The 57,671-nt window shown below is 48.7% G+C and carries 57 protein-coding genes and 1 pseudogene (1 of these 58 only partly in view); 10 read left to right on the top strand and 48 right to left on the bottom strand.

The genetic code is table 11. From position 1 onward, the window contains the following. From nuoL to Q1A40_RS13910, 12 genes are all read right to left on the bottom strand, one after another. Positions 1–69 carry the start of an NADH-quinone oxidoreductase subunit L gene (gene nuoL, locus Q1A40_RS13965; protein ID WP_300001043.1) on the bottom strand. 1,773 nt of this gene lie to the left of the window's left edge, so 69 of the gene's 1,842 nt are visible here — the first part of the coding sequence; its start codon is at positions 67–69; its stop codon lies beyond the left edge, outside the window. Continuing rightward, positions 66–368: an NADH-quinone oxidoreductase subunit NuoK gene (gene nuoK / locus Q1A40_RS13960; protein WP_211990514.1), complete on the bottom strand. Its 303-nt coding sequence runs from the start codon at positions 366–368 to the stop codon at positions 66–68. The genes nuoL and nuoK overlap by 4 nt, the downstream gene beginning before the upstream one ends. Beyond that, the gene (gene nuoJ, locus Q1A40_RS13955) at positions 365–922 is read right to left on the bottom strand and encodes an NADH-quinone oxidoreductase subunit J (RefSeq protein WP_300001041.1); all 558 of its coding nucleotides are present in this window, start codon (positions 920–922) and stop codon (positions 365–367) included. The genes nuoK and nuoJ overlap by 4 nt, the downstream gene beginning before the upstream one ends. Before the next feature lie 10 nt (positions 923–932). Beyond that, positions 933–1,475, bottom strand: coding sequence for an NADH-quinone oxidoreductase subunit NuoI (gene nuoI / locus Q1A40_RS13950; protein ID WP_300001039.1), 543 nt, complete (start codon positions 1,473–1,475; stop codon positions 933–935). Positions 1,476–1,489: 14 nt separating this feature from the next. Then, positions 1,490–2,467, bottom strand: coding sequence for an NADH-quinone oxidoreductase subunit NuoH (gene nuoH, locus Q1A40_RS13945; protein WP_300001037.1), 978 nt, complete (start codon positions 2,465–2,467; stop codon positions 1,490–1,492). Beyond that, positions 2,464–5,187, bottom strand: coding sequence for an NADH-quinone oxidoreductase subunit NuoG (nuoG, locus tag Q1A40_RS13940; protein WP_300001035.1), 2,724 nt, complete (start codon positions 5,185–5,187; stop codon positions 2,464–2,466). The genes nuoH and nuoG overlap by 4 nt, the downstream gene beginning before the upstream one ends. A gap of 91 nt (positions 5,188–5,278) precedes the next feature. Then, positions 5,279–6,622, bottom strand: a complete 1,344-nt coding sequence (gene nuoF, locus Q1A40_RS13935; protein WP_300001033.1) for an NADH-quinone oxidoreductase subunit NuoF — start codon at positions 6,620–6,622, stop codon at positions 5,279–5,281. Then, positions 6,619–7,119: an NADH-quinone oxidoreductase subunit NuoE gene (gene nuoE / locus Q1A40_RS13930; protein WP_300001031.1), complete on the bottom strand. Its 501-nt coding sequence runs from the start codon at positions 7,117–7,119 to the stop codon at positions 6,619–6,621. The genes nuoF and nuoE overlap by 4 nt, the downstream gene beginning before the upstream one ends. A gap of 2 nt (positions 7,120–7,121) precedes the next feature. Then, the gene (gene nuoC / locus Q1A40_RS13925) at positions 7,122–8,930 is read right to left on the bottom strand and encodes an NADH-quinone oxidoreductase subunit C/D (protein ID WP_300001029.1); all 1,809 of its coding nucleotides are present in this window, start codon (positions 8,928–8,930) and stop codon (positions 7,122–7,124) included. A gap of 86 nt (positions 8,931–9,016) precedes the next feature. After that, positions 9,017–9,691 (bottom strand): NADH-quinone oxidoreductase subunit NuoB, encoded by a 675-nt coding sequence (nuoB, locus tag Q1A40_RS13920; protein ID WP_259049209.1) that lies wholly within the window; start codon positions 9,689–9,691, stop codon positions 9,017–9,019. 15 nt (positions 9,692–9,706) lie between these two features. After that, positions 9,707–10,153, bottom strand: a complete 447-nt coding sequence (gene nuoA / locus Q1A40_RS13915; RefSeq protein WP_259049210.1) for an NADH-quinone oxidoreductase subunit NuoA — start codon at positions 10,151–10,153, stop codon at positions 9,707–9,709. 579 nt (positions 10,154–10,732) lie between these two features. After that, positions 10,733–11,659, bottom strand: coding sequence for a LysR family transcriptional regulator (locus Q1A40_RS13910; RefSeq protein WP_300001078.1), 927 nt, complete (start codon positions 11,657–11,659; stop codon positions 10,733–10,735). Between the two features lie 1,158 nt (positions 11,660–12,817). Here Q1A40_RS13910 and alaA point away from each other — a divergent pair. Together alaA and yfbR are read left to right on the top strand one after the other, a co-directional pair. After that, positions 12,818–14,032 (top strand): alanine transaminase AlaA, encoded by a 1,215-nt coding sequence (alaA, locus tag Q1A40_RS13905; RefSeq protein ID WP_300001027.1) that lies wholly within the window; start codon positions 12,818–12,820, stop codon positions 14,030–14,032. A 129-nt stretch (positions 14,033–14,161) separates the two neighbouring features. Then, positions 14,162–14,761, top strand: a complete 600-nt coding sequence (gene yfbR / locus Q1A40_RS13900) for a 5'-deoxynucleotidase (RefSeq protein WP_300001077.1) — start codon at positions 14,162–14,164, stop codon at positions 14,759–14,761. A gap of 95 nt (positions 14,762–14,856) precedes the next feature. On the opposite strand, the gene Q1A40_RS13895 is transcribed toward yfbR, so the two are convergent. The 4 genes from Q1A40_RS13895 to yfbV all read right to left on the bottom strand — a co-directional run bounded on the left by Q1A40_RS13895 (position 14,857) and on the right by yfbV (position 18,585). Then, on the bottom strand, positions 14,857–16,689 hold the full coding sequence (locus Q1A40_RS13895) for an SLC13 family permease (RefSeq protein ID WP_300001026.1): 1,833 nt from the start codon (positions 16,687–16,689) through the stop codon (positions 14,857–14,859). 85 nt (positions 16,690–16,774) lie between these two features. After that, positions 16,775–17,440: a sugar phosphatase gene (locus tag Q1A40_RS13890; protein WP_300001024.1), complete on the bottom strand. Its 666-nt coding sequence runs from the start codon at positions 17,438–17,440 to the stop codon at positions 16,775–16,777. Positions 17,441–17,451: 11 nt separating this feature from the next. Next, a complete protein-coding gene (locus Q1A40_RS13885) occupies positions 17,452–17,946 on the bottom strand; it encodes a YfbU family protein (protein ID WP_300001023.1) in 495 nt (164 codons plus the stop codon). Positions 17,947–18,129: 183 nt separating this feature from the next. Beyond that, positions 18,130–18,585: a terminus macrodomain insulation protein YfbV gene (gene yfbV / locus Q1A40_RS13880; RefSeq protein WP_300001022.1), complete on the bottom strand. Its 456-nt coding sequence runs from the start codon at positions 18,583–18,585 to the stop codon at positions 18,130–18,132. A 334-nt stretch (positions 18,586–18,919) separates the two neighbouring features. Here yfbV and ackA point away from each other — a divergent pair, with 334 nt between their 5' ends. Beyond that, positions 18,920–20,122, top strand: a complete 1,203-nt coding sequence (gene ackA, locus Q1A40_RS13875) for an acetate kinase (RefSeq protein ID WP_300001021.1) — start codon at positions 18,920–18,922, stop codon at positions 20,120–20,122. Positions 20,123–20,203: 81 nt separating this feature from the next. Beyond that, positions 20,204–22,348 carry a phosphate acetyltransferase gene (gene pta / locus Q1A40_RS13870; RefSeq protein WP_300001020.1) on the top strand — a complete coding sequence of 715 codons (2,145 nt, stop codon included), beginning with the start codon at positions 20,204–20,206 and terminating at the stop codon, positions 22,346–22,348. 147 nt (positions 22,349–22,495) lie between these two features. Here the strand turns inward: pta and yfcD are convergent, their stop codons facing one another. Genes yfcD through yfcF form a run of 3 tightly spaced genes read right to left on the bottom strand, consistent with a single transcriptional unit; the run spans position 22,496 to position 24,306 of the window. Then, positions 22,496–23,038, bottom strand: a complete 543-nt coding sequence (gene yfcD, locus Q1A40_RS13865) for an NUDIX hydrolase YfcD (RefSeq protein ID WP_300001018.1) — start codon at positions 23,036–23,038, stop codon at positions 22,496–22,498. A 55-nt stretch (positions 23,039–23,093) separates the two neighbouring features. Next, positions 23,094–23,645: a phosphodiesterase gene (yfcE, locus tag Q1A40_RS13860; RefSeq protein ID WP_300001016.1), complete on the bottom strand. Its 552-nt coding sequence runs from the start codon at positions 23,643–23,645 to the stop codon at positions 23,094–23,096. Positions 23,646–23,673: 28 nt separating this feature from the next. Next, on the bottom strand, positions 23,674–24,306 hold the full coding sequence (yfcF, locus tag Q1A40_RS13855; protein ID WP_300001014.1) for a glutathione transferase: 633 nt from the start codon (positions 24,304–24,306) through the stop codon (positions 23,674–23,676). 237 nt (positions 24,307–24,543) lie between these two features. Between yfcF and folX the strand changes: the two genes are divergently transcribed. Next, positions 24,544–24,912 carry a dihydroneopterin triphosphate 2'-epimerase gene (gene folX, locus Q1A40_RS13850; protein WP_300001012.1) on the top strand — a complete coding sequence of 123 codons (369 nt, stop codon included), beginning with the start codon at positions 24,544–24,546 and terminating at the stop codon, positions 24,910–24,912. 23 nt (positions 24,913–24,935) lie between these two features. After that, positions 24,936–25,838 (top strand): TIGR01777 family oxidoreductase, encoded by a 903-nt coding sequence (locus Q1A40_RS13845; RefSeq protein WP_300001010.1) that lies wholly within the window; start codon positions 24,936–24,938, stop codon positions 25,836–25,838. A gap of 34 nt (positions 25,839–25,872) precedes the next feature. Here the strand turns inward: Q1A40_RS13845 and hisP are convergent, their stop codons facing one another. The 8 genes and pseudogenes from hisP to Q1A40_RS13805 form a co-directional block, all read right to left on the bottom strand. Next, positions 25,873–26,646: a histidine ABC transporter ATP-binding protein HisP gene (gene hisP, locus Q1A40_RS13840; protein WP_300001009.1), complete on the bottom strand. Its 774-nt coding sequence runs from the start codon at positions 26,644–26,646 to the stop codon at positions 25,873–25,875. 10 nt (positions 26,647–26,656) lie between these two features. Beyond that, a complete protein-coding gene (locus tag Q1A40_RS13835) occupies positions 26,657–27,370 on the bottom strand; it encodes an ABC transporter permease (RefSeq protein ID WP_300001008.1) in 714 nt (237 codons plus the stop codon). Continuing rightward, entirely contained in the window at positions 27,367–28,053 is a 687-nt protein-coding gene (locus tag Q1A40_RS13830) for a histidine ABC transporter permease HisQ (protein WP_300001006.1), read from the bottom strand. The genes Q1A40_RS13835 and Q1A40_RS13830 overlap by 4 nt, the downstream gene beginning before the upstream one ends. 179 nt (positions 28,054–28,232) lie before the next feature. Then, complete coding sequence (hisJ, locus tag Q1A40_RS13825; RefSeq protein WP_300001004.1) at positions 28,233–29,015, bottom strand: histidine ABC transporter substrate-binding protein HisJ; 783 nt, start codon at positions 29,013–29,015, stop codon at positions 28,233–28,235. A gap of 164 nt (positions 29,016–29,179) precedes the next feature. Next, positions 29,180–29,959, bottom strand: coding sequence for a lysine/arginine/ornithine ABC transporter substrate-binding protein ArgT (argT, locus tag Q1A40_RS13820; RefSeq protein WP_300001002.1), 780 nt, complete (start codon positions 29,957–29,959; stop codon positions 29,180–29,182). Between the two features lie 287 nt (positions 29,960–30,246). Continuing rightward, positions 30,247–30,816, bottom strand: coding sequence for a UbiX family flavin prenyltransferase (locus Q1A40_RS13815; RefSeq protein ID WP_300001000.1), 570 nt, complete (start codon positions 30,814–30,816; stop codon positions 30,247–30,249). A gap of 179 nt (positions 30,817–30,995) precedes the next feature. After that, positions 30,996–31,541 (bottom strand): histidine phosphatase family protein, encoded by a 546-nt coding sequence (locus tag Q1A40_RS13810; protein ID WP_300000998.1) that lies wholly within the window; start codon positions 31,539–31,541, stop codon positions 30,996–30,998. Positions 31,542–31,619: 78 nt separating this feature from the next. Beyond that, positions 31,620–31,877 (bottom strand): annotated as a pseudogene (locus Q1A40_RS13805) (MFS transporter); the annotation flags it as partial. Between Q1A40_RS13805 and Q1A40_RS13800 the strand changes: the two are divergent. Next, positions 31,839–32,147, top strand: coding sequence for an Lrp/AsnC ligand binding domain-containing protein (locus Q1A40_RS13800; RefSeq protein ID WP_300000994.1), 309 nt, complete (start codon positions 31,839–31,841; stop codon positions 32,145–32,147). The pseudogene Q1A40_RS13805 and the gene Q1A40_RS13800 sit on opposite strands and share 39 nt — an antisense overlap. Before the next feature lie 147 nt (positions 32,148–32,294). Here Q1A40_RS13800 and purF read toward each other — a convergent pair whose 3' ends face one another. The 9 genes from purF to pdxB form a co-directional block, all read right to left on the bottom strand. Then, positions 32,295–33,812 carry an amidophosphoribosyltransferase gene (gene purF / locus Q1A40_RS13795; RefSeq protein WP_300000993.1) on the bottom strand — a complete coding sequence of 506 codons (1,518 nt, stop codon included), beginning with the start codon at positions 33,810–33,812 and terminating at the stop codon, positions 32,295–32,297. Between the two features lie 40 nt (positions 33,813–33,852). Continuing rightward, entirely contained in the window at positions 33,853–34,338 is a 486-nt protein-coding gene (gene cvpA, locus Q1A40_RS13790) for a colicin V production protein (protein WP_259049255.1), read from the bottom strand. 168 nt (positions 34,339–34,506) lie between these two features. After that, a complete protein-coding gene (dedD, locus tag Q1A40_RS13785; RefSeq protein WP_300000992.1) occupies positions 34,507–35,178 on the bottom strand; it encodes a cell division protein DedD in 672 nt (223 codons plus the stop codon). Beyond that, complete coding sequence (folC, locus tag Q1A40_RS13780) at positions 35,168–36,436, bottom strand: bifunctional tetrahydrofolate synthase/dihydrofolate synthase (protein WP_300000991.1); 1,269 nt, start codon at positions 36,434–36,436, stop codon at positions 35,168–35,170. Before folC ends, dedD begins: the two co-directional genes overlap by 11 nt. Positions 36,437–36,560: 124 nt before the next feature. After that, on the bottom strand, positions 36,561–37,481 hold the full coding sequence (gene accD, locus Q1A40_RS13775; RefSeq protein ID WP_300000990.1) for an acetyl-CoA carboxylase, carboxyltransferase subunit beta: 921 nt from the start codon (positions 37,479–37,481) through the stop codon (positions 36,561–36,563). 132 nt (positions 37,482–37,613) lie between these two features. Further along, positions 37,614–38,276 carry a DedA family protein gene (locus tag Q1A40_RS13770; protein ID WP_300001076.1) on the bottom strand — a complete coding sequence of 221 codons (663 nt, stop codon included), beginning with the start codon at positions 38,274–38,276 and terminating at the stop codon, positions 37,614–37,616. A 24-nt stretch (positions 38,277–38,300) separates the two neighbouring features. After that, on the bottom strand, positions 38,301–39,116 hold the full coding sequence (truA, locus tag Q1A40_RS13765) for a tRNA pseudouridine(38-40) synthase TruA (protein WP_300000989.1): 816 nt from the start codon (positions 39,114–39,116) through the stop codon (positions 38,301–38,303). Then, complete coding sequence (locus Q1A40_RS13760; RefSeq protein ID WP_300000988.1) at positions 39,116–40,129, bottom strand: aspartate-semialdehyde dehydrogenase; 1,014 nt, start codon at positions 40,127–40,129, stop codon at positions 39,116–39,118. The genes truA and Q1A40_RS13760 overlap by 1 nt, the downstream gene beginning before the upstream one ends. A gap of 65 nt (positions 40,130–40,194) precedes the next feature. Continuing rightward, entirely contained in the window at positions 40,195–41,331 is a 1,137-nt protein-coding gene (pdxB, locus tag Q1A40_RS13755; protein ID WP_300000987.1) for a 4-phosphoerythronate dehydrogenase PdxB, read from the bottom strand. Positions 41,332–41,454: 123 nt separating this feature from the next. On the opposite strand from pdxB, the gene flk reads away from it, so the two are divergent. Beyond that, the gene (flk, locus tag Q1A40_RS13750) at positions 41,455–42,480 is read left to right on the top strand and encodes a flagella biosynthesis regulator Flk (protein ID WP_300000985.1); all 1,026 of its coding nucleotides are present in this window, start codon (positions 41,455–41,457) and stop codon (positions 42,478–42,480) included. Between the two features lie 30 nt (positions 42,481–42,510). Here the strand turns inward: flk and Q1A40_RS13745 are convergent, their stop codons facing one another. Then, on the bottom strand, positions 42,511–43,692 hold the full coding sequence (locus Q1A40_RS13745; protein WP_300000983.1) for an MFS transporter: 1,182 nt from the start codon (positions 43,690–43,692) through the stop codon (positions 42,511–42,513). A 267-nt stretch (positions 43,693–43,959) separates the two neighbouring features. Then, on the bottom strand, positions 43,960–45,180 hold the full coding sequence (gene fabB / locus Q1A40_RS13740; RefSeq protein ID WP_300000981.1) for a beta-ketoacyl-ACP synthase I: 1,221 nt from the start codon (positions 45,178–45,180) through the stop codon (positions 43,960–43,962). Between the two features lie 161 nt (positions 45,181–45,341). Here fabB and mnmC point away from each other — a divergent pair, with 161 nt between their 5' ends. Beyond that, a complete protein-coding gene (gene mnmC / locus Q1A40_RS13735; RefSeq protein ID WP_300000979.1) occupies positions 45,342–47,357 on the top strand; it encodes a bifunctional tRNA (5-methylaminomethyl-2-thiouridine)(34)-methyltransferase MnmD/FAD-dependent 5-carboxymethylaminomethyl-2-thiouridine(34) oxidoreductase MnmC in 2,016 nt (671 codons plus the stop codon). A 55-nt stretch (positions 47,358–47,412) separates the two neighbouring features. Here the strand turns inward: mnmC and Q1A40_RS13730 are convergent, their stop codons facing one another. The 6 genes from Q1A40_RS13730 to prmB form a co-directional block, all read right to left on the bottom strand. Next, the gene (locus tag Q1A40_RS13730) at positions 47,413–47,691 is read right to left on the bottom strand and encodes a YfcL family protein (protein WP_300000977.1); all 279 of its coding nucleotides are present in this window, start codon (positions 47,689–47,691) and stop codon (positions 47,413–47,415) included. A gap of 61 nt (positions 47,692–47,752) precedes the next feature. Then, positions 47,753–48,298, bottom strand: a complete 546-nt coding sequence (locus tag Q1A40_RS13725; RefSeq protein WP_300000975.1) for an elongation factor P hydroxylase — start codon at positions 48,296–48,298, stop codon at positions 47,753–47,755. Positions 48,299–48,311: 13 nt separating this feature from the next. Next, a complete protein-coding gene (locus Q1A40_RS13720; RefSeq protein WP_300000973.1) occupies positions 48,312–49,109 on the bottom strand; it encodes a sulfite exporter TauE/SafE family protein in 798 nt (265 codons plus the stop codon). A gap of 10 nt (positions 49,110–49,119) precedes the next feature. Next, positions 49,120–49,944, bottom strand: coding sequence for a penicillin-insensitive murein endopeptidase (gene mepA, locus Q1A40_RS13715; RefSeq protein WP_300000971.1), 825 nt, complete (start codon positions 49,942–49,944; stop codon positions 49,120–49,122). Next, entirely contained in the window at positions 49,937–51,034 is a 1,098-nt protein-coding gene (aroC, locus tag Q1A40_RS13710; protein ID WP_300000969.1) for a chorismate synthase, read from the bottom strand. Before aroC ends, mepA begins: the two co-directional genes overlap by 8 nt. Positions 51,035–51,105: 71 nt before the next feature. Continuing rightward, positions 51,106–52,038, bottom strand: a complete 933-nt coding sequence (gene prmB / locus Q1A40_RS13705) for a 50S ribosomal protein L3 N(5)-glutamine methyltransferase (protein WP_300000968.1) — start codon at positions 52,036–52,038, stop codon at positions 51,106–51,108. Positions 52,039–52,212: 174 nt separating this feature from the next. Here prmB and smrB point away from each other — a divergent pair, with 174 nt between their 5' ends. After that, the gene (gene smrB / locus Q1A40_RS13700; protein WP_300000966.1) at positions 52,213–52,764 is read left to right on the top strand and encodes an endonuclease SmrB; all 552 of its coding nucleotides are present in this window, start codon (positions 52,213–52,215) and stop codon (positions 52,762–52,764) included. 87 nt (positions 52,765–52,851) lie between these two features. On the opposite strand, the gene sixA is transcribed toward smrB, so the two are convergent. From sixA to Q1A40_RS13680, 4 genes are all read right to left on the bottom strand, one after another. After that, positions 52,852–53,340 (bottom strand): phosphohistidine phosphatase SixA, encoded by a 489-nt coding sequence (sixA, locus tag Q1A40_RS13695; RefSeq protein ID WP_300000964.1) that lies wholly within the window; start codon positions 53,338–53,340, stop codon positions 52,852–52,854. 190 nt (positions 53,341–53,530) lie between these two features. Next, on the bottom strand, positions 53,531–55,657 hold the full coding sequence (gene fadJ / locus Q1A40_RS13690; RefSeq protein ID WP_300000962.1) for a fatty acid oxidation complex subunit alpha FadJ: 2,127 nt from the start codon (positions 55,655–55,657) through the stop codon (positions 53,531–53,533). Beyond that, the gene (fadI, locus tag Q1A40_RS13685; protein WP_300000961.1) at positions 55,657–56,967 is read right to left on the bottom strand and encodes an acetyl-CoA C-acyltransferase FadI; all 1,311 of its coding nucleotides are present in this window, start codon (positions 56,965–56,967) and stop codon (positions 55,657–55,659) included. The genes fadJ and fadI overlap by 1 nt, the downstream gene beginning before the upstream one ends. A gap of 215 nt (positions 56,968–57,182) precedes the next feature. Next, complete coding sequence (locus Q1A40_RS13680) at positions 57,183–57,467, bottom strand: YfcZ/YiiS family protein (RefSeq protein WP_300000959.1); 285 nt, start codon at positions 57,465–57,467, stop codon at positions 57,183–57,185. Between the last annotated feature and the right edge of the window lie 204 nt (positions 57,468–57,671).

Genomic DNA, 57,671 nt, shown 5'->3' with positions numbered 1-57,671 from the left:
CCCACGAGAAAACGCCAGCAATACAAAGCCAACTAATGGCAGAAAAATCGTTAACCAGAGAAGGTTCATCCACGCATCTCACTTACTGAATCGATATTCAGGTTCTGACGGCGACGATGGAGCTGCAGCAGCAATGCAAGGCCGATACTGGCCTCAGCAGCCGCTAAACTGATCGCGAGTATATACATCACCTGGCCATCAGGCTGGCCCCAATAGCTACCGGCGACCACAAAAGCCAGCGCGGCAGCATTGATCATCACTTCAAGGCTTATCAGCATAAACAGCAGATTGCGACGGATAGTCAGTCCTGTCAGCCCCAGCACAAATAAAATAGCCGCGAGGATCAGTCCATGTTGCAACGGGATCATACGTTCTCCTCCGATTTCTTTCTCACCGCCATATCAGACGGACGGTTGCTCAGCACTTCACCGGCTCTGTCTTCACGACCCAGATGGAAGGCAACCACCAGCCCGGCCAGCAGCAGCATCGAAGCGAGCTCAACGGCCAGAACATAAGGACCGAACAGGGCAATACCGACTTGTTTCGCATCAATATTGGTGCCATCGATGCCCTGATCGTTAATACCGACGATTGCGTAAATCAAGACCACTAACAGCACGCCTGAGAGTATGCCTGGGCCAATCCATACTTGTGGTTTAAGCCAGTCACGTTCCTGTTGCTGCACCGAATTACCCAGGTTCAGCATCATGACAACGAAGACAAACAGCACCATGATGGCGCCGGCATAAACGATAATTTCCAGCGCCGCGGCAAAATAAGCCCCGAGTGAGAAAAACACCCCGGAGATAGCCAGCAAGGAAACAATCAGGTACAGCAGCGCATGGACCGGATTAGTATGAGTTATCACCCTGAGGGTGGTCAGGACGGCCACGATTGAGCAAATATAAAAAGCAAATAGCATTCCTGACTCCTTAAGGTAACAGGCCTTTGACGTCGATAGGTTTGGCTTCATTTTCAGCCTGACCTTTATCTTTGCCGTCGATTGCCATACCTGCCATCCGGTAGAAGTTATATTCCGGGTATTTACCCGGACCGGAGATCAGCAGGTCCTCTTTTTCATATACCAGATCCTGGCGCTTATACTCACCTAACTCAAAGTCAGGCGTCAGCTGAATAGCGGTAGTCGGGCAGGCTTCCTCGCAAAGACCACAGAAGATACAGCGTGAGAAGTTGATACGGAAGAATTCCGGATACCAACGACCATCTTCCATCTCAGCTTTTTGCAAAGAAATACAGCCAACCGGGCAGGCAACCGCACACAGGTTACAGGCAACGCAGCGCTCCTCACCATCCGGATCACGCGTCAGCACAATGCGACCACGGTAACGCGGAGGCAGATAAACAGGTTCTTCCGGATACATGCGCGTTTCGCGTTTCGCAAAGGCGTGCATGCCAATCATCCAGATACTGCGTACCTGGGTGCCGAAACCAACCACTAACTCTTTTAATGTCATGGTTTATTCACCCCTTATGGTGCCTGGTAAAGAATGACCGCAGCGGTCACCAGCAAATTGATAAGCGTCAATGGCAGACAAACTTTCCAGCCAAAGGACATCACCTGGTCATAACGAGGACGAGGCAGTGCTGCGCGAATCAAAATGAACATCATCATGAAGAACGCTGTTTTCAGCGCAAACCAGACGAACGGGGGTAACCATGGGCCATGCCAGCCACCAAAGAACAACGTCACCATCATGGCGGAAATCGTCACGATACCAACGTATTCACCGACGAAGAACAGACCGAATTTCATACCGGAATATTCAACATGATAACCATCAGCCAGTTCCTGCTCAGCTTCGGGTTGGTCAAACGGGTGACGGTGACAAACTGCAACGCCTGCGATAGCAAAGGTCACAAAACCAAAGAATTGCGGGATAACGTTCCAGAGACCAGCTTGGTTGTTAACAATATCGGTCATATTGAATGAACCAGCCTGTGCAACAACACCCATTAAGGAAAGACCGAGGAACACTTCGTAACTCAGTGTCTGGGCTGATGCACGCATGGCACCCAATAATGCATATTTGTTGTTACTTGCCCAGCCAGCAAACAGTACGGCGTAAACACCCAGTCCTGCCAGCATCAGGAAGAACAAAATACCAATATTAAGATCGGCAACAACCCACGACGGGCTGACTGGCACAATAGCAAATGCCAGCAGCATTGAGGTAAAGGCGATAACCGGAGCAATAGTAAAGATGAAACGGTCGGCAAATTTTGGGATCCAGTCCTCTTTAAAGAACATTTTGATCATGTCTGCCGCCAACTGAAGCGATCCGCCCCAGCCTACACGGTTGGGTCCGTAACGGTTCTGGAAGAGCCCGAGCAAACGACGTTCGCCAAAGCTCATAAACGCGCCACATACCACCACAACCAATACAATCACAATGGCTTTGAGGATGCTGATGAGAATATCAATAACATCTGGCGTCAACCAACTCATTGCGCAGCCTCCTGCAGATTCTCAAGACGGGCACCCGCAAGAACAGGTGCAATTCCTGGCATACCCATCGGCAAACCGACTAAGCCTTTGGCAAGCCCGGATGAGAGTTGCAGAGGCAGGCTCAGTGTCTGACCTTCATAACTGAAGGAGACCAGACCACCCGCATTAACACCGAGTGCCGCCGCATCTTCCGGATTCAGTTTGACGTAAGGTTGAACCATACGTTTCTGGAATACCGGTGAACGCTGGGACATTTCATCACTACCAAACAGATGATAGTAAGGCGCTACACGCCACTTACCTTCTTCTATCTGGAAACTCTCAGGGATAGCCGTGAAATAGTCGAGGCCGTTTTCAGACGCTTCAATCAGACGAACACCTGGATCGCCGTGGCGCAGATGACCGCCCACTTCAGCCTGGAATTTATTCCATGCTTGAGGTGAGTTCCATCCTGGTGCCCAGGCAAACGGAATTTGCTGACGGTCGGCAAGCGGACTGTTGTTCCCTTCCATAGAGAAGGCAAACATGGTGTCTTTATCTTGCGGCTGACGAGGTTCATGAACGCTGATGTTGGCGCGCATTGCGGTACGGCCACTGTAGCGATGAGGTTCACGCGCCAGTTTCTGACCACGAATACGGAAGCTCGCATCCGGAGCGGCATCTTTGATACCCGCCAGTTGCGGCAGCACTTTCACACAAGCATCAATCACATTATCAAGCTGCGTCCAGTCGATCTGACGGTTCTCAACAACACTTTGCAGAGAGTGCAGCCAGCGCCAGCTTTCCAGCATTTCAACGGAACTGTCATAATAAGTCGGGTCATAAACCTGGAAGAAGCGCTGGGCACGGCCTTCGTTGTTAATGACGGTACCGTCACTTTCCGCGAAGCTTGCCGCTGAAAGCACCAGATGGGCTTTGTCCATAATGTCGGTACGCTGGTGATCAATCACCAGAACCAGTGGAGCTTTGCTCAGAGCGGCATCAACGCGCGCAGCTGAAGCGTGGCGATGCAAGTCGTTTTCAAGTACCACGACTGCGTCTGCCGCACCGGTTTCCAGCTCAGACAAGGCTTCGTCCAGCGAACCACCGCCTATCATACCCAGACCAATACTGTTGACCGCACGCGCAATCATGGTAACGCCAACTTCAGCACCGCGACCTTTCAACGCTTTCGCGATATTAGCCGCCGCCTGAAGGACCGCTTCACTACCCGCATTAGTACCAGAAACAATTAATGGCTTACGGGCGCCCGCCAGTGCCTGAACAATCACATCCACTTTACTGCGTAAGTCACGGCTCAGTTCAACAGCGGGGGCTGTTTCATCCAATGCATGAGCAATCGCGAAGCCAAGACGCGCCTGATCTTCAACAGGTGCACGATAGGTCCAGGCAGCAATATCGTCGAGACGGGTATCATCAACGTTGGTGACAAACAGCGGATGTTTCGCATGCTGACCAATGTTCATAATCGCCGCAATCTGCCAGTCAGCCACTTTCTGAGCGGCTGCCATTTCACGTGCTTTACCTTTTACCGCTTGACGAATAGCCAGAGCGGCACGCGCGCCGGTCTGAGTAACATCTTCACCCAGAATCAGCACCGCATCGTAAGACTCAATTTCACGCAGCGCAGGAGTATGAATTCCGCTTTCACGCAGAACCTTCAGTACCAGCTGTAAACGTGCTTGCTCACCTGCCGCAATACCGGTGTAGAAGTTACTTGCACCCACCAGTTCGCGCAGGGCGAAGTTGCTTTCAATACTGGCGCGTGGAGAGCCAATACCGATAACTTTCTTCGACTGACGCAGAATATCTGCTGCACCTTGTAATGCTTGTTCCGCATTCAGAGTGATTAAGTCGTCGCCACGACGCTGAATCGGCTGACGAGGACGATCTTTGCGATTGACATAGCCATAGCCAAAACGACCGCGATCGCACAAGAAGTAGTGGTTCACGGTACCGTTATAGCGGTTTTCAATACGACGCAGTTCGCCATAACGCTCACCAGGGCTTGTGTTACAACCCAGGGAACATTGCTGGCAAATGCTCGGTGCAAACTGCATATCCCATTTACGGTTATAACGCTCTGAGTGGGTTTTGTCGGTAAATACCCCGGTCGGACAGATTTCTACCAGGTTACCGGAGAATTCGCTTTCGAGAGTACCGTCTTCAGGGCGACCAAAGTAGACGTTGTCATGGGCTCCGTAGACGCCCAAGTCTTTACCGTCTGCATAGTCTTTGTAGTAACGAACACAGCGGTAACAGGCGATACAACGGTTCATTTCGTGAGAAATGAAGGGTCCCAGATCCTGATTACGGTGAGTACGTTTAGTAAAGCGATAACGACGGAAGCTATGACCGGTCATTACGGTCATATCCTGCAGGTGGCAGTTGCCCCCTTCTTCGCAGACAGGACAGTCGTGTGGGTGGTTAGTCATCAGCCATTCCACAACGCTTTCCCGGAACTCCTTCGCTTCACCATCATCAATAGAAATGAAGGTGCCATCAGACGCAGGTGTCATACAAGACATTACCAGGCGGCCGCGGGTATCTTCAGCGTTCTGATATTGCTTTACCGCACACTGGCGGCAAGCACCGACGCTGCCCAGCGCCGGATGCCAGCAAAAATAAGGAATATCAAGGCCGAGAGACAGACAAGCTTCAAGAAGGTTGTCTGCCCCATTTACCTCATATTCTTTGCCGTCTACATGAATCGTAGCCATAGTCAGCATGCTTCCAGTTGGCCTGAATAAACTCAGGCGTTAATCAAAAATTCTTGTGCCATTCCTCACGAAAAATCGTGATGAAGGAATATTACCAGCGCGTTTTTAACAGGTTCGGTTGAATACCACTTATCATGCGGAGGTTACCGAGATCCTGTTTGGCAATGCCTGCTTCGAATTCGTCACGGAAATATTTAATGGCACTTTGTAGTGGTTCAACGGCACCTGGCGCATGAGCACAGAAGGTTTTACCCGGCCCAAGGGAGCGACAAAGCTGTTCCAGCGTTTCGATATCGCCAGGTTGTCCTTCTCCACGTTCGAGGGCCCGCAGAATTTTTACGCTCCACGGCAGACCATCACGACAAGGTGTACACCAGCCACAAGACTCACGGGCGAAAAACTCTTCCAGGTTACGAACCAGAGACACCATACCGATTTCATGGTCAACGGCCATTGCCAGTGCCGTTCCCAGACGACTGCCTGCTTTACCGATACTTTCGAACTCCATCGGTAAATCAAGATGTGCGTCGGTCAGGAAGTCAGTCCCTGCCCCACCCGGCTGCCAGGCTTTAAATTTCAAGCCATCACGCATACCACCAGCATAATCTTCAAGAATTTCTCGTGCGGTAGTACCAAAAGGCAGTTCCCAGACCCCCGGGTTTTTAACGCGTCCTGAGAAGCCCATCAGCTTAGTACCCGCGTCTTTACTCAAACCGCCAATTCCCTGATACCACTCAACGCCGTTTGCCAGAATCGCGGGGACGTTACACAGAGTTTCTACGTTGTTAACACAGGTAGGTTTACCCCAGACGCCGCTTGACGCAGGGAACGGAGGTTTAGAACGTGGGTTAGCGCGACGACCTTCCAGGGAGTTAATCAGAGCAGTTTCTTCACCGCAGATATAACGCCCGGCACCGGTATGCACAAACAGTTCAAAATCAAAACCCGATCCGAGAATATTTTTACCCAACAGACCCGCTTGTTTCGCTTCTTCAATAGCACGGCGCAGATGCTCGGCTGCTTCAATATACTCGCCGCGCAAGAAGATATAGCCACGATAGGCTTTCAGAGCGAACGCGGAGATCAGCATACCTTCGACTAATAAGTGAGGCAGTTGCTCCATTAATAAGCGGTCTTTATAGGTGCCTGGCTCCATCTCATCTGCGTTACACAGAAGATAACGGATATTCATGGACTCGTCTTTTGGCATCAGGCTCCACTTCAACCCCGTGGAAAAGCCTGCGCCGCCGCGTCCTTTCAGGCCAGCATCTTTAACGGCAGTAACGATCTCGTCTGGCGCCATACCACTCAGCGCTTTACGGGCACCCTCATAGCCATTTTTGCTCTGGTATTCTTCCAGCCACACGGGCTGTTTATCGTCACGCAAACGCCAGGTCAGTGGATGTGTTTCAGCAGTACGAATAATGGTTTTCATTTATACCGCTCCAGCAAATCAGGAATGGCTTCTGGGGTCAGATGACTGTGTGTGTCTTCATCAATCATCATGCTTGGCCCTTTATCACAGTTACCCAGGCAGCAGGTTGGCAATAACGTAAAACGACCATCTGCTGTAGTCTGGCCAGGTTTAATAGCAAGCTTGCCTTCAAGCGCTGACTGGATCCCCTGGTAACCGGTAATATGACAAACAACGCTATCGCAATAACGAATAACGTGGCGTCCTACTGGCTGGCGGAAAATCTGGCTATAAAACGTTGCCACACCTTCTACATCACTTGCCGGAATACCCAGAACATCAGCAATGGCATAAATCGCACCATCGGGTACCCAGCCGCGCTGTTTCTGAACAATTTTCAGTGCTTCAATTGAAGCCGCACGAGGATCTTCATAATGATGCATCTCGTGTTCAATGGCCTCACGTTCTGCCGCACTCAGCTCAAAAGCCTCAGTCTGGTTTTGTTGGTTATCATGCATAGTTAGCGATCCACATCAGACATTACAAAATCGATACTACCCAGATAGACAATCAGGTCTGAAACCAAGCTGCCACGAATTGTCGCCGGAATTTGCTGCAAATGCGCGAAGCTCGGCGTACGGACACGGGTACGGTAGCTCATGGTGCTGCCGTCACTGGTCAGGTAGTAACTGTTAATTCCTTTGGTTGCCTCAATCATCTGGAAAGATTCGTTAGCCGGCATCACCGGGCCCCACGAAACTTGCAGGAAGTGAGTAATCAAGGTTTCGATATGCTGCAAAGTACGCTCTTTCGGTGGCGGCGTAGTCAGCGGATGATCGGCTTTAAACGGGCCAGCAGGCATATTTTTCAGACACTGGTCAAGAATACGCAGACTTTGACGCAGCTCTTCAACTTTCAGCATAACGCGGGTATAGCAATCGCTCACCCCACCACCAACAGGAACTTCGAAATCGAAATTCTGATAGCCAGAATAAGGACGCGCTTTACGGATGTCGAAATCAATACCCGTGGCGCGCAGACCAGCACCAGTAGTACCCCATTCGAGGGCTTCTTTCGCGCCGTAGGCAGCAACACCCTGAGAACGGCCTTTCAGAATGGAGTTACGCAGTGCCGCTTTCTCGTAAGAGTCGAGACGTTTTGGCATCCACTCCAGGAACTCTTTTAACAAACGCTCCCAGCCTTTCGGTAAGTCATGCGCCACACCGCCGATACGGAACCAGGCTGGGTGCATACGGAAACCGGTGATAGCCTCAACCAAGTCATAAATCTTCTGACGGTCAGTAAAGGCGAAGAACACCGGAGTCATTGCGCCCACGTCCTGAATAAACGTCGAGATATACAGCAGGTGGCTGTTAATACGGAAAAGCTCAGACAGCATTACGCGAATCACGTCCACGCGTTCAGGTACCACAATGCCAGCCAGCTTTTCGACCGCTAAGACATAGGGCATTTCATTCACGCAACCACCGAGATATTCAATACGGTCGGTATACGGAATATAGCTGTGCCATGACTGACGCTCGCCCATTTTTTCTGCGCCGCGGTGGTGATAACCGATATCTGGAACACAATCGACTATCTCTTCACCGTCAAGCTGTAACACGATGCGGAAGGCACCATGCGCAGAGGGGTGGTTCGGACCGAGGTTCAGGAACATGAAATCTTCATTTTCACTGCTACGTTTCATGCCCCAGTCTTCAGGCTTAAACGTCAGCGCTTCCATTTCCAGATCTTCTTTTTGTTTGGTCAGAACAAACGGATCGAATTCAGTGGCACGCGCCGGATAGTCTTTACGCAGAGGATGCCCTTCCCAAGTGGATGGCATCATGATGCGTGTCAGATTAGGGTGACCTTTAAAGGTAATACCAAACATTTCCCATGTTTCACGCTCATACCAGTTTGCGTTCGGGAACATGTTAGTCAGCGTCGGCACATACAGGTCGTTTTCAGCTAAAGCCACTTTCAGCATAATGTCGCGATTGCGATCAATCGAAATGAAGTGGTAGAAAACGGAAAAATCCGCAGCCGGTAAACCGTTGCGGTGAGTGCGGAGACGTTCGTCCATGCCATGTAAGTCGAACAACATGACATAAGGTTTCGGGAGTTTCTTTAAGAAGTCGACAACTTCCAGTAGTTGCTCGCGCTTAACCCAAACAACAGGAACCCCGGTACGGGTTGGCTGAATGGTAAAGGCATCCGGCCCAAAGCGGTTACGCAGTTCACCTATTACAGGGTCATCAAGATGATCCCTGGTCTGCCAGGCTGGCATGGCGTCTTGCGCGGTTAAATCGGTCATAGTTCTCACCATTGCAAATGAGTCTGTGGTGACTGACGACCAGTGCCATTGCTTTGATATTATATAAATGCAAGGCGTTCACTGGCCGCAGGCGCAAATTAAATTTCGTCTGGTGTACGTAGATTGGTAACAGCAATACGCTCGCCGCGCTTACGTTCACGCTCTGACTGCATGTTGGCGCGGTAAACTCCCTGATCGCCAACAACCCAGGACAGCGGGCGACGTTCTTTACCAATAGATTCCTGCAGTAGCATTAATGCTTGCATGTAAGCTTCCGGGCGCGGCGGACAACCGGGAATATACACGTCAACAGGCAGGAATTTGTCAACACCCTGTACGACAGAGTAGATGTCATACATACCACCGGAGTTGGCACAAGCCCCCATTGAAATGACCCATTTAGGCTCCAGCATCTGGTCATAGAGACGCTGAATAACTGGAGCCATTTTGGTAAAACAGGTACCTGCAATTACCATCAAGTCAGCCTGGCGGGGGGAGGCACGCAATACTTCAGCGCCAAAACGTGCAACGTCATGTACAGCGGTAAACGACGTTACCATCTCCACATAACAGCAAGAAAGACCGAAGTTATAGGGCCAAATTGAGTTTTTACGGCCCCAGTTAACCATGTCGTGCAGAGCATGCTCAAGCTTGCCCACATAAACACTGCGGTTAATTTCTTGCTCCAGTGGATCAGTTACGATTTCCTGTTTTTGCAGGGGGTAACGGTCATTCTCACCGTTAGGGTCTATGCGGGTGAGCGTATAGTCCATCTTATTGCCTCGTTGTTACTGCGTATGACGGTTAGTAGTACTGTCTGTTTCCGGGTTCATTTGCTCACGGCGCGAACGCACCGGAGTCCAATCCAGCGCACCAACACGCACCAGATACACAAGCCCAGCCAGTAGAACTAAAATGAAGATTGCGGCCTCTATGAAGCCAACCCAGCCACTTTCACGAACGGAAATTGCCCAAGCAAAGAGGTACAGTGCTTCTACGTCAAAGATGACGAAAAACATGGCAACTAAGTAAAACTTAGCAGAAAGGCGTAGACGTGCCGTACCAACGGAGTCAATACCTGACTCGAAGGGGGTATTTTTGTGCCGGGCCCGGGCTCTACCACCGAGTAACCAACCTCCGGTGAGCATAAAACAGCACAGACCAATAGCAACAATAACAAAGACAGCAAACGCCCAGTGTTGAGCGATAACTTCGATTGATGTTGACATACTCATTGCTTACTCATCAAAAGTGATGTTTAAACCTCTGCTCTTGCTGGCAGATGAACACCACATCGATTCATGGGAAGAACGAAAAACCGTACAATTACTGCCAGAATTCGCAATAGACAGAAAATTGATGGGGTTTTTTACTCCTTTCTATAACCTTTTGTCAACTTTAACAAAAGTAAGCACACATAAATTTACACTGACAGATTCTCGTTAACATTTAATGCTTTATAAACTAATTTTCGTAAGTTTATAAACCGATTAACAATTTGTTGAATCGTGTCCGTTGCGTGCAAAAAAAATACCCTTCTATTCTGGCAGGAAATCGCTCCGATTCCTCCCCTTAAACTGAGTATTTTTTTGATCCAGGACACACTTTCACGAATTCACATCAAAATCATGTAACATTTTTGTGAAATTTTTAACATCATGTCTGTTAGCTGAAATTGTGCAATATCAGGATTATCAAGGCATATCACCCAAACTGCAGCTTCCTGCATCAAGATGAATCCGTTCAGACACCAAAAAAATTGCACATAATTTAAACAAATGTAACGTTTTGTATTAGAAAACGCTTAATCGCCGCTAACCGACCATACTTGCACTCAGGGAACTCTCATTTTTAATCTTGTTACGAGAGGGGAGCCGCCCATCAGAGAACTGATTAAAAAGTATCTGAGCCATTGCATTTTTCGTTTCAGGGTGTTTACAGAGTAAGTATTTTGTTTCCGGTAAAATCGGTAGAGTTTCAGACTGCCCCAGCATGCGAAGTTCGTTACACCTCATGACTTCCATCGGCCCTGCTGTGACGCCGAGTCCTGCTTTCAGCGCTGCATAAACAGAAGCCTGAGTAGTGGCTTCATAGGAGATCCGCCACGGAATACCCGCATTATTCAAGGTATTCAACATCATGTCTCGATGTAAACCAGACTCTTCTGTCAGAACCAGTGGAACAGGTTCTCCTCTGCGGAAAACATAGTCAGTGGCACAATACCAGAATGTGGATGAACGACGTAATACGGTACAGTCATAATGGGCTGGATGTGACGTTGCAATGATCAAGTCCACCTCTTGCTGACTCACTTTTGTATCCTGAAATGGATTGCTTTTAATTCTTACATCAAGGATGAGCTTGGGGTATATCGAACGAATCAGATCTAACTGAGCAGGCAGAATCGCTTCGGTTATTTCAGCCGCTACCCATAATGTCAGTACCCCGTCAAGCGTACTACCGCGTAACGACAAGCAAGCTTCATCATTAAAACGTAGAATCTTCCGTGCATATCCCAGCAACTGAACACCATGATCGGTCAATAATTTGTTCCTGCCATGACGCACAAAGAGTTCTTTTTCTACCAATAACTCCAGACGCTGCATTTGCTGACTGACAGCCGATTGGGTACGGCTGACAGCCGTCGCTGCCGCACCAAAAGTATTCAGATCAGCGACGGCAACAAATGTGCGCAGCAAATCAAGATCCAGATTAAGTATAAGACGATTTTCGTTAATCATTTTTTTCACTAGTCGATTTCTCTTACGAGTCTTCCTTGGTTTATTTTTTGACTTATCATATAGATAAATCAATTCCCTTTACTGTCTTATCTGATTACTGCCACGGCTTATTAGACTGTCATTTCGTATATCCGATCCGCTATACGTCAGAATACCTGAGATGAATTTCATGAATTTCTCTAAAACCTTGGGTATCCTTATCATTCCGGGCACTTCAAGTCTCACAGTCAACTGACATTTAGAAAATGGAATGATGGCGTTTACCTCTTCTTATCCTCTGTCTTCGTTTTCACCTGCAAGCCACCCGAACTGTTTCCTGGATATATATTTAGCGATTATCCTAAAAACTAAAAAAACAGATCCAACTATTGCAATATTTATATTTTACAGTATTCATAATATAGACCCTCTCCTCTTTAATAAGGTTTTTAGCCCCCACCATCATTACTGAATATCGATTTAATAACTGTTAAAGAACGATATTTTTCATGAATAAAAATATCGTTCTCGGCTATGGCTACACGGCATCGAGCAATCGATGAGAAAAAATAACCTCATTAATATTTATATCCCCCCTACACTCTCAGAGAGATTTTATTATCATCATACAATGTAAAAAATAAGTGCCAGATTTGTTATTTTTTATTACGCATATTTAAAATAATGCTGATGAGTTTTAATATATGCCGAAAACAATCCGAGTCTCTTGTAGGCGCGAAGTGGGGGCATCAATGAGCACGGATAAACTCTGTCATTCGGCGCGCCTCACGTATGTATCCTCAAGCAACTTGAAGCATGACGGGTATATCTGTAAATCGAAGACTTATTATTCTGTTCTCACCCCCCCAAAAACATGGATGCTTAAACCAGATCTTTCCCCTCCCCCACAGCGGAAAAAACAAATCATTCATGTTGCTTTCAAAAAAAATAACAAACCATAAATCTATAAAAACAAAAAAAATCAGAATTAAAAATCAACAAAAACCACCAGAAAAGCATTCATCACTAATGATAGTTTGATGCAGTCTGCCATTTACGTAATAATTTATTTCTATTTCAGGGAACTATCGCCCTTCAAATCTTGCAGTAGCAAGAGTACATTGTGAAATATCAGCTTCCACGGCGGGAAGCTACGCTAACAACTAAGGTCACAGGCTCATGTCTTCAATCGAAAAATCCAGCAAACTTGATAATGTCTGTTACGACATCCGCGGTCCTGTACTGAAAGAGGCCAAGCGCCTCGAAGAAGAAGGCAATAAGGTCCTTAAGCTTAACATTGGAAACCCCGCACCGTTCGGCTTTGACGCACCAGATGAGATCCTGGTTGATGTGATCCGCAACCTGCACACTGCCCAAGGTTATTGCGATTCTAAAGGATTATTTTCTGCCCGTAAGGCTATCATGCAGCACTACCAGGCACGGGGTATGCGTGATGTGACGGTGGAAGACATTTATATTGGTAACGGTGTCTCCGAACTGATTGTCCAGTCGATGCAAGCTTTGCTGAACAGTGGCGATGAAATGCTAGTACCCGCTCCAGACTATCCGCTCTGGACTGCTGCCGTTTCATTATCCGGTGGCAAAGCGGTTCACTATCTCTGCGACGAAAGTGCTGACTGGTTCCCCGATCTTGATGATATTAGGGCTAAAATAACGCCACGTACGCGTGGGATCGTGATTATTAATCCGAATAACCCAACCGGTGCGGTCTACTCTAAAGAACTGTTATTAGAAATCGTGGAAATTGCACGTCAACATAATCTGATTATTTTTGCTGACGAGATCTACGATAAGATCCTCTATGACGACGCCGAGCATCATTCTATTGCTGCCCTGGCACCCGACTTGTTAACGATTACCTTTAACGGATTATCTAAAACCTATCGCGTCGCCGGATTCCGCCAAGGCTGGATGGTCTTGAGTGGCCCGAAAAAACAGGCTAAAGGTTATATCGAAGGTCTGGAAATGCTGGCATCGATGCGCCTTTGTGCGAATGTACCGGCTCAGCACGCCATTCAGACCGCATTGGGTGGCTACCAAAGTATCAGTGAATTCATTGTGCCGGGTGGCCGCTTGTATGAGCAACGTAATCGTGCGTTTGAACTCATTAATGAAATTCCAGGCGTGTCTTGTGTTAAGCCCCGCGGTGCGTTGTACATGTTCCCGAAAATTGATGCGAAACGATTCAATATTCATGATGACCAGAAAATGGTGCTCGATTTTCTTCTGCAAGAAAAAGTACTGTTGGTTCAGGGAACCGCTTTTAACTGGCCATCGCCAGACCATTTCAGAATAGTCACATTGCCCCGCGTTGACGATCTGGAAATGGCCATTACCAAGCTAGGCCGTTTCCTCAGCCACTATAGCCAGTAATATTTGCCCCATATAATGAGATCAGGAAGAGGATAACAGCCGCTTCCTGGTCTCCTTACTCAGAGAGGATTTGCATTGTCCTCCCCTGCCCCGCAAAATACCTGTTATCTGTTTTATACATCAGGGAATATTATGCAAAGCCACTTCTTCGCCTATCTTTCACGTCTGAAGCTCATCCAGCGTTGGCCTTTGATGCGCAATGTACGTACAGAAAATGTTTCCGAGCACAGTCTCCAGGTTTCGATGGTCGCTCATGCCCTTGCAGTGATTAAAAACCGTAAATTTAATGGTCAGGTTAATGCAGAACGTATTGCGCTTCTGGCCATGTACCACGATGCCAGCGAAGTACTGACAGGGGATCTTCCTACGCCGGTTAAGTACTTTAATTCACAAATTGCCCATGAGTACAAAGCTATCGAGAAGATCGCCCAGCAAAAGATAATAGAGATGGTTCCGGAGGAATTACGTGATATCTGGGAGCCATTAATTGATGAATCTCAGTACAGTCATGATGAAAAATCCATCGTTAAACAGGCCGATACCCTCTGCGCCTATCTTAAATGTCTGGAAGAACTTTCAGCAGGAAATCATGAATTTTCATTGGCTAAAACTCGTCTGGAAAAAACGTTGGCAGAACGTCATAGCGATGAAATGGCCTATTTTATGGAAACGTTTGTCCCGAGCTTTCATCTCTCGCTGGATGAAATTAGTCAGGATTCATCCCTTTGACCCCCTCCTCACACGAATAAACTGTCCAACTTTATGGTTCAAAAGGACTCAGCATTCGCGGTATATCCACACGCCAGACACTCAAATATTCTCGTCTAAAAAGGAAACAGCACAGGCACCATTACCACACAGACAATCATCACAATTACGGTGAATGGAATGCCTATTTTCGCAAAATCGCTAAACGTATAACGCCCGGGGCCTAATACCAAGGTATTGACCGGTGAGGAGACTGGCGTCATAAAGGCAGCAGATGCGGCCATCGCGACTATCATGGCAAAAGGATAAGGCGAGACCCCCATCGTTTTTGCCGCCGCCAACGCAATAGGAGCCATTAATACAGCCGTTGCCGTGTTAGAAATGAATAATCCAATTGTCGCACACATGATAAACAGACAGACCAGCATAATATGCGGTCCGTAATCACCGCCAAAGGACATCAGCCCGGTGACGATTAAATCCACACCGCCGGTTTTTTGTAATGCCAGGGCAAAAGGCATCATTCCCACGATAAGGATAATGCTCGGCCAGTGGATAGCCTTGTAAGCACTCTCCATATCAATGCAGCGAAATTTCCCCATCAGTAAGCAGGCAATAATCGCAGCGACAGGATTAGGTATCTCATCCATAACCATCAGTACCACCATCAGAACCAGACAGAAAAGTGCGTGGGGGGCCTGACTATGTGCGGGCGAAGCGTCTACCTCTTCAACGGGGATATTGAGCAACAAGAAATCACGGTTTTGCAGTGAAAGGAGTTTAATTAATTTCCAGTCGCCGACCACCAGAATAATATCACCGGGCTGTATCGGTTCATTAACCACCACTCCTTCCATCGCCTTTCCGGCACGTCGCAATCCGACAACATTAAGACCATAGCGGGTACGAAATGCCATTTCCCGTACCGTCTTCCCTGCCAGTTCAGACTCAGGTACTAACAACACCTCTGCCATACCGACATCCATTGCCTGGTCAGAAAAATACTCTCCACGTAATACCTTCGGTTCCAACAGCTGCTCACTACAGAACAAGCGTAACTCTTCTTCAGAAGCAGAAATATCTATCAGCAAAACATCGCGCTCACGAAATGCAGTTTCACTGTCGACGTTGACCATCACGCGCCGAAATCGCCTCCAGCGCTCAAGTCCGATAACATTGGCACTGTAGCGTTCACGCAGGCTAAGATCGTCAAGCCGGGCACCAATCATCGGTGAACCGGCTCTAATAGCAAGGCGCCGAGCGCGCCCATTCAGGCGATAGGTTTTAATCAAATCACGAAAAGTACTGCGTTTCCCGGCATCTTTATGCGCGCCTTCACCCTTTCCTTTTAAGGCAAAACGAACAGCTAACATATAGATTATCCCGAGTATCAGGATAACTATACCTATGGGAGTGACACTAAAGAACCGGAAACCTTCTAAGCCTTCACGCAGTAATTCACTGTTAACCACCAGGTTAGGAGGTGTGGCGACTATTGTCATCATGCCACTGATCAATCCAGCAAAACTCAAGGGCATCATTAAACGTGAAGGTGATATCTTCATGCGCAGTGCAACACTGAGGACCACCGGGATAAAGATAGCCACAACCCCCGTGGAGCTCATAAAAGCACCGAGACAGCCAACGGTCGCCATGAGCAAAACCAGCATCTTTATTTCACTGCTTCCGGCCACTGAAACAAGCCAGATACCGACATTAGTGGCAACCCCCGTACGCACCAAGCCATCACCAATGATAAACAGTGCGGCGATCAGAATAACATTGGGGTCACTGAAGCCAGAAAAGGCTTCACTCAGCGTCAGCGTTCCGCTGAGCACAAAAGCAATAATCATCAGTAGTGCCACGGCGTCCATACGCATCTTGCCTGTTGCAAACAAGACGATAGCCACCGCTAATAGCGACAATACCCAAATGAGTTCGAGATTCATAATATTTCCTTATCATTATGAAGATTGATCACATTCGCGAAGATGCCATAAAAAAGCCCCATCAATCAGGGGCTAAGTCAAACAATTAGTGCTTTCTTAGAATTTCAACATCACCGTCTGCTGTTTTCTGTATTAGCAACTCTTTGAGCGATGAGAGAGCATAGTCAACATGCTCCAGCCTCGGGGTATCTGCAGGCGCATTTACCGCAATCACGTGACAACCAGCCGCTAAGCCAGACAGTATCCCTGCCGGGGCATCCTCAACGACAACACACTGTTCTGGCTCAAAACCTAACAAATGCGCGCCAAGCAGATAAGCATCAGGCTCAGGTTTACCCCGTTCAACTTGCTCTGCGGTGACAAAGACCTCTGTTTCTGGTTCTGGCAAGCCAGCCGCCCGGTGACGGGCGTAGGCAATAGGTACGGTCCCCGACGTCACGATGGCCCAAGGAATATTTGCTTCATTGAGAAAGTTAAGGAGTTCGATTGCCCCAGGCAGTGCAGTCACTCCCTCAATGTCTTCAGCTTCCCGTTTCTCAAGCCATGCAAACTCTCGAGCAATTGCCTCCTCAGTCGCCCCCTGCATAAAGTGGCGTATTGAAGTAATGGCTTGCTTGCCATGAATAAAATCCAGGACATCTTGAGCCGGAACATTGAGGCGTGCGGCAAGCTGAGTCCATGCTCGCTCGACCGCAGGCAGAGAGTCAACCAGCGTACCGTCTAAGTCAAACAAAAAACCTTTACACTTCAATCTGTATCTCCTCAGGCATTGATAATTTGCGTAATTTCATTCGCACTTAAATGATACTGACGCGGGCAGGCATGCCAGACCGTCTGCATGCGTATATATTTGTCCCACATAGGTGTCTGTGCATTAAAGTTGTCAGCTCCCGGGGAGAAATGTTGATAGCGATTCTCAGTAGTCACCAGGAAACGCACATAATGTAGAAACTCACTTTCTTTAATAGCATCAAAGCCAAGGAAAATAACACGTAATTCCCCAATGCTCTGGCTATCTTTTAAGTTTGCCCGACTGATTTGCAAAGCGTGGAACATTTCCATAATGTCGATAATGGTACGACAGTTTTCTTCTTTCAGTGCACCAAACTCACTATCAAGCTCACGCATTTGCAATCCATAGCCACGCTCAACAATGGTCTGCAGGCGCTGATAGCTCGCTGCATTTTCCGGATCCATCATGGTCATTAATTTGTACTGATTAGATAAAATAAGACGCTGTGCATGAGTCATTTCCATTTACTGGCTCCTGTCTTTAAGAAAAGTATTTACTTCACCTTACCGAACGAACCCTGGTTATTGCTTTGAGTTAGCACAAGAGTTTAATAAAAATCTCCAGCAGATACCGGTAAACCATCCATACTGAATAGAGTGTTGAAAAACCTTGTCAGACAAAATATCTCTATTTAGCGTAGCAACAGATTACAAATCATCTAAAAATGTTTTATCAAGTTGAGTAAATGCACGTTTAAGCACATCGGCTAACGCCTGATAGTCAGGTTTTCCTTCTATCGGAGCCAGTACCTGATCGGCCGCCTGGAGTTTATCGCGAATGTCATAGAACCATTGTAGTGTTGAAGGGGGTAAAGGTGTGACGGAGCGTTTTCCTAACCACCACAAAGCCTGTAACGGTAAACTACAAGCAAACAGCGCGGTAGCGACGGCAGGCCCCAACTGACCACCAAGTGCAATTTGCCAGGTCAAGGTGAATACCGCGATTGGCGGCATAAACCGTATAGCAAAGCGGGTCATACGAACGACACGGTTCTCAACGAAGACAGGAGCAAGACGTTTATCCATAGGCCATGCTTTAGCGTAGTGCTGTCCACGTCCGAATAAGCTGAACCAGCTTAGATGGCTATTCTGGGGTGTTGACATGGCTTTACCTCAAATTTTTACACAAATAATAAAAAATTATCATAACTCAACAACTATTGATTTCATCGTTCAAAAGATTTTGTATTTTTGGTTATCTATCTGCTACCCTGTGCGCGTTTAATAGCTGTCGGTATAAATGCACAGGCTATCAACCCAAGTTTTATTATACTTGCTGTCACCAAAATGGGTAAACGGCAGAGACTTCGCTTTATTTATTCGCCATGCCAAAAAAAACTTCTGGCATGACGTCAATCATAAATATCAGGGTCATCATGCGCTACGATGGTAGACTATCTGATGTTTTTTTAGCCACGAATTAAAAGTAGGTATTCCCATGTCGAGTAAGCTTGTACTGGTTCTGAACTGCGGTAGTTCATCACTGAAATTCGCTATTATCGATGCGGCAAACGGTGAAGAATATCTTTCTGGTTTAGCCGAATGCTTCCATCTGCCTGAAGCACGTCTTAAGTGGAAGCTTGATGGTGCCAAACACGAAGCCGCTCTGGGTGCAGGCGCCGCCCATAGTGAAGCGCTTAACTTCATTGTTGACAACATTCTGGCACATAAACCAGAGTTGTTAGCCCAGCTTACAGCAATCGGCCACCGTATCGTTCACGGCGGCGAAAAATACACCAGTTCCGTTGTTATCGATGACTCTGTGATTCAGGGTATCAAAGATTCCGCCTCTTTTGCACCATTACACAACCCAGCTCATCTGATTGGTATTGCAGAAGCACTGAAATCATTCCCTGAACTTGCCGATAAAAACGTTGCGGTATTCGACACGGCTTTCCATCAGACCATGCCTGAAGAGTCTTATCTCTACGCTCTTCCTTATAAACTGTATAAAGAGCATGGAATTCGTCGCTATGGTGCACACGGCACCAGCCACTTCTATGTAACCCAGGAAGCGGCAGAAATGCTTAATAAACCTGTTGATGAATTGAATATCATCACCTGCCACCTCGGTAACGGCGGTTCTGTAACGGCTGTTCGTAACGGCAAAAGTGTTGATACCTCAATGGGTCTGACACCGCTTGAAGGTCTGGTAATGGGTACCCGCTCTGGTGATATCGATCCTGCGATTATCTTCCATCTGCATGATACCCTCGGTATGAACATTGATGATATCAACAAAATGCTGACCAAAGAGTCTGGTTTGTTGGGTCTGACTGAAGTCACCAGTGACTGCCGTTATGTTGAAGACAACTACGAAGAAAAAGCTGACGCTAAACGTGCAATGGACGTTTACTGTCACCGCCTGGCAAAATATATCGGTTCCTATACCGCTCTGATGGACGGCCGTCTGGACGCGGTTGTGTTCACCGGTGGTATCGGTGAAAACGCAGCCATGGTACGTGAGCTGACGCTGAATAAACTGGGTGTTCTGGGTCTTGAAATTGACCATGAGCGTAACCTGGCTGCTCGTTTTGGCAAGTCCGGCTTTATCAATAAAGAAGGAACTCGCCCGGTGCTGGTTATTACAACCAATGAAGAGCTGGTTATCGCTCAGGATGCATCCCGCCTTACTGCCTGATTCTCTTGCCGCAGCATTCGCTGCGGCATGTTTTCAGTTAAGCTGAGCCTTAAGGCTCACGAAAACGAAAGAGGTTATACCGTGTCTCGTACAATTATGCTTATTCCTACCGGAACCAGTGTCGGCCTTACCAGTGTAAGTCTTGGCGTTATCCGTGCTATGGAACAAAAAGGCGTGAGCCTGAGTGTATTTAAACCTATCGCTCAACCACGTAATGGCGGCGAAAATACGCCAGACCAAACCACCAGTATCGTCCGCGCCAGTAGCTCCATTCCAGCCGCAAAACCTCTGAAAATGAGTTACGTAGAGTCTCTGCTGTCGAATAACCAGCAAGACGTGCTGATGGAACAAATCATCGCTAACTACCACACAAACAGCAAAGACGCTGAAGTTATCCTGGTTGAAGGTTTAGTGCCAACACGTAAGCATCAGTTTGCTCAGGCTCTGAACTACGAAATTGCCAAAACACTGAATGCCGAAATTGTCTTCGTGATGTCGCTGGGCAATGACTCCCCAGAACAATTAAAAGAGCGTATTGAACTGGCTCGTAGTAGTTTTGGTGGCAGTAAAAATACCAATATCAATGGCGTGATTATCAATAAATTAAACGCGCCTGTTGATGAACAAGGACGTACTCGTCCCGATCTCTCTGAGATATTCGACGATTCAAGCAAAGCCAGCGTCGCGAACATTGATCCTAAACAGCTGTTTGCTAACAGCCCGCTACCGGTATTAGGCTGCATTCCCTGGAGCTTCGAGCTGATTGCCACCCGTGCAATTGATATGGCGCGCCACTTAAATGCAACGATTATTAATGAAGGCGATATCCAAACCCGTCGCGTGAAATCAGTGACGTTCTGTGCACGCAGTATTCCTCATATGCTGGAACACTTCCGCCCGGGATCGTTGTTGGTGACTTCAGCAGACCGCCCGGACGTTCTGGTTGCTGCCTGCTTAGCCGCAATGAACGGGGTTGAAATTGGCGCTATCTTACTGACCGGTGGTTATGAAATGGACCCCCGTATCAGCAAACTGTGTGAGCGTGCATTTGCCACCGGCCTGCCGATGTTTATGGTGAACACCAATACCTGGCAGACCTCTCTGAGTCTGCAGAGCTTCAACCTGGAAGTTCCTATCGACGATACTCAGCGTATTGAAAAGGTCCAGGAATATGTTGCCAGCCATATCGATGCTGACTGGGTTGAGTCTCTGACAGCCACCTCAGAACGCAGCCGTCGTCTGTCACCACCTGCCTTCCGTTATCAGCTGACCGAGCTGGCACGTAAAGCAGGCAAACGCATTGTTCTGCCTGAAGGCGATGAGCCACGTACTGTAAAAGCAGCGTCCGTTTGCGCCGAACGTGGTATTGCTACCTGCGTGTTACTGGGTAACCCTGAAGACATCATGCGTGTCGCGGCAGCTCAAGGTGTTGAGCTGGGCGAAGGTATCGAGATTGTCGATCCTGAAGTGGTACGCGAAAGCTATATCGCACGTCTGGTTGAACTGCGTAAAAGCAAAGGTATGACCGAAGCGGTCGCTCGCGAGCAGCTTGAAGACAACGTGATGCTCGGTACGCTGATGCTTGAGCAAGATGAAGTGGATGGCTTGGTTTCAGGAGCCGTACATACTACGGCGAATACCATTCGCCCACCGTTGCAGTTAATTAAAACAGCACCGGGAAGTTCACTGGTCTCTTCCGTATTCTTTATGCTGTTACCAGAGCAGGTTTACGTTTACGGCGACTGTGCCATCAATCCGGACCCTTCAGCAGAACAACTGGCGGAAATCGCTATTCAGTCTGCTGACTCTGCAGCAGCCTTCGGAATCGATCCACGCGTTGCGATGCTTTCCTACTCTACCGGAACATCAGGTGCGGGAAGCGATGTAGAAAAAGTTCGTGAAGCAACGCGTATTGCTCAGGAAAAACGCCCGGATCTGGTTATCGATGGTCCGTTGCAGTATGACGCTGCAGTAATGGCCGATGTTGCCAAATCTAAAGCGCCAAACTCACCGGTTGCAGGCCGCGCAACGGTCTTTATCTTCCCTGACCTGAACACCGGTAACACCACCTATAAAGCAGTACAACGCTCCGCTGACCTGATCTCTATCGGACCCATGCTGCAAGGCATGCGCAAACCGGTTAACGACCTGTCACGTGGCGCACTGGTTGACGATATCGTCTATACCATCGCACTGACAGCCATTCAGTCTGCCCAGCAGGAATAATCGCGTTCGCTCGGGGCTCTGAGTTTTAGCCCGAGCATCACGACCGCTGTTTTCAGGACTAAAAAGCCGTAACCTGTTAATTTTAAAGGTTACGGCTTTTTATTTTACTGCCGGAAGGCGGATTTCGCCTCCGGAGCAGAGATTATTTTATTCAGCCGATGTCTCGTGGTTATCATTTCGACCATTACGCGTCATCCACAATGCCAGGGCCTTCAGTGAGTCAGGGGTAAACTCGTCACAGCGCGCGGTAATATCTTCCGGTTTCATCCAGCAAACCTCACTGACTTCTTCAGCCTGGAGCGCAAAGGGGCCGTGAGAAACACAGCTAAACAGTCCGCCCCATACGCGACAATGCTCGTCCTCAAAATAGAACTGACCATGTTCAGCAAAAGGGACCCCTGCAATACCCAGCTCTTCTTCCGCTTCACGACGAGCAGATTCTAAAAACTGCTCATTAGTCTGAACGACACCACCCGCGGTGGCATCCAGCATACCGGGCATAAAATCTTTTATTTCAGTACGGCGCTGAACCAGAATATGCCCCATACCATCATGAACTACGATGTAGGTTGCACGGTGACGTAAGCGCTGGGCACGCATATTTTCACGGCTGGCTTGTGCAACAACCTCGTTATTTTCATCAACAATATCAACCCATTCCGTGTCACCAAAATGCTGTTGTTCCACCATCAGGAAAACCTTTTTCTGAGCGTTTTTCAAACGCGTTATTAAATTTTTTGTAACGTTACGGGGTAATCCGAACCTGTGCAATCATCCTGTTGCCTTTCAAGGTACGAACGCTCAGAACGCCATCATCAAGCATACCAAAACTTGCCTCATATCCGCCTTTTGGAATACTGACAGAGCCTGGATTAAACAAATAATACGAGTGCTGATATCTGGCAACAGGCAAATGAGTATGACCAAAAACCAGAACATCATCAGTAGCCAGAGGTGGCAACTCGTCGGGATTATATAGGTGTCCGTGTGTCAAAAAAAGACGTTGCTGAGGCAATAATACCTGCTGCCAGGGCGCGGTTATTGGAAAATCTAATAGCATCTGGTCAACTTCACTATCACAGTTCCCCCTCACAGCAATCACTTTATCCGCAACCTGATTCAAACATTGCGCGACAGCAGCAGGGGAATAGCCTTGCGGCAGGGCATTACGTGGGCCATGATTTAATAAGTCACCGAGAATAACCAGCCACCGGGCACCGCTGCCAGCAAAGATATTCAGTGCCTCCTCAGTCGCAGGCAGGGCACCATGCAAATCAGACAGAAACATCAGTTTCATGCAGTATCTCCCTATTTTGGTTAGGGGATTATACCGAAAGTGCCAGCCAAAGCTGTACTGATGAACGCTGCCACTGAAATGCCGCGTATTCTTTGAGACGTTCCGGAACCTCGTCACCATTTAAAATCAGGCGATTCAGCATCACCGCCAAATCACTGTCAGCAATAGACCACTCACCAAATAAATTAGCCTGTCCCTGCGGTAATAACGACTCTGCAGTCGTTATTAGTTTCTCTGCAGCCATTCGTCCGTTATCACTCAACGTTGGTTTTTTTTCTCCACCAAATACCACTGAAGTTGGCCGTTCTTCACGGATCGCTGCTAAATCACTACGCAGCCACGCCTGAATTTGTCTTGCCCTGGCCCGATGTTGAATATCATGAGGATAGAGACGAGCCCATACGGGTGGGGCAAAAGTCTCTTCCAGGTATTCGTCAATCGCCGATGACTCACTGAGCCTGAACCCCTCACTTTCCAGCACAGGAACTCTTCGCGTTAAGTCATAACCCTCCCAGCCAGGTGTCAGATGATTTCCGTTATCCAAATCAATTGTTTTCAGGGTAAAAGCCAGCCCCTTTTCTTTTAATGCTACATAGACTGAAAAAACATAAGGGCTAAAATAACAACTGTCTGACCATAATGTGAGGGTTGGCTGGTGCATAGAACTCTCCGCTAATCCGATGATTGTCTGTTGAACATAGAATAGAAAGATGCCGCTGTCATCTGTAATAGACCACAGATTTTTTTCTGCCTGCGTTTTACCGAATAATCCCCCTGACTAAAAAACTCAGTAAGATATTATTGCCGTGAATTCTTGATATATATCAAGGATTGGCAGGCAATATTTTTTTCTCACTGGTATATTCTTTGACAGAAAGTTTTCAATAAGGAGTCTGTTATGCCAAGCTCGCAAGCGGATGCTATCATCCGTATAAAAAACCTGCGTCTGCGTACGTTTATTGGTATCAAAGAAGAAGAAATAGCCAATCGTCAGGACATTGTTATCAATGTTGTTATTCATTATCCGGCGGATAAAGCACGTAACAGCGAAGATATCAGTGATGCCTTGAACTACCGAACCATCACTAAAGAAATCATTAAATTGGTGGAAAACAATCGTTTTTCATTGCTGGAAAAACTCACTCAGGATGTTCTGGATATCACCCACAAGCATCCTTGGGTAACTTATGCTGAAATAGAGATAGATAAACTGCATGCATTGCGTTATGCCGACTCCGTATCCATGTCCATGAGCTGGCAGCGGTAAAGTTTCTGAGACGGGGAGTGAAGATGCGTATATTAATGACAGGCGGGACCGGGCTAATTGGGCGTCACCTGATTACTCGCTTACTGAAAACTGATGCACAAATAACCGTTATCACTCGCTCCCCAGCCCGAGCTTCCCAGTTACTGGGAAGCTCGGTGACACTGCTTCCAGAACTCAGCTTACTTTCTCATCTTGATAACTTCGATGCAGTGATTAACCTGGCCGGTGAACCCATAGCAGATAAGCGCTGGACACCCTCGCAGAAAGAACATCTTTGCCAGAGCCGCTGGCATATCACTGAGCAACTTGTCGCCTTATTCCGAGCCAGCAAATGTCCGCCCGGCATCTTTATTTCAGGATCAGCTATCGGTTACTACGGCGACCAGGGTTCGGAAATCATCACAGAAATGACCGCGCCACACAATGAATTTACCCATCACCTTTGCCAGCAGTGGGAAGATATCGCCATGCAGGCTCAAAGTGCGATGACTCGCGTTTGCCTGTTACGTACCGGTGTCGTACTGGCGCGCGACGGTGGCGCACTGAGTAAAATGTGCCTCCCCTTTCGTCTTGGCCTCGGAGGGCATTTGGGGAACGGGCATCAGTATCTTTCCTGGATACATATTGAGGATATGGTTAACGGCATTATTTGGTTGCTTGACCATCCACTCACTGGCCCCTGTAACTTGGTTTCCCCTCATCCAGTCTCTAATGCAAAATTTACTCAAGCATTAGGCAAAGCGCTAAACAGACCCGCACGATTACCGGCTCCGGCCTTTATGGTAAAGATACTGATGGGAGAATCGTCAGTGCTGGTTCTCGGGGGACAGCGTGCGTTGCCTCAACGTCTGGAAGCCTCTGGTTTTCAATTCCGCTGGCAGAATATCGACGATGCACTGCAGGATATTTTCAAAAGGCCTGAATGACGGGCGGCCAAGAGTTGGCCACCCGAGAAGAGCATTACTTCAATGACCCGGAAAGAAACTGCTGTAGTCGTTCACTTTTCGGATTATTAAAGACGGCATCCGGCGTCCCCTCTTCTTCGATACGCCCTTTATGCAAGAAAATAACATGACTGGAGACATGACGGGCAAACTCCATTTCATGGGTCACAACCACCATGGTTTTTCCCTCTTCCGCAAGCTTCTGCATAATACGCAGAACCTCACCCACTAACTCGGGGTCAAGGGCTGAGGTTGGCTCATCAAACAACAGAACTTCCGGCTCCATTGCAAGCGCGCGGGCAATAGAAACGCGCTGTTGCTGCCCCCCAGAGAGATGCACCGGATACTTGATATGCTGGCGCTCATCAATGCCAACTTTCTCCAGATACTTAACCGCTCTTGCCTTCGCTTCTGCCTTGTTCAACCCCAAAACTTGAATCGGCGCTTCCATAACGTTTTCCAGCACCGTCATATGACTCCACAAATTGAAGTGCTGAAACACCATGGTCAGACGAGTGCGTAATAACCGCAACTGATTCTTATCCGCGACTTTTAATTGCCCGTCTTTATCGCGCACCAGTTGGATAGTCTCATTACTGACACTAATCGCCCCTTCACTGGGTTTTTCAAGGAAGTTAATACAACGCAAAAACGTACTTTTACCCGATCCGGAAGAGCCAATAATACTGATGACATCTCCAGCCTTTGCATTTAATGAAACGCCTTTAAGCACTTCATGCTCACCGTAACGTTTATGCAAGTCAGTTACGCTTAATTTATTCTCAGTCATTAGCAATCACTCAATGCGAAGCAGGTTTAACATGTTGCAACCAGCGTTTCTCCGCTTTGCGGAACAGGCTAATCAGCACATAAGAAATGATCAAATATAACACCGCCGCAATACCGAATGCGGTAAAAGGCTGATAGGTTGCAGCGTTAATATCACGGGCAATTTTTAGTAAATCCGGTACCGTTGCGGTAAATGCCAGAGCTGTTGAGTGCAACATCAGAATGACTTCATTACTGTAGGCCGGCAGGGCAATACGTAAAGCTGACGGTATAATAATACAACGGTACATTTTAAAGCGTGAAAAACCATAGGCGCGCGCCGCTTCAATTTCACCATGTGGAACCGCACGAATTGCCCCGGCAAAAACTTCTGTGGTGTAGGCACAGGTATTTAATGTTAATGCCAGAATGGTGCAATTCAGACCGCTACGGAAAAAAGCATTCAGAAAGTCGGTCTCTTTGACAATTTCCAGGGTATAAAATCCTGAATAAAAAACCAGCAACTGAACATACAGCGGCGTACCGCGAAAAATATAGGTAAAGACTGCGATAGGAAAAGAAATAAATCGGTTCTCAGATACCCGGCCAATGGCAAGAAATATGGCCAGAATACCGCCCATCACTACCGAGGAAATTAATAACCATAAGGTCATTGCCATCCCGGTCATTCTGTAACCATCCGTCCATAATAACGGTTTCCAGTACTCCTGGATTATCTCTATCATAGCTCGGCCCTCTTCACGCCCACAGAATAACGGCGTTCAAGCCACAGTAAGATCCCAGCAGAAACCGTGGTGAACACCAGATAGATGCCCCCCGCGACGAGTGCAAAATAAAGCGGTTGCCAGGTACTTTTTCCGGCGAGTTGCGTCGCTTTAACCACATCTTCCAATCCTAATAAAGAAACCAATGCCGTTGCCTTGAGAATAACCTGCCAGTTATTACCAATTCCCGGCAAGGCATAGCGCATCATCGCAGGAAATAAAATACGGCGAAAAGTTTGTGAGCTGGTAAAACCAAATGCGGTACTCGCTTCGATATGTCCTTTTGGCACCGCCATATAGGCACCACGAAAAGTTTCCGTGAAATAAGCACCATAAATAAAGCCCAGAGTAACAATACCCGCAGCCATAGGATCAATATCAATTTGTTGAAAACCTAAGGCATCGGTAATCACATTGAGTAACATCTGTAGTCCATAAAAAATCAACAACATAAGGACTAAATCAGGTACTCCGCGAATAAGGGTAGTGTAACCTTCAAATAACCATGCCAGCGGACGGTTTCTCGAGAGCTTTGCTCCGGCGCCCGCAAGTCCTATGACGACAGCAAGAACCAGGGAGGCAAGCGCCAGCTCAAGCGTAACCAGCGCGCCTTTTAAAATTACTTCAGAAAAGCCATACAACATGGTGCGTATCCTGTCGGTCAGAGTGCGCTTTGTTACCAGCCAGATTACTGACAAAAAAAGAAAAAATGCGTTTTCTTTCTTACTGTTTATCAGGCGGCCTGTGTCTCTGGAGAGACAGAATAAGTTTTATTATCGGTTTCAGCCTCTTTAATAAGAGGCTGTTTTATTCATAGTGATATTTAGTCACCGTACACATTGAAATCAAAATATTTCTTCGCCAGCTTGTCGTAAGTTCCGTCCTGACGCATTTGAGCAAATGCTGCATTCAGTGCTTCGCGCAGCTCATTGTCATCTTTACGGATACCCATACCAGTACCGACGCCAAATAATGCTTCATCTTTAATGGAAGGTCCACCAAACTGATAACCGGCACCGGCTGGATGCTTCAGGAAGCCCTCACTTGCCGCAACCTCATCCTGGAAAGCCGCATCAATACGCCCAGCAATTAAGTCCGCGTAAATAGAGTCCTGGCCTTGATAAGAAACAATTTCAATACCTATCGGCGCCCAGTGTTCGTTGCCGAAGGTTTCCTGAGTGGTTCCTTGCAGCACACCGACACGCTTGCCTTTCAGAGTGGCGGCCTCTGGCGTAATAGCGGAACCTTTAGCAACCACCAGACGAGAGTCTGCTGCATAGAGTTTGTCGGTAAAAGCAATTTCTTTTTGGCGTTTTTCAGTGATGGAAAGCGAGGACATGATTGCATCAATTTTTTTTGCTTTCAGCGACGGGATTAATCCGTCTAACGGGCTTTCAACAAACACACATTCAGTTTTCAGGCGCTGACACAGCTCTTTTGCCAGATCGATATCAAAACCGATTAGCTCTCCTTTAGCATTTTTTGACTCAAAAGGCGCATAAGTTGGATCCGTACCAATGCGCAGATTTTTAGGGATCTCAGCAAATGCAGAACTGGCAGCAAAAAGTGCAACCAACAGAGACAGAGATAAAACACGCTTTTTCATAATTATCCTCAAGAGACCGTCTTTTACTTAATGTTCTGAAACAGGCAATCTGACAGTAATAACACAGGTATCAGCAGAAACTAATCAATTCGTTACACTGATGCCTGTTTACCCTGTCAGATTGAGATTCTGTTCAGAACTCTTATACAGACTAAGGGATAACCTTAATTACCGTAAACATTAAAATCAAAGTACTTGCTCGCTAATTTGTCGTAAGTACCGTCTGCACGCATTTCTGCCAGCGCTTTATCCAGCGACGCTTTTAATTCAGTATCATTTTTACGCAATCCGATGCCGGTACCGACACCAAAATAACGCACGTCATCAACTGCCGGACCGGCAAAAATAAATTCTGCACCTGCCGGTTGCTTTAAGAAACCTTCACTGGCGGCAACTTCATCTTGCAAAGCCGCATCCAGACGACCCGCTGCTAAGTCTGCGTAGATCAAATCCTGGTTAGCATAGGCGATAACATCAATGCCTTTGGTACGCCATTCAGCATTAGCATAAGCTTCCTGAGTTGAGCCTTGTAATACGCCAACGTGCTTGCCTTTCAGTGACTCCAGGGTCGGTTGTAACGTTGAGCCTTTTGCCGCAATCAGGCGTGGATTAGCAGCATAAAGTTTTTCTGAGAACAGAATTTCTTGCTTACGTTTATCAGTGATAGAGAGAGAAGAGATAATCGCGTCAATTTTTTTCGCTTTCAGGGACGGGATCAGCGCGTCAAAGTCGCTGGCGACCCAAGTACATTTAGCGTCAATACGCTTACAAAGCTCGTCGCCCAGGTCAATATCAAAGCCAATGAATTCTCCTTTTGCATCTTTGGATGAAAACGGCGCGTAAGTCGTATCCGTTCCCAGACGCAGCGTTTGCCCTTGGGCAAAAACACTAAAGGAGCCGGAAAGACCGAGCAACAAGGACAGAGCAATTACCGATTTCTTCATACAATACCTCAGGTTTGGCTTCTTATAAGTGGCGTGTTGTTGTGTGATAGTGCTTTAGCAGAAATTTGCAGTTTTCATGCCAACACTCCTCGCGCACCAGGAAAATATCCTTTTTGTTATAAGATGGTTGCGCAAGTGCTATCAAAATGAAAGATAGCAGCTTTCACTGGCAGGGAAAAAGAGTATCCGGGTAAATGAGGGATTAAATCTTTCAAAATTGTCAGTCAGAGCACAATTCTCCGAGAAGTCGATGCCCTGTTCTGGTGCGCTATATCAGGGCAGCAGGTTTACGCACCGTTCCAGCGCGTAAACAGATCACAAGGAAGTTCGATATCAAACTGATCGAGAATGCGATTAATGGTCTGATCAATGATTTCGTTAATCGACTGCGGACGATGATAAAAAGCAGGTACTGGTGGCATGATAATCGCTCCCAGTTCAGCAGCCTGGGTCATCAGACGTAAGTGCCCCAAATGAAGCGGTGTTTCACGCACAGCCAGAACTAAGGGGCGGCGTTCTTTCAGCACCACATCCGCAGCCCGGGTTAACAAGCCATCGGTATAACTGTTAACAATACCGGATAAGGTTTTTATCGAACAAGGCAGAACCGCCATGCCCGCGGTTCTAAAGGAGCCTGAAGAAATACTGGCCGCAATATCGCGCGAGTCATGCACTACATCTGCCAGAGCCTGTACATCGCGTAGCGAATAATCGGTTTCCAGTGCAAGGGTCTGACGCGCAGCATGGCTCATCACCAGATGGCTTTCGACATCGGGCAATTGCTGTAGCACTTCAAGTAAACGGACGCCATAAATAGCGCCGCTGGCCCCGGACATACCGACAATCAATCGTTTCATGTATTACCTTCTGTCAACCCATAGCTTAATGGTGAAGTTGATATTCCTGACGCAGCTTTTGTGCTGAAAAGCCATTATCTATGGGTTGGCTGCTAAAGACTAATGCAACATTCAATATCTATGACATTTAAAGAGGCTGCGTGTTGCTTGCCTTTGGCTCGTTGACGCGCATTACGCGCTCACCGTACCAGCGCCATACCCGCCCAGTATCCTGACTCTCTGGGATTTTGCTGTTTCCAGCCAGCCTTTTGTAGCTCTCTGGCAATCAGCATGTTCATAAAGCCATGCCCGACACTGAGTACCCGCCCATGTGCTTCTGTCAGATTAGCAAGCTCATCAGCAACGGACGCCGCTCTTTTTTTCACTGAGGTAAAACTCTCCACGTCACCGCTGACTCCCGCCATCCAGAACAGACGGTACAGGGTAGCCCAAGTAAGAGGGGTTAACTTAAGCAACGGGAGGTTAAAAGCAGGCAACGGCGCTTCACAGAGCGCCGCTATTATCATATAGGGTTTCAGCCCAAGCGCCGTTACGGACTCCAGCGCCCGTGGCATCGGACTGGTAACAACAAAATGCTTCTGACAGGCTGCGACGACTGAAGCATCGGGTGCATCCGTGATGCCTGCCGCATCATAGTCTTTTATCCAGGCGTTCATCGCAGCGGCTCTGATAGTGGTTACGCTTTCAATCTCAGGCTTACCATGACGCAGTAATAGTAGTTCCACAATGCAGACTCTCCAATGCTGACATCCTCCCTCCACGGGTAAGCCTGCCATATCCCGCAGCTAAAATAATAGATATTTTCAGCCTGTTTCTGACGACAGGATATATTCCCTTCTGGCACTTTGCCAGGCAAGGAAAGCCAGCCCCAAAGCAATAAAGGAGAGAATAGCGCCTGCCCAGTTTGGCGAAACCAGACCCAATCCTGCAGCAATGGTCGCCCCGCCAACCCAGGCACCTAGTGCATTCCCCAGATTAAACATGCCAATATTTACCGAAGCAGCCATTGTTGGTGCACCTGCATGAGTAGCGCGATCCATGACCAATTTCTGGATGGCTGTAAACTCGGAAGAACATTGTTAACGTTTCTGGTTATCGATACGAGTAGTTATGCCGCAACCCGAGCCCTGCTTCAGTTCACCAGCAGAAAAGAAGTTGAGGAACTGCATACCGTTGCTGGTGATGGATGTGTTCTGATTAAGGTACGCGCTGCGGATACGGAATCGCTGGAAAATTTTTTGATGGAAATACAGTGTGTGGAAGGCGTACGTTCAGTTCGCAGTTACATTGCCCTGTCTGGCTTTCTGGAACGTGGACCTTCTCCCGACTGAACCCACTCATCGGAGAGTCGCGTGGAATAGCGGTGAATATGATTTACTGGTGAGAATAGCCCGCCATATTTGCTTGACGCTCTGCCCTTTCAGCATCAAAAAACCCACAGCGATCGCACTGTGGGTCTGAGTGAAACCACATAACAATTAACCTTCGTTATGCATTTCCAAATTTTCGACTTCATTCTGGCGCGCTACAGCCTGAGAATCGTCATTACGTAATGACTCAAGATATTCGAGGTATTTATGATCCACATCTTTCGTGACGTAAACACCATTAAATACCGAACACTCGAACTCTGTGATATCCGGGTTTTCCTGACGAACGGCGTCGATAAGGTCATCCAGATCCTGGAATAACAGGCCATCAGCACCGATTATCTGACGAATTTCATCCACTTCACGACCATGAGCAATCAATTCGTTGGCACTTGGCATATCAATACCGTAGACGTTAGGGAAACGAATCTCCGGTGCAGCCGAAACCAGGTAGACTTTTTTAGCCCCGGCTTCACGCGCCATATCAATAATTTGCTCAGATGTTGTTCCACGTACAATAGAATCATCCACCAGCAGAACATTCTTATCACGGAATTCAGCACGGTTAGCATTCAGCTTACGGCGTACAGATTTACGGCGTAACTGCTGGCCTGGCATAATAAAAGTACGGCCAACGTAGCGGTTCTTCACAAAGCCCTGGCGATAAGGTTTATTCAGAATATGGGCAATTTCCAGGGCAATATCACAGGAGGTTTCCGGGATTGGGATAACAACATCGATATCCAGGTCTTCCCACTCACGCGCTATTTTGGCCCCCAATTTTTTCCCCATTTCCACACGGGCGCTATAGACAGAAATTTTGTCAATAAACGAGTCCGGGCGGGCAAAATAGACATACTCAAACAGGCAAGGATTGCTGACAGGGTTATCTGCACACAGGCGGCTAAACAGCTCACCTTTTTCGGTGATGTAAACGGCTTCACCAGGGGCAATATCACGCAGGAAGTCAAAGCCTAGCGTGTTTAAAGCAACGCTTTCAGAAGCGACCATATACTCAGTACGGCCGTCATCAAGGTCACGCTTGCCGATAACCAGAGGACGAATGCCGTGTGCGTCACGGAAAGCCACCATACCATGACCGATTATCATCGCGACACAGGCATAGGCACCGCGGATTTGTCGGTTAGTTGCCGCCACCGCAGAAAAGATATTGTCCGCTTCCAGCGGGTAATGACGATAGTTGTCAAGTTCACTGGCAAAGATGTTCAGCAGAATTTCAGAATCTGAGGTCGTATTGATATGACGACGCTTCTCTTCAAATAGCTTCTGACGCAGCTCGTGAGCATTGGTTAAGTTACCATTGTGCGCAAGCGTAATGCCGTAAGGAGAGTTAACATAAAAAGGCTGGGCTTCTGAAGCACTGGAGCTACCGGCTGTCGGATAGCGTACATGGCCTATCCCCATATTCCCCTGCAGGCGCTGCATGTGACGGGCTTCAAATACATCGCTCACCAAACCGTTTGCTTTACGCAGTCGGAAGCAATTTAAGGAATCAATGGTGACGATGCCTGCGGCATCCTGGCCACGATGCTGAAGCACCGTTAAGGCGTCATAAATAGACTGGTTGACCGGTGTAAACCCGGCGATACCAACAATACCGCACATGTTGTCTTTTCCTCATTAAGCCACAACTCCCACGCTACGATTAGCGGGGTAAGAAACTTGACGAGCCTTGCAGGTAATCAAAAAACCACCTGATGATAAAACTGAATTGTGGGATAAGCTGCGACTGCTGCCACTCTTCGCTTTTCGAAAAGCCGGTAAATGAGTCAAGAAAGAACAGAATGGCGGAGACGATCAATACCCCACGTAACGCACCAAAACAGATTCCTAACACCCTGTCTGTACCCGACAGGCCGGTTTTTTCTACCAGTGCACTAATGACATAATTCACTATGGCACCGACGATAAGCGTCGTAATAAACAATAGCGCAATAGCTATTCCATTTCGTATCAGTTCATCTTCAAAGCCAGTGAACCAGACTGACAGATAAGGATAATAATGACTGGCAACGAAGAATGCACATCCCCACGTTACTAGCGATAACGCTTCCCTGACGAAGCCACGAACGACACTTACCAGGCAAGAGAAACCGATAACTGCAATAATGGCGTAATCTATCCAGACCATGAAATATTCTCGCGATAAATCGCCCTGACATCCGGTTCGGGCGCATTCTAACAGAAAAAGAAAACGTTTGCGTAGGGATTTCCTTCCCCTACATAAATAAATAATGGCGTTGAAAAAAGCCTCAACGCCATTCCAAAAACACCACGTATCGAGTACGTAAACGCTGACTTAAGGTGTATATCTCATCACATAAGCGCCCGGTAAACCGGTAAGCGATTTAAGCTCATTCAGAGAAGAATTCAGTTTTTCTTTAGAGGCATCCGGCCCCACCATAATACGAGTCACTGAATTCTGTACTGGTGTTGATGGCAGGGTATACGCCTTATAGCCTGCAAGGCGCAATTTAGCGACAATCTCATTCACTTTATCGGCATTTTTTAATGCCCCTACCTGCACCACAAACGCCTGTCCGGTCGGTGGTTTTTCCGCCACAGATTCAGGTTTCGCAACCGGTTCAGCAACGCGCGCTTCAGTTCTATTTTCAACCGGTTTCGGCTGAGGTTTTTCAACCGGTTTAGGACGTTCACGGGAAACAGGCACATCATTGTTTGCGACTGCCAGCTCAGGTTGCATCACCGCGTCTCTTAAACCAGAAGGGGTCGAGCTCCCCGCCAGAACTTCAGCACCAGCCCCCTCCGGTGGCTGTGTTGGCAACGCCTGATTCACTTGCGGCAGCATATCTGGCTCATCGCTATCGCCGGGTTTTGGCACTAACGGGATCGCGGCAAACTCATCCTGATAATACTTTTTTTGCCCGTCAAGCAGCCCGGGCAGCACAATGACGCCCAGAGCAACCAGAATAATGGTACCTACTAATCGATTTTGAAACTTACTCGCCACCCGTTTTCCTCGTATCCAGTTCTTCCATTACGTGGGCTACTGTGTGAAACGAACCACAGACCAAGATGGTATCTTCTGCTTCGGCTTCAGCCAGCGCCGCGAGCCATGCTTCAACCACATGATTAAATTGACGCCCCTGCCCCAAATGTTGCACCAGCAGTTCAGCGCTGGCACCGCGTGCCCCTTCCAGAGGCGCGCAATACCAGCTATCGACTACAGGTACTAAACAGTCTAGCGTACCCGCAATATCTTTATCATGCAGCATACCGATAACGGCAAATACGCGCCCCTGTTTGGGAAGTGCTGCCAGCCGCCCGGCCAGGTAACTCGCCGCATGTGGGTTATGAGCGACGTCCAGAATAACACGAGGTGACTCAGAAACTATCTGAAAACGCCCGGGTAATGTCGCCTGCTCAAGAGCAATACGTAGTGCATCTTCACTTACCGCTAATCGACTGGCGCGTAAAGCGGCAAGCGCAGTAGCAGCATTAGGCTGAGGGACCAGAGGAAGCGGTAATCCGGATAACTCCCCCTGAGCATCACGGAAGATCCAGTGCGCCCCGGTTAACTGATAGTCCCAGTCCACACCCCGGCGTAATAAATCCGCCCCTTTTTCAGCGGCAACATCCGCGATTGATTGCGGCATATCAGGTTCACCCACTATCGCGGGCTTTCCTTCTCTGAACACACCGGCTTTCTCTCGACCAATACTTTCCCTGTCCGGCCCCAACCAGTCAGTATGATCAAGTGCAATACTGGTAATGATGGCCACATCTGCATCGACAATATTCGTCGCATCCAGTCGTCCGCCTAATCCAACTTCCAGTATCACAACATCCACTTCATGTTGCTTAAATAACCATAAGGCAGAAAGAGTACCGAACTCGAAATAGGTTAGTGACGTGTCTTCGCGGGCAGCTTCTATCACCGCAAAAGAGGCTGTATGGCTGGTTTCTGGGATCTCTTTACCCTGAATACGCACGCGTTCCGTATAACGCACCAGATGAGGTGAGCTATAAACACCGACCTTAAATCCTGCTGCCATCAGTGCCGTTTCAAGTACCCGGCAGGTTGTTCCTTTACCATTGGTTCCCGCCACAGTGAAAACCGTTGGCGCGGGCTTTAAGACATTCATCGCAGCAGCGACTTTATGTACCCGGGAAAGACCCAGCTCAATCGCTGTAAAGTGAAGATTTTCGAGATAGTGAAGCCATGTCGCTAAAGACGACGCAGCCTGAGGAACCGGATGTTTTTCCATGATAAGCGCTTTAATTCAATTCCCTGAAGATATTCAATTACTGTTCGGTAGCCTGTCCCTATGAATACCACCAGGAAGGATTCAAGAAAAAGGGCAGAACCCGAAGGCCTGCCCTTGTATTCAATCAGGCCTCTGGACCCTGAACCGGCTCTGGCGGAACCTCTATAGGCTCACGCGGCGCTTCAGGATTAGGCGCTGGCAGATTCATAAACTTAGCCAGCAAGCAGCCCAGTTTGTGACGCATTTCAGGGCGGCGGATTATCATATCGATAGCGCCCTTTTCAATCAGGAACTCACTACGCTGGAAGCCCGGCGGTAATTTTTCTCTGACTGTTTGCTCAATAACACGCGGACCGGCAAAACCAATTAATGCTTTAGGTTCTGCAATATTCAGGTCACCCAGCATAGCAAAACTGGCCGAAACACCACCCATAGTCGGGTCAGTTAACACGGAAATATAAGGCAGACCCTGCTCTTGCATTTTTGCCAGTGCAGCACTGGTTTTTGCCATCTGCATCAGTGACATCAGCGCTTCCTGCATGCGCGCACCGCCCGAGGCAGAAAAACAGATCAGCGGGCAGTTGTCTTCCAACGCTTGCTCAGCAGCACGAACAAAACGCGCCCCGACAACAGAGCCCATTGAACCGCCCATAAAGGCAAATTCAAAGGCAACTGCGACGACAGGCATGTCATACAAGGTACCTTTCATGGCAACCAGCGCGTCTTTTTCACCGGTTTCTTTCTGCGCGGAAAGCAGCCTGTCTTTATATTTTTTCGAGTCCTTGAACTTCAGCGCATCTTTTGGCTCAAGCTCACTACCCAGCTCCACCATTGAGCCTTGATCGAACAGGCTGGCAAGGCGAGCCCTGGACGCCATACGCATATGGTGGTCACACTTAGGGCAGACACCAAGATTGCGCTCCAGCTCAGCACGGTATAACACCTGCCCACAGCTATCGCACTTGGTCCACACCCCTTCAGGGATGTTCGCTCTACGGGTTGGAGTAATGTTACTTTTATTAAGAATTCGTTCAATCCAGCTCATTGATGACCTTCTGCTCGCACCTGGTCGATGCCAGTTTTTCTAAGGCAGCACTCTGCCTCAGACCATAAATGGGATTCATTAAAACACAACGGCACGAGACTTTGGATAAAAAAGTGTTCGAACCGCTGTCATCTACGATTTTGATTGCTTAGCGGCTGCGCGTTTATGGCGAATAATTTCAATTATTCCAGGCATAATCGACAACACAATAATTCCGACAATCAAGAGTTTCAGGTTTTCCTGTATCACCGGCAAGTTTCCAAACAGATAACCCGCATAAGTGAACAGTAAAACCCAGATAAATGCGCCTGTCACGTTATAGAATGCAAAACGACGATAGCTCATGTGCCCCATACCGGCGACAAAAGGCGCAAAGGTTCGCACTATTGGCACGAAACGCGCAAGGATAATCGTTTTTCCGCCATGACGCTCGTAAAATGCATGGGTTTTATCAAGATAGCTGCGACGGAAGATTTTTGAATTCGGATTACTGAATAATCGTTCACCAAATAATCGACCAATCGTGTAATTGACCGCATCCCCGATGATAGCAGCCGTTATCATCACGACAACCATCAAGTGTACATTCAAATCATTAGTCGGCAATGCCGCAATGGCACCGGCAACAAAGAGTAACGAGTCCCCAGGCAAAAACGGCGTGACGATAAGTCCCGTTTCACAGAATAGGATCAGGAATAATATTGCGTAAACCCAAACACCGTATTCTGCGACTAACTCGGCTAAATGTGCATCGATATGTAAAATAAAATCTATAACAAGATAAATAAAATCCATCATCGGGTTGATTCCAGGCTTAAATTAGTCAGCTAAAAAAAGAGGCCCAGCGGGTAGCTGTGGCAAGGCAAAACGTTCCGGATAATCCACCGACACCAGATACAGCCCTTCGGCTTTCGCCGTTGCCGCTGCTTTAGTGCGATCTTTCACCGCCAGCAATTCAGCCATCCAGGTTTCATCCTGATGGCCGCAACCAATTTCCATCAAACTACCGACAATATTGCGCACCATATGATGCACAAAAGCGTTGGCTTTAATTTCCACCACGATAAAAGCACCAAAACGCGTTACCGTAATGTGTGACAGGTTACGCCATGGCGTACGTGACTGACACTGCACCGCACGGAATGAAGTAAAATCATTTTCCCCTAACAGACTCTGGGCAGCACGGTGCATTCTGTCTGCATCCAGCGGTAAATGATAATGGGTCACACCCTGCTGCAAAATGGCAGGACGTAAGCGGTGGTTAAAAATCACATAGCGATAGCGACGAGCCGTTGCACTAAAGCGGGCATGAAATTCCTGATCCACATGCTTTACCCAGCGTACGGCAATATCACCCGGTAAATTGGTATTAACACCCATTGTCCAGGCGGCATCTTTCCGCTCTGCGTGGGTTTCAAAATGCACCACCTGTCCGGTAGCATGCACCCCGGCGTCAGTACGCCCCGCACAAAATACCGTCACCGGTTCATTGGCAACCTGTGAAAGGGCTTTTTCCAGCTTTTCCTGCACGCTACGCACTTCGTTCTGACGCTGCCAGCCGTAATATTTACTGCCGTCGTACTCAATGCCAAGTGCAATTTTATACGGCGGACGGTCGCTTAGCACATCGGACATCAGTACATATACTCCTGGATCAGTTTTTCTGCCGTTTTTATCGCCATCAATGCTCCACCAAAGCGCACATTATCGGCCACTGACCAGAACTGAATCTGAGACGGTATACCATAGTCATTCTGCACACATCCCACAGAGAGCTGAACCTGCCCTGAAGCATCCGCCACTTGGGTCGGAAACTCACTTGCCTCAGAAAGTTCAATATCCTCAGCCTGAACAAAGGCATCACGAGCCTCTTCTTCAGCCAGTGGGCGCAGAGCCTCAAAACTCACCATTTGCGCATGACCGTAGAATACCGGGGAGCGGATCATACTGGCCGAAACCGGTAATCCTTCATCCTGCAGTACTTTACGCACTTCGTTAACCAAACGGCGCTCTTCGCTTACACTCCCTTCCGCATCGGGTACCTTGGGTAACAAGTTGAAAGCCAGCTGGCGACCAAAGTAATCCTCTTCCTCAACCGGAATACCGTTGAGCAAGCGCGCACTTTGCCCGGCTAAAGCGTCAACTGCCGCTTTGCCCTCAGCCGAAACTGACAGTAAGTTGGTTACTTGAATACGTGACAGACCACCCGCTTCAATCAGCGGTTTCAAAGCATTCAATAACTGACTGGTCAGGCTTCCGGCAACCGCCACCAGATAGCGATTACGGTACTCGCTGAGGACAAAAGGATTCACATCCGGAACCACGAGCGGCACATCAGGCTCCATGGCAAATAAGCCGCTGGAGTCGATAACCAGACAACCGGCATTGGTTGCATCTTCAACATAGTCGGCTGAGGCTTGTGCACCGGCGACAAAAAAAGCCAGCTGAGCCTGGGTCCAGTCAAATTCTGCGGCATCCTGAACCTTAATGGTTTTACCTTCATAACGCAGACTCTCACCCGCGCTTTCACTGCGTGCCAGGGCGTATAACTCACCGACCGGGAACTGGCGTTCAGCCAGCAGTTCAAGCAACGCAGAGCCAACGGCACCGGTAGCACCTAAAATGGCAATATTCCAGCCTTCAGACATGTTGATTTACTCCAGAATAAATACAGCTCCCCAAAGTCATCACTCCGGGGGCAAGAAGACAGCGCTTAACTTTGAAGCTGATGAAACGCATTAAAACCTAATGCTTGCAGCAGGGTCGCAGTATTCCCATCACTACATGCTATACAGAGCGATGACCACTCCCGACGCTCAGCATAGTGCTTTCTGAGCTTATCAAATTCACCCGCCATCCCGGCTACGCTGCGTAGCAGAGCATCATCGCGGCGCACATCATACACCAGATGGACCAGTCTTTTGAGTATCGCTTGATCCAATGTTCCTGTTAACGAAATAGCGCCAATATCCGCCGCCGGCAACAGAGTATCCAGGGGGATTTGTTGTGGCTGGCCGATAAACTGACTGAAGGCTTCAAATACCTGAGTCGTCCCGCGCGCTTTACCTTCCAGAGTATAGCCTGCGATATGGGCGGTACCGATATCGACCTGTTTCAGTAACTCAACATTAAGATCCGGTTCCGGCTCCCAGACATCAAGTACCGTACTGAGTTGTTGTCCCTGGGCCAGACAGCGCAGCAAAGCGTCATTGTCTACCACTTCTCCCCGACAGGCATTAATCAAAATCGTACCGGGTTTTAATCGACGGATAAGCTCCCCAGAAGCCAGGTGCAATGTCTTGTAAGGACCATCAAGATATAACGGCGTGTGGAAAGTCAGAATGTCCGCATTCTGAATCAATGATTCGAGTGAATGGAAGGTTTCATTGTCGCCACGATCGGCTCGCGGTGGATCGCAGAGTAAGGTTTTAACACCCCAGGCATTGAGCCGGGCCTGCAGGCGAGAACCCACATTACCGACACCGATAATACCGACTGTGCGATCCGTCAGAGTAAAACCATCACGCTCGGCAAGCATCAGCAGAGCAGAAAAGACATATTCCACCACCGCAATCGCATTACAGCCTGGTGCAGCGGAAAAAGCGATACCGGACTGGTGTAAATAGTCTTCATCAATATGATCGGTACCCGCAGTCGCAGTGCCGACAAATTTAACCGGTTTTCCTTCCAGCAAGCTGCGATTGACTTTCGTGACTGAGCGAACCATCAGCGCATCTGCATCACTCAGTTCTGTCATTGGGATCGGTCGTCCGGGAACCCGTTTAACCTCGCCCAAACGACTGAATAAATCATGAGCATAGGGCATATTTTCATCAACGAGGATCTTCACGTGATTACCTGTCTGTTAATCGTCAAGATAAGGCTGAATAGTGTGCCATAATCTTGCCTCCGGACAATGGTCTGAATGGTAATGTTTTGTCGTCTGAAAAGTCAGTTTAAGGATTAATGGATAATGCAACCCATCCAGAACGCTACACCACGCCCCCCGGGGGAACCTCCGTCCCCGATAAAATCAGCGGGCGAATTACCGCTTTCGGCAGTGCAACGTACGTTACTTGAGCGCTTAATCACGCGTATTGTCGCCTTAAATCAGCAACAACCCACCGACATCTGGGCGGGGCTCAAACATGACTTAAAGTTAAAGGGGGATGCTCCCCTGCTCTCAAAGCACTTTCCTGCTGCTGAACAAAATCTGAATCAACGCTTAACCCAAGTACAAAATACACAAGCTACCCGTCAGACGATTCAGCAATTAACAGCATTACTCCCGCAGAGTAATAACCGTCAGGTTGTCAGCGATTTTATTCGCCAACAGTTTGGTCAGACCGCGCTGAGTCAGTTAACGCCAGCCCAGCTAAAAACGGTGCTGGTGCTATTGCAAAATAATCAACCGGGCTCAGCCCTGCCACCGCATCAGGCTGTGCCTTTCCAGGAACCAACCGCGCTCGAGCGTCCGCTTCAACCTGTGGAGAAAAATATTCTTAATCATCTGGTGAGTAAGCTGGCAACATCAACCGGGGAATCGGGTAAACAAATTTGGCAGAATTTGCTGGAACAGGTCAGTCTGAAACCAGGAGAACCAATTCCAGGCAAACTGTTTGCTCCCCTGTCGAATTTTTTACAGGCCCAACATATCCTCAGCCAGCACCCTGCCCCCACCCTGGAGAGCGTTCAGACAGCATTGAATCCCCCCTTGACTGAACAGGAACGTGAATGGATAGCGGATTATAGTCAGCAGCGTTTTCAGGCAACACCCCAGACCCTTCTCACGCCACTTCAAGTTCAGGATCTTTTAACGCAAATCCTGCTTAACCGCACCGAACGTCAGCCTGGCGTTATTGAAGTCAGAGATATCAAACCGATCATCAGCCCCTTTTGGGCTGGTGCTATAGAATCGATTCAAAATATCAGTACCCGTAGCTCAATAGCCATTATAGCCCTGGTGGTTGCTATTTTAGCGTTATGGATAGTTTTTTAGGAAAATCCCCGCTTAATGCGGGGATAAATGTTATTTCCTGAAGCATAACAGGGTAACAAGCCCCCCCAGTAATGCCGCAATGGCGGCGGCTAAAAAGACCGAAGAGTAGCCATACACTGTCGCGAGAATTCCGGTTACCGGGCCACTGAAACCGTATGAAATATCCTGGAATGCCGCGTAGCCTCCCAGGGCAGTGCCACGCACTTGAGGGGGAACGCGTTTCACGACTTCAACCCCAAGAGCCGGAAAAATCAAAGAACAGCCACAACCGGTTAATGCCGCACCGAGTAATGCTGTACCTGCACCGGGGGCCTGCCAGAGTAATACCAGTCCGATAGTTTCAATCAGCAGTGAAAAAATCGCGACTTTGACACCGCCATAACTATCAGGCATCCAGCCAAACAAGATACGTACCAGCACAAAAGCACCGCCAAATGCGGTTAATGTCAGTCCTGCATAGGCCCAATTATTCGCGGCAAAATAGAGCGAAACAAAAGTCCCGATAACCGCAAAACCAACGCCTTGCAGGGCCAGCCCCACTCCCGGCTGCCAGATAAGTCCTATCACAGCGAACAGAGAAGGCCGCGACCCTTTATGAGCCGGAACGGACCTGACAGTGACGTTAAAGAATAAGGCAAACACTGGTAACAATAAGGTTGTTACACCAAGAGCCACAAAGCCCCACTGGTTGTTTAGCATCAAACCTAAAGGGGCACCAACGGCCAGCGCACCATAAATCGCAATCCCGTTCCACGACATCACTTTTCCTGAACGATCTGGTCCGACTAATCCCAGCCCCCAGGTTAAGCTACCAGTCAGTAACTGGCTTTCACCGAATCCAAGGATCAAACGACCTATTATTAATATGCCAAATTTGGCTTCAGGGCCCACCGGCAATAATGCAGCCAGCAGATAAGCGCCCCCAGCCAGACCGCAGGCAAACATACCTTGCATAACGGAACGCTTTGCGCCGAACTGATCGGCCAGGCGTCCGGCATAACCTCGGGTTAATACAGTAGCTAAAAACTGAATGCCAACCGCAATACCGACCATGGTATTACCATAGCCAAGTTCATTATGGACAAACAGTGGAATGACCGGCAGAGGCAGCCCAACGGTCAGGAAGACAATAAATACGCTAAACGCGATGCGAAAAAGCAAGACGCTGGATGATTTCGACGATTTCAGGTGGGAATCGGATTCAACAGGCATACAACCTACTCCATTTAAGCAGAGTCAGGCGGGAAAAGACCACGCCCCCTCTTCTGAACGATCAGATTAAAGGTGCGTTGGTTTACGTTAAACGCTTACGCATTATCAAATATGATAATGAGGAAGGCGAACAGTGCCCGGGTCTGAACAAAGTGTCAATTTTTTGTAAAGGGAAACAATGCCATACCATGAGGAATAAAACGGACTGGAGCATAAAAAAGGGTGCCGTTAATTCAGGCACCCTGATACTGATTCACTTAGCGATGATTATGCGTCAAGTTTACGCATTACCAGAGTGGCGTTGGTGCCACCGAAACCAAAGCTGTTAGACATTACGGTTTTCAGCGGTGCATCAGTTGCTTTAGTCACGATATTCAGTCCTGCAGCCTGCTCATCAAGTTCTTCAATATTGATGCTTGGCGCGATAAAACCATGTTCCAGCATCAGTAAGCTGTAGATAGCTTCCTGAACGCCTGCGGCACCCAGAGAGTGACCGGTCATCGCTTTAGTCGCAGACATTGAAGGTGAGGCATCGCCAAAGACTTCGCGAATTGCACCCAGCTCTTTAACGTCACCAACAGGGGTAGAAGTGCCGTGAGTGTTTAGATAGTCAATCGGGGTATCAACACCCTGCATTGCCATTTTCATGCAACGTGCCGCACCTTCACCTGATGGAGCCACCATGTCAGCACCGTCTGAAGTCGCGCCATAACCGACGATTTCTGCATAGATGTGAGCGCCACGAGCCAGAGCGTGCTCCAGTTCTTCAACCACCACCATGCCACCACCACCCGCGATAACGAAACCGTCACGGTTTGCATCATAGGTACGGGAAGCTTTTTCTGGGGAGTCATTGTACTTGGTCGATAAAGCGCCCATAGCATCAAACTCACACGCCATTTCCCAGCACAGCTCTTCGCCGCCACCAGCAAATACGATGTCTTGTTTACCCAGCTGGATCTGCTCAACGGCATTACCGATACAGTGGGAAGAGGTGGCGCAGGCAGAACTGATGGAATAGTTCACACCGTGGATTTTAAATGGCGTAGCCAGGCAAGCAGAAACACCGGAACCCATCGCTTTTGTCACGACATAAGGACCCACGGCTTTCAGGCCGCGAGGGCTACGCATAGCATCAGCACCAAACACCTGGAAACGTGGAGAACCTCCACCAGAACCGGCAATCAGACCAACACGCGGATTGTTCTGATAAGTTTCAGCGCTTAAGCCCGCATCTTGGATAGCCTGCTCCATAGATAAGTAAGCATAGATAGATGCATCACTCATGAAACGCACAACTTTGCGATCGATGAGACCGGTTGTGTCCAATTTAACATTCCCCCACACATGACTGCGCATGCCAGAGTCTTTCAACTCTTGAGAGAAGGTAATCCCTGAGCGTCCTTCACGCAAAGATGCCAGGACTTCCTGCTGGTTATTACCGATGCTGGATACAATGCCCAGGCCAGTAATCACTGCACGTTTCATTCAAATACCTCTTTCACTGCTTAAGTATGTAGGATTTCGACCTGCACAATAGCGTACAGTTGTACGCCGAACAAGTCCGATCAGCCAGATTATTCAGAAATTTGCGCCGCTTTACATCGGCCGCTATTATTCTTATTCCACCCGTCAGACGAGCAACTTACGTGAAATACGCCCCAATACAGCCCGCCAATCTTGGTTTCAATGAAGAAGGTACACCTGTATCTCGAGATTTTGATGATATCTATTTCTCTAACGATAGCGGGCTGGAGGAGACGCGTTATGTCTTTCTTGGGGGCAATAAGCTACCGGAACGGTTTGTCAGTCACCGTTTGCCTTTATTCGTGGTTGCAGAAAGTGGTTTTGGTACCGGACTGAATTTTCTGGCCTTATGGCAGATATTTGATGAGTTTCTCGAGAAACAACCCGAATCAACGCTAAAACGACTCCATTTTATCAGTTTTGAAAAATTTCCTCTGACGGTGGCTGACTTAGCTCAGGCCCAGCAGCACTGGCCGACTCTGGCTCCTTATGCAGCAGAACTGCAGCAACAGTGGCCCGATGCTATCGCGGGCTGCCATCGTCTACTACTGGCTAACGGTCGCGTGACGCTGGACCTATGGCTGGGAGATATTAATGAGCTGGGCCCCATGCTGGACGATCAGCTTAATCAGAAAGTAGATGCCTGGTTCCTTGATGGTTTTGCGCCAGCAAAAAATCCGGATATGTGGACCCCGGAACTGTTTCAAATGATGGCACGAACCGCCCGCCCCGGCTGTACACTCGCCACTTTTACCGCAGCCGGTTTTGTTCGCCGCGGTTTGCTGGAAGCCGGGTTCAATATGGAAAAAAGAAAAGGTTTTGGCCTTAAACGCTCCATGCTGGTAGGCGAAATGACGGTTTCTGCGCCACAAAACTTACGTACCCCATGGTATGCACGTTCAGGTAGCCAGCAGCGTGAAGTTGCCCTGATTGGCGGAGGCGTAGCCAGCGCGTTGCTGGCACTCGCATTATTACGTCGAGGCTGGGAAGTGACATTATACTGCGCAGACGATGCACCGGCACAGGGGGCTTCAGGTAATCGCCAGGGAGCTCTCTATCCACTGTTAAGTGCTCACGATCCCGCTCTGGCACAGTTTTTCCCGGCGGCTTTCACCTTCGCCCGCCGTCTCTACGACAGCCTGCCCGTCAGTTTTGATCATGACTGGTGCGGAGTTACACAGCTGGCCTGGGACGAAAAAAGTGCGCATAAAATAGCGCAAATGCTGAATCTAAATTTACCCCCCTCTGTCGCCTTCGAAGTTGATGCAAAGACCATTGCCGAGACCTGCGGCGTGGTTACCGACTGTGCAGGCATTACCTATCCACAAGGCGGCTGGCTGTATCCTGCCCAGCTCACTGCCCTGACTCTGGAATTCGCCCGGCAACAGGGGCTCAAGGTGTTCTATGGCCACGATGTTAGCGACCTGACGCAAAGTGGTTCTGACTGGCAGCTAACTTTTGCCAGCCAGCCCTCCCGTAAACATCAAGTGGTGGTACTGGCAAACGGCCATAAAATTAACCATTTTTCGCAAACTCAAGAACTTCCGGTCTATGCAGTGGGGGGACAGGTCAGCCATATCCCAACCAATCCTGCACTGGGCGCATTACGCCAGGTACTGTGTTACGACGGATACCTCACGCCGGTCAATCCTGAAAATCAGCATCACTGTATCGGTGCCAGCTATCATCGTGGGCGGGAAGAGATGGTCTTTAATCAGGAGGATCAGCAACACAATCGTCAGCGTCTGATTGACTGTCTGCCTGACGCAGACTGGCCGAAAACCATTGATGTTTCCGGCTCACAGGCCAGGTGTGGTGTTCGCTGTGCCACGCGAGATCATCTGCCGATGGTGGGCAATGTACCTGACTATGAGGCGATTCTGGCACAATATGCCACGCTTGGCGAAGCGCCTGACAGCGCAGCCCCTGCCCCAGTCTATAGCAACCTGTTTATGCTCGCTGCGCTCGGTTCACGCGGGTTGTGCAGTGCGCCACTCAGCGCAGAGATTCTGGCGGCACAAATGAGTGAAGAACCGATCCCGATGGATGCCCGTACCCTCGAGGCACTGAATCCTAATCGCTTATGGATAAGAAAATTACTGAAAGGAAAAGCGCTGGTCACTACCCGCCATGGGTAGTCTTCCACCTTATAAAGGATGATCCCGTTCCTGTCTGGCAGAAACGGGACGGCTCTTATAAAGCTTTAACCTGGGAATACAGCTGCTCCCACATTTCAAGCACCAGGACCTGGTCACGGGGTGACAGTTCACCCGCATTGATCGCCTTTTCCAGACTTTCACTGACCTGGCGATAAAGCGCCTCATGACTGTGATCTTCACCGAATTCCAGCTCAGAGACAGACAAGGTCAGGTGGCCGCGTAAATAACCACCAGCAAATAACTCGTCATCACTGCCATGTTCAACCATACCGTCAATGGACGCCAGAATGTGTGACTCAAACTCCGCGAGCATGTTACTTCCTCTTTACAGATTATCAGGAATAATTTAGATGAAATTTAGAGCAGACAGGCTCTTAGAGATCTTCAGGCCAGGGAAACATCTCTGCGGTCAGCGGTGGAACATGATAATACTCTCTCAGCGCATGGATAAGTTTCGCCGGACGCGCCGGGATCCCTTGCTCAAGATAGTGCATTACCTGCCCATGTACCCTGCGCTGAAACGCAATACGATCGGGTTCAACGTCACCACTTAAATTGTCACAACTGACATTGAAAGGGAAATCCGCCGCCACACAAAGTAACCACTCCAGCGCCTGAGGTTTGACTTCCATATCTTCAAACCGACTTTGGGTTTGGGCATCTCGCCCGTCCGGGCAATACCAGTAACCAAAATCGACTAATTTACGTCGCTCAGCACCGGCAATACACCAATGCGATATTTCATGCATACCACTGGCATAGTAGCCATGGGCAAAAACAATACGGTTAAAAGGATGTTCATCATCTGCGGGCAGATAGATAGGTTCGTCATCACCTTTAATCAACCGAGTATTAAACTCAGCCAGGAAGCAGTTATCAAAAATATCAATCAATTCCTGATAATGATGGGTGTTATTCATAATTTATTTCCAGTCAGGCAACACCGAACCAACGAAGAATATCGGCTCCATGGCTGTCATAGAGCAGTTTCATGCTCATAATGGCAGAGACGATAACAATCATCGGTCGGATCAACTGCTGCCCTTTACTCAGTACCAGGCGCGATCCAAGGCGCGCGCCAATGATTTGACCAAAAAGCATCACAAAGCCCATGCCCCAGACCACTTTGCCGCTAATCATAAACAGCAACAGCCCGCCAATATTCGAGGTGGCATTCAGCACTTTGGCATGTGCTGTTGACTTCGCCAGGTTAAAACCACACAAGGTCACAAACGCCAGAGTATAAAAAGACCCCGCTCCCGGACCAAAGAAACCATCATAAAAACCGACACAACCGCCCGCAACCAGTGCAAACGGCAGGCCATGAAGGCGACGGTGCCTGTCCTCTTCCCCGAGCTTGGGCATCAACAGGAAGTAAAGACCGATACCTATCACCAGCACAGGCAGGATCTGGCGCAAAACGTCAGACTCAATATGTTGTACCAGCAACGCACCGCTAACCGAACCAATAAACGTCATCAGAATATTGAGCTTCTGATCGGCAAGACTGACGGCTTTACGACGAAGAAAATAGACTGAAGAAGAGATGGATCCCCCACAAGCCTGGAGTTTATTGGTCGCCAGGGCCTCGGCAGGTGACATGCCCGCAGCAAGCAACGCCGGCACGGTCAGCAGTCCACCGCCCCCTGCCAGAGCGTCAATAAACCCTGCCAGCATGGCGACTAAAAACAACACGCCCAGCATTGTAGGGGAAACAAGAAACCATTCCATTATTTATCCGTTATAAAACGTGTTCATCCAGTAAGGCCTGACAGGAAGCCGGTAAAGGTGGTGGTGTGCTCGGTTTAGCAGGTGAACTTCCCGGAGCAGGTGGTGCAAACCAGCTCTGTAATTCCGCCCCGCAGCCATCACCTGATGGTGGGGCTTGCTGATCCTGGCACTCAAAGCTGTTGGCAGGGCAACGTAAACGCACATGCATATGGGCGCGATGAGCAAACCACGGACGCACTTTATGTAACCAGTCGCGGTCAGCGCCTGCATCCAGACACAGCTGTTGCTTGATAGCCGGATTAACAAAAATCCGCGTCACTTCCGGGTCTTTGGCGGCCATTCTGATTAAACTGGCAATCTCTGGCTTCCATAAGGCAGGCACCACTCGTTTACCATTAGCCGCCACTAAATCAATGGCCTGAGGGCGCAGTAACTGCGCAGAGGTCCAGCGTTTTTTTGGCAACTGTAAGAAAATATCAACATCCAGCCCGGTCTGGTGACTGGCATGACCGGAACTAAAACGTCCTCCGGCTGGCATTCCCATATCCCCCACCAGCACGGTTCCGCCTGTTTGCTGGGCTGCCTGCTGGCTGAGTCGCTGAATAAATGCCACTAAATCTGGATGACCAAAATAACGGCGTTGATCAGGGCGCATCACTTGATAGTGAGAGTTCTCAAGCGGCAGGCCGTGAGCGCCCACAATACAACCATTTGAAAAGCCGCCAATCGACTGTGCGCTGCCGTTAATCGGGTGTTCAATCTTCTGCCATGGCGTTGCCGCCATGGCTTGAACACAGGTGGCCAGCACCAGTAATCCGGTCAGGATTTTATTCATTCCCTCTCCAGCGTGGGAGAGGACAATTAACGTCTGCGTTCTGCGCGCGCTGACGCAATAAATGATCCATCAGAACAATGGCTAACATCGCTTCGGCGATCGGTACCGCACGGATCCCCACGCAAGGATCGTGACGACCTCGGGTTATCATCTCTATTTCTTCGCCCTGACGATTAATTGTTTTTCCCGGAACAGTGATACTGGAAGTCGGTTTCAGCGCCATATGAGCAACAATTTGCTGGCCGCTGCTAATACCGCCGAGAATACCGCCTGCATGATTACTGAGGAAGCCTTGCTGGGTTATTTCATCGCGATTCTGACTGCCACGTAAATTAACAGCCGCAAAGCCTTCGCCGATTTCAACGCCTTTAACTGCGTTAATGCTCATTAAGGCATGAGCAATATCAGCATCCAGGCGATCAAAAACCGGCTCCCCCAGTCCTGGCGGGACATTGTCAGCCACAACGGTGATTTTTGCTCCGATCGAGTCACCTTCTTTTTTCAGCTCGCGGATCAGCTCATCAAGCGCGTCGATTTTGTCCGGGTCCGGGCAGAAGAAGGGATTCGTTTCTACCTGATTCCAGTCTTTAATCTCTAAGGGAATATCGCCCATTTGCGTCATACAACCGCGAATAATAATACCAAATTGCTGCTCGAGGTATTTTTTGGCAATCGCCCCGGCGGCCACACGCATCGCGGTTTCACGCGCCGAAGAGCGGCCTCCCCCGCGGTAGTCACGGACACCGTATTTTTGCTCGTAGGTGTAATCCGCATGACCCGGACGAAAGACATCTTTGATAGCACTGTAGTCCTGTGACCGCTGATCGGTATTTTCAATCAGCAATCCAATACTGGTCCCGGTGGTGACACCTTCAAACACACCAGACAAGATCTTAACCTGATCGGGTTCACGACGTTGTGTGGTATAGCGGGACGTTCCCGGACGACGCCTGTCGAGATCGTGTTGCAAGTCTGCTTCGGTCAGACTGATGCCCGGCGGTACGCCGTCAACAATACAACCCAGCGCGATACCATGAGATTCCCCAAATGTTGTTACTCGAAAAACCTGTCCAATACTGTTACCAGCCATCACGGCTCCTTACCGTTGTCGTCGTTGTTGTGATCTGTCTTAATTATACTTGCCGCAGGTGTGATTACGACTTAATCCTGATAGCGAGCAAAATAGGTTCGCGCAGCGATCAGTTGTGGCTTGGTGAGCATAAAGACCCCGTCGCCACCCTTATCAAATTCAAGCCAGGTAAACGGCACATCCGGATACTGTTCAATCAGGTGTACCATGCTATTTCCGACTTCACAAATCAGTATACCGTCATCAGTAAGATAATCAGGAGCACAACCTAAAATGCGACGCGCCAGTTCCAGGCCATCATGGCCGGCAGCCAGCCCCAGCTCTGGTTCAAAATGATATTCGCCCGGTAAGTCGGACATATCTTCCGCATCAACATAAGGAGGATTAGTGACAATAATATCGTACTGAATTTTTGGCAGGTCGCGGAATAAATCAGAACGCATTGGCGTGACGTTATTTTCCAGACAATGTTCAGCGATATTGTGTTCAGTGACTGCCAGAGCATCCACGGAAATATCCACCACATCGACATCTGCTTCCGGGAAAGCATAGGCGCAGGCGATACCAATACACCCGCTTCCGGTACACATATCCAGAATATGGCGCGGTTGATGATTAATAAGACCGGCAAAGTGATTGTTAATCAGTTCGCCTATCGGAGAACGTGGCACCAGCACACGTTCATCAACGTAGAATTCATGACCACAGAACCAGGCTTTGTTGGTCAGATAAGCGACGGGAATACGCTCATTCACCCGACGAATAACGCGCTCAACAATCAGATGACGCTCGCTTGGGGTCAGACGTGCGGTACGCATATCTTCTGGAATATCAAGCGGGAGATACAAACTTGGCAGGACCAGTTGAACAGCTTCATCCCACGGATTGTCGGTGCCGTGACCATACCAAATGTTGGCGGCACTGAAGCGGCTCACCGACCAACGTAACATATCCTGAATGGTATGCAGTTCATTCACTGCCTCATCGACAAAAATTTTATCCATGCTGCCCTCCGCAGGCGACTCATGCTCGTTCAATAATAAGCGGCTAGTTTGCCATGAAGACCGCGACAAATCAGCATTGATGATGCGATGTTCTGTCTGGAATATATCCTTTTCTTTCTTGCAGGCCCGCAAAACGGGTAAACTGAGAACAAAACAGATACGAGAAGACACAAGATGAAAAAGTCCTCACCGCTCAGTTCAGAAGATGAATCCCTGTTTCGGGGCCTGATGACTGATACTAAAAAGCTAACTCAGGATACGATTGTTCACCGTACGGTACGTAAAAAAATAACTGAAGTCCCTGCAAAGCGTCTGCAACAAGAGCAGGTTGATGCCAGCCACTACTTTTCGGATGAATTTCAACCTCGCCTCGCCTCGGAAGGCCCGACACGCTATGTACGAGAAGATGTCAGTCATTTTGAGCTAAAAAAAATCCGTCGAGGTGATTACTCCCCGGAGCTATTTCTCGATTTGCATGGTTTGACTCAGCAACAGGCCAAACAAGAGCTCGGCGCTTTAATTGCCGCCTGTCGCCGTGAACATGTTTTTTGTGCCTGCGTAATGCACGGACATGGAAAGCATATTCTGAAACAACAAACACCTTTATGGCTGGCACAGCACCCGCATGTCATGGCTTTCCATCAGGCCCCTAAGACCTATGGCGGCGATGCGGCCCTTCTGGTGCTGATTGAAGTGGAAGAGTGGCAACCACCTGAACTGATTTAATCCCCCTTGGATCCATAACGAAAAAAGTCGCCGAGGCGACTTTTTTACTCACAGAAAAGAAAACCATTGTTTTCCCTCACCGGGGCATCAGGCTATTTTTTCTGTTTTAAACTGGCAGGGACTTTTTTGCCAGTTCAAGGTTCCCTTCCCGCTCAGTGAATCAAGCGTGATACTGGCGATCCCGGAAGTAGAGAACATGGGCGGGGATTCTTGCGGGCACAGTGCCGAGACCAGATAGCCAACCAGAGGCAAATGCGAGATAACCAGCACCGATGACACACCTTCAGTGGCAAGCATATTGAGATAGTCAGCAACCCTTTCCGCATCGCCCCCGGGGGTCAATTCTGGCAGGATATCTGTACGCCCCGTAAACGACAAGACTTCACCGACGACAGCCAGGGTTTGTTCTGCGCGCAAATAAGGGCTGACCAGAACTCTGTCAATACTTCCTGCCTGACCTTTCAGCCAGGCGGCCATCAATCGTGATTCATCACAACCGCATTCCGTCAGAGGACGTACTGAATCACTTGCAGCATTCAGAGCCGCATCACCGTGACGCATAATAAACACTTGCATATTGCACCGCTTTTGTTAACCGAGAACACCTGAAACGCCCTTGCAAAGGCAAAGGGTTTGGCAGCCCGGCATTGTGCCTGATTCATACACCGAATGAAACGCTGATATTTACCTTAATGCTGTGAACTCCGTCAATATTTGTTGATAAAATAATCGCTAATAACGCCTGTTCATTGTATTCGGACAATTATCAATCGATAACATCAGTAAAAGTGTGATTTTGTTCTGCCATGGCTATCAGTCGTTCACAGGGCGCGAATCGCTCACCATACACGTTCGCCAGATGTTGCAGGCGATCCACTACCGTCGCTACCCCTAGCTGATTCATATAGTGGAATGGGCCACCAAGGAATGGCGGGAAACCAATACCAAACACACCACCAATATCACCGTCGCGTACTCGGCGAATCACCCCTTCATCCAGACTACGTACCGCTTCATTAAGCAGCATCATCACACAGCGTTCAGCCAGACTTTCACTCTTCAGCCGCACCGCTGGCATAACCCCGAGCAGAGTATAAATCGTTTTATCTGGCTGTTTTTTATTGTTTTTTCCTTTTCCAGAATACAAATAGAAACCTCGGTTATTTTTCCGTCCACGGCGATCGTCCGCCAGAATGGCATCCAGCGCTCGTGGAGGAGTAAAGCGTTCACCATAGGCCTGCTCCAGTATTGGCATAATTTTGGTCCCCACATCAATACCAACCTCATCCAGTAGCTGAATAGGGCCAACCGGGAAACCAAACTTAACCAGAGCCTTATCAATATGTTCAATCGGCTCCCCTTCTACCAGACAACGTAGTGCTTCGTTAATATAGGGGGCCAGAATACGGTTAACATAAAATCCTGGGCTATCACCCACTACGATCGGCGTTTTACCCTGTTTTTTCGCCAGTGCGACCGTGGTGGAAATCGTTTCCGGTCGCGTTCCGGCATGAGGGATAACCTCGACCAATGGCATTTTATCAACCGGGCTAAAATAATGCAGGCCAATCACCTGTTCAGGACGCATGGCATACGCGGCAATATCGCGAATAGGTATCGATGAGGTGTTAGAGGCAAAAATGGTTTCAGCCTTAGCAAACTGCTCCGTTTCGGCCACCATCTGCTGTTTCAGCGCCAGGTTTTCAAATACCGCTTCAATCACGATATCCTGCCGCTGGAATCCTTGGTAATCCGTACTGCCGGAGAGTCGGGCCATTTCCCGCTCTCGCTGTACCGAGGTTATCTGACGGCGTCGCACTTGTTTACTCAACAGATCCCAGCTGTACTTCAGGGCATGGTTAATACCCTCCGGGGTCATATCTTTGATACGAACCAGTAGCTGCCCTTTGACGGCAGTGACACAGGCAATACCCGCCCCCATCAAACCGCCTCCCAGTACACCAACTGAATGCACAGGTTGCGCAGGTGCTTCGCTTCCGGTCTCTTTTTTCAGCGCTGAACTGGCAAAAAACAGGCCGCGCAGGGCCGAAGATTGCGGTGACATGGCTAAGAGACCGAAGGCTTGCGCTTCAGCGTCATAACCTTTATCACTCCCCCGTTCCAGTCCAAGCTGAATCACATTCAGAATCTGATTGACCGCAGGATAATTTCCCTGGGTTTTTTGCTCTGTTTTCTTACTCACTAAACGAAACAGCAGTGGCCGTCCGATACCAGCCAGAAAACGTTCTTTAATCGGTAAACGAGGGATGGGCTTACGCCCGCGCAAAGCCTGAGCAACGGCAATATCCAGTAGCTGTGACTCAGCAACAACCTCGTCAACCAGCCCCAGTTTTAACGCCTGTTTTGCGCGTAGCTGTCGGCCAGTCAGGATCATATCCAGCGCTTTGGATACCCCAATTAAACGCGGTAAACGCTGCGTTCCACCAGCCCCCGGTAGCAGCCCTAACTGAACTTCAGGTAAACCCAGACGAGTTTCTGGCAGGTTTGTACAAATTCGTATATGACAGGCCAGCGCCAGTTCAAGCCCGCCGCCTAAACAACTCCCATGAATTGCAGCAACCACAGGAACGGGCAGTGCTGCAATTTCTGCCATAATTTGCTGCCCCTGATGTGCCAGAGCCTGGGCATCCTCGGCCGTTTTACAGCCTGCAATCATGAAAATATCGGCCCCGGCAATAAAGTTATCGGGTTTCGCGGAGATAAAAACCACGCCTTTAATGCCCGGATAGTCGCGAAGTTGCTGAAGGATCTCCCGGATTTGTGCAGCAAACTCGGCTTTTAGCGTATTCATTCTTTCGCCGGGAACATCAATAGTGATGACTGCGACGTTATCTGCCCGGATCTCCAGGCGAAATGCACTAAGCTGTTCCATTATTCGGCCTCCAGTACCATTGCCGCACCAAGCCCACCTGCCGCACAGGCCGTCACCAAACCAAACCCACCGCCACGGCGACGCAGTTCATGTAAAGTCTGGGTTACCATTCGAGCCCCGGTCGCAGCAAACGGATGCCCATAAGCAATGGAGCCCCCCAGAACATTGAATTGACTTTCATCAACCTCACCCGTTGCCTGAGCGCGCCCCAGTTTTTCACGCGCGAATTGCGCGCTGGAAAGCATCTTTAGATTGGCAAGCGTTTGTGAGGCAAAAGCTTCGTGCATATCAAATAACGTCAGGTCGTTAAGCGTAAGTCCCGCACGGTCGAGAGCCAAGGGCGTTGCCCAGGCAGGTCCCAGCAGCATATCCTGCCAGACATCAATAGCGGTGAATGCATAGCTGCGCAGGTAACCCAAAGGTATCAGTCCGAGTTCTTTAGCACGCGACTCAGCCATCAGAATGACGGCCGCCGCACCGTCTGTCAGCGGTGTGCTGTTGGCCGCGGTGACGCTGCCATGCTTCCTGTCAAACGCCGGACGTAATTTTGCGTAATCTGCCAGGTTGCTCTGTTTACGGATATTATTGTCTTCGCTAATAGACTGAAGATAAGGGGGAACAAAGGCGGTCATCACTTCATTTTCCAGTTTACCGTCCTGCCAGGCCTGAGCGGCTAGCTGGTGGGAGCGATGCGCCAGCGCATCTTGCTGTTCACGAGTAATACCGTGGGTCTTCGCCATTTGCTCGGCAGTATCTCCCATACGTAGCCCTGTGGAGTATTCAGCGATGGCAGGAGGAAGAGGTAATAAATCACGCGGACGCAGGCGTGTGAGCAATTTAAGACGCTGAGCAAGCGTACGGGCTTTGCTTAAATCCACTAAGGTGCGACCTAAATTTTTGCTGACACCAAAAGGCAAAACGGAAGAGGAGTCAGCTCCCCCGGCAATACCCGTTTGAATCGTGCCTGCCATAATCCCTTCGGCAACATTGGCTATCGCCTGAAAACTGGTGGCACAGGCGCGGCTCACACTATAGGCATCAGTATGAACACTCATCCCACTTCCCAGGACAATTTCGCGTGCGATGTTGGGTGCCTCTGGCATCTGAATAACCTGGCCAAAAACTACCTGATTAATGTGTTCCGGTGAAATATTACTGCGAATTAACAGCTCACGAACAACCCAGTTGCCAAGAGAGACAGCGGGAATACCATGAAAAGCGGTAGCCTGACGAACAAAGGGCGTACGCAGCCCACTGACGATGGCAATCCTTGCACCCTGACGCGTAACCAATGGTAGTGCCTGGCTCATAACGCTCCCCTACAGAGAAATAATTAGTGGTCTGACCTGATACCAGTGTTAACTAATTATTTACACTTAGCCAACCCTTTCGGGGAAAAATTGCGAGAGGCAGCACGTTTAACGTCGTGAGAAACAACAAACGGGAAAGGATTTTTATTCTGGGGAGAAGAACAGGTAAAAATGGCTGACTAAGTAAGTCAGCCATTTTTGTTCAAACGGTCAGACTAGCGTAAGCCCAACTGGAAAATCATGGTTTCTGCCTGACAGCTGAACAGGAAATCGATATCCAGGCGCACACCCTCGGCTTCTTCGGTGAAGCGCGGAGTTATTTGGCAAGGTTCGGACTCTACTTCACGCGCCTTAGTGCTCAATGCCGCCAGAGCCTCATCTGCCTGCGCTTTGCTGGTAAACACACGACTATAGGAGGCAACACAATCCGTATTATCAATGACAGAACCGACGTCTATGCAGCAACAAACTGGGGTTTCATCTGCACTATTTCTACTCATGATTAGTTCCTTAGCATTATATACTCAGAATAATTCGGGTTGTTTTAAGCGCTGAGTGAAAAGGAGCGATACCTACCGATAAACGCCCTGACACTCATGGCCATTATTTTACGTCGCTCCGTATTTTCACTCCAGTTGATTATTCTGGTAATTGATGTGAGTGACGTAAATCACACTTAAAAATGATCTAAAACAAATTCCGTC

Origin of the sequence: uncultured Cedecea sp., from assembly GCF_947498825.1 — a bacterium.
Lineage (GTDB): Bacteria > Pseudomonadota > Gammaproteobacteria > Enterobacterales > Enterobacteriaceae > JGM124.
This window is presented reverse-complemented; position numbering and strand designations above follow the sequence as displayed.

Bases quoted from the DNA above. Each gene is read 5' to 3' on its own strand.
- nuoK (WP_211990514.1), bottom strand. From the start codon at position 368: ATGATCCCGTTGCAACATGGACTGATCCTCGCGGCTATTTTATTTGTG.
- nuoJ (WP_300001041.1), bottom strand. From the start codon at position 922: ATGCTATTTGCTTTTTATATTTGCTCAATCGTGGCCGTCCTGACCACC.
- nuoI (WP_300001039.1), bottom strand. From the start codon at position 1,475: ATGACATTAAAAGAGTTAGTGGTTGGTTTCGGCACCCAGGTACGCAGT.
- nuoH (WP_300001037.1), bottom strand. From the start codon at position 2,467: ATGAGTTGGTTGACGCCAGATGTTATTGATATTCTCATCAGCATCCTC.
- nuoG (WP_300001035.1), bottom strand. From the start codon at position 5,187: ATGGCTACGATTCATGTAGACGGCAAAGAATATGAGGTAAATGGGGCA.
- nuoF (WP_300001033.1), bottom strand. From the start codon at position 6,622: ATGAAAACCATTATTCGTACTGCTGAAACACATCCACTGACCTGGCGT.
- nuoE (WP_300001031.1), bottom strand. From the start codon at position 7,119: ATGCATGATAACCAACAAAACCAGACTGAGGCTTTTGAGCTGAGTGCG.
- nuoC (WP_300001029.1), bottom strand. From the start codon at position 8,930: ATGGTGAGAACTATGACCGATTTAACCGCGCAAGACGCCATGCCAGCC.
- nuoB (WP_259049209.1), bottom strand. From the start codon at position 9,691: ATGGACTATACGCTCACCCGCATAGACCCTAACGGTGAGAATGACCGT.
- nuoA (WP_259049210.1), bottom strand. From the start codon at position 10,153: ATGAGTATGTCAACATCAATCGAAGTTATCGCTCAACACTGGGCGTTT.
- Q1A40_RS13910 (WP_300001078.1), bottom strand. From the start codon at position 11,659: ATGATTAACGAAAATCGTCTTATACTTAATCTGGATCTTGATTTGCTG.
- alaA (WP_300001027.1), top strand. From the start codon at position 12,818: ATGTCTTCAATCGAAAAATCCAGCAAACTTGATAATGTCTGTTACGAC.
- Q1A40_RS13895 (WP_300001026.1), bottom strand. From the start codon at position 16,689: ATGAATCTCGAACTCATTTGGGTATTGTCGCTATTAGCGGTGGCTATC.
- Q1A40_RS13885 (WP_300001023.1), bottom strand. From the start codon at position 17,946: ATGGAAATGACTCATGCACAGCGTCTTATTTTATCTAATCAGTACAAA.
- yfbV (WP_300001022.1), bottom strand. From the start codon at position 18,585: ATGTCAACACCCCAGAATAGCCATCTAAGCTGGTTCAGCTTATTCGGA.
- ackA (WP_300001021.1), top strand. From the start codon at position 18,920: ATGTCGAGTAAGCTTGTACTGGTTCTGAACTGCGGTAGTTCATCACTG.
- yfcD (WP_300001018.1), bottom strand. From the start codon at position 23,038: ATGGTGGAACAACAGCATTTTGGTGACACGGAATGGGTTGATATTGTT.
- yfcE (WP_300001016.1), bottom strand. From the start codon at position 23,645: ATGAAACTGATGTTTCTGTCTGATTTGCATGGTGCCCTGCCTGCGACT.
- yfcF (WP_300001014.1), bottom strand. From the start codon at position 24,306: ATGCACCAGCCAACCCTCACATTATGGTCAGACAGTTGTTATTTTAGC.
- folX (WP_300001012.1), top strand. From the start codon at position 24,544: ATGCCAAGCTCGCAAGCGGATGCTATCATCCGTATAAAAAACCTGCGT.
- Q1A40_RS13845 (WP_300001010.1), top strand. From the start codon at position 24,936: ATGCGTATATTAATGACAGGCGGGACCGGGCTAATTGGGCGTCACCTG.
- hisP (WP_300001009.1), bottom strand. From the start codon at position 26,646: ATGACTGAGAATAAATTAAGCGTAACTGACTTGCATAAACGTTACGGT.
- Q1A40_RS13835 (WP_300001008.1), bottom strand. From the start codon at position 27,370: ATGATAGAGATAATCCAGGAGTACTGGAAACCGTTATTATGGACGGAT.
- Q1A40_RS13830 (WP_300001006.1), bottom strand. From the start codon at position 28,053: ATGTTGTATGGCTTTTCTGAAGTAATTTTAAAAGGCGCGCTGGTTACG.
- hisJ (WP_300001004.1), bottom strand. From the start codon at position 29,015: ATGAAAAAGCGTGTTTTATCTCTGTCTCTGTTGGTTGCACTTTTTGCT.
- argT (WP_300001002.1), bottom strand. From the start codon at position 29,959: ATGAAGAAATCGGTAATTGCTCTGTCCTTGTTGCTCGGTCTTTCCGGC.
- Q1A40_RS13815 (WP_300001000.1), bottom strand. From the start codon at position 30,816: ATGAAACGATTGATTGTCGGTATGTCCGGGGCCAGCGGCGCTATTTAT.
- Q1A40_RS13800 (WP_300000994.1), top strand. From the start codon at position 31,839: ATGAGTAGCGCGATCCATGACCAATTTCTGGATGGCTGTAAACTCGGA.
- purF (WP_300000993.1), bottom strand. From the start codon at position 33,812: ATGTGCGGTATTGTTGGTATCGCCGGGTTTACACCGGTCAACCAGTCT.
- cvpA (WP_259049255.1), bottom strand. From the start codon at position 34,338: ATGGTCTGGATAGATTACGCCATTATTGCAGTTATCGGTTTCTCTTGC.
- folC (WP_300000991.1), bottom strand. From the start codon at position 36,436: ATGGAAAAACATCCGGTTCCTCAGGCTGCGTCGTCTTTAGCGACATGG.
- accD (WP_300000990.1), bottom strand. From the start codon at position 37,481: ATGAGCTGGATTGAACGAATTCTTAATAAAAGTAACATTACTCCAACC.
- Q1A40_RS13770 (WP_300001076.1), bottom strand. From the start codon at position 38,276: ATGGATTTTATTTATCTTGTTATAGATTTTATTTTACATATCGATGCA.
- truA (WP_300000989.1), bottom strand. From the start codon at position 39,116: ATGTCCGATGTGCTAAGCGACCGTCCGCCGTATAAAATTGCACTTGGC.
- Q1A40_RS13760 (WP_300000988.1), bottom strand. From the start codon at position 40,129: ATGTCTGAAGGCTGGAATATTGCCATTTTAGGTGCTACCGGTGCCGTT.
- flk (WP_300000985.1), top strand. From the start codon at position 41,455: ATGCAACCCATCCAGAACGCTACACCACGCCCCCCGGGGGAACCTCCG.
- Q1A40_RS13745 (WP_300000983.1), bottom strand. From the start codon at position 43,692: ATGCCTGTTGAATCCGATTCCCACCTGAAATCGTCGAAATCATCCAGC.
- fabB (WP_300000981.1), bottom strand. From the start codon at position 45,180: ATGAAACGTGCAGTGATTACTGGCCTGGGCATTGTATCCAGCATCGGT.
- Q1A40_RS13730 (WP_300000977.1), bottom strand. From the start codon at position 47,691: ATGCTCGCGGAGTTTGAGTCACACATTCTGGCGTCCATTGACGGTATG.
- Q1A40_RS13725 (WP_300000975.1), bottom strand. From the start codon at position 48,298: ATGAATAACACCCATCATTATCAGGAATTGATTGATATTTTTGATAAC.
- Q1A40_RS13720 (WP_300000973.1), bottom strand. From the start codon at position 49,109: ATGGAATGGTTTCTTGTTTCCCCTACAATGCTGGGCGTGTTGTTTTTA.
- mepA (WP_300000971.1), bottom strand. From the start codon at position 49,944: ATGAATAAAATCCTGACCGGATTACTGGTGCTGGCCACCTGTGTTCAA.
- aroC (WP_300000969.1), bottom strand. From the start codon at position 51,034: ATGGCTGGTAACAGTATTGGACAGGTTTTTCGAGTAACAACATTTGGG.
- prmB (WP_300000968.1), bottom strand. From the start codon at position 52,038: ATGGATAAAATTTTTGTCGATGAGGCAGTGAATGAACTGCATACCATT.
- smrB (WP_300000966.1), top strand. From the start codon at position 52,213: ATGAAAAAGTCCTCACCGCTCAGTTCAGAAGATGAATCCCTGTTTCGG.
- sixA (WP_300000964.1), bottom strand. From the start codon at position 53,340: ATGCAAGTGTTTATTATGCGTCACGGTGATGCGGCTCTGAATGCTGCA.
- fadJ (WP_300000962.1), bottom strand. From the start codon at position 55,657: ATGGAACAGCTTAGTGCATTTCGCCTGGAGATCCGGGCAGATAACGTC.
- fadI (WP_300000961.1), bottom strand. From the start codon at position 56,967: ATGAGCCAGGCACTACCATTGGTTACGCGTCAGGGTGCAAGGATTGCC.
- Q1A40_RS13680 (WP_300000959.1), bottom strand. From the start codon at position 57,467: ATGAGTAGAAATAGTGCAGATGAAACCCCAGTTTGTTGCTGCATAGAC.